Genomic DNA, 54,429 nt, shown 5'->3' with positions numbered 1-54,429 from the left:
ACCGGCGTCGGCGGAAGCGCGGCCATGGCCGCGAGACCCATCGCCATGAGGCTGAGGCCGATGCCGCCGAGAAGACCCGGTGCGTAGCGATCGGCAAGGCGCCCCGAGATCGGCGCCACGACCGCGATGGCGATGGGCCAGGCGGTCATCAGCAGGCCCGTTTGCGCCTCAGAGAGGCGCATCGCCTCGTGCAGGTAGAAGGGCAGCGCCACGTAGGCCATCATCTGCGCGCAGAACGAGACGATCGAGGTCGCCATCGACAACGCGAAGACGGGGATGCGCAGAAGGTCGACGGGCAGCAGCGGCGCCGCCAGGGTGAGTTGGTGGCGCACGAAGACCGCGCCGAGGACGAGCGCGGCGGCGATCTCGGCGATCGCCGTCGGGCGTCCCTCCGGATGCCCGAGGCCATCGATTCCGATGATGAGAAGCCCGAAGGTCAGCGCGTTGAGGATCGCGCTGAGGCCGTCGAAGCGCGCGCCGCTGCGCGGCGTCGCCGGCAGGGTTCGGATGGCGGCGGCAAAGGCGACGATGCCGATGGGCACGTTGACGAGGAACAGCCAGGGCCAGCCCGCCACCGTCAGGATCGCGGCCGCCGCCGTCGGCCCCGCGGCCGAGGACAGGGCGACGACCAGGGCGGTGTTGCTGACGCCGCGTCCGATCAGGTTGTTCGGGTAGATGAAGCGGACGAGCGCGATGTTGACGCTCATGATCCCGGCGCCGCCGATCCCCTGCAGGATCCGCGAGACGATGAGCCAGTCGAGCGTGGGCGAGAGAGCGCAGGCCAGGGAGGCCGCCGTGAAGAGGGCGAGGCCGGCGAGGTAGACCCGCCGATAGCCAAGGATGTCGCCGAGCGCGGCGAAGGGCAGGAGGCAGACCGTCACCGCGATCTGGAAGCCGCTGACCACGAAGACGGCCGCGCGCGGGCTCACGCCCAATTCCCTCGCCATCGCCGGAAGGGCGACGTTGACGATCGCGCCATCGAGCACGGCCATCATCAGGGCGAGCGCGATAGCCAGCATCGCGAGCCCCCGCTCGCGCGCCGGCAGGCCGTCCTTGATCTGACCCGGTTCGGGTGCGCGGGCTGCGTCCGTCATCGCTGCGAGCCCTGAACCATCCGCGGCGGTTTTGAAATGCCCTATCTCTGCGGCAGAGGCCGCGGATCGGCCGTCACGGGGACCATTCCATGCACGTCCTGCTGCTCGCGCTGCTGCTCGCCTTCTCTCCCGGCCCCGCACGCGCGCAGACCACGCCGCTCGGGATCGCGCTGGAGGGATTCGCCTATCCCCATCCCGTCCGTTACCTCGACCTGACCCGGGACGGAGAACGGCAGCGGCTCGCCTACATGGACATTCCGGCGGCCGGGAACGCTAACGGTCGCACCGTGGTGCTGCTGCACGGGCGCAACTTCCCGTCGAGCTACTGGCAGCCGGTGATCCCGAGCCTGACCGCGGCCGGCTACCGCGTCGTCGTGCCGGATCAGCTCGGCTTCGGGAAGTCCTCGAAGCCGGTCGGTCCCTTCACCTTCGACGGGATGGCGGCCGACACCGTGGCGCTCCTCGACGCCCTCGGTCTCGCCCGCGTCGACGTCGTCGCCCACTCGATGGGCGGCATGCTGGCGGTTCGGCTCGCCCGCAATGCACCGACGCGCGTCAACAGCCTCGTGCTCGAAGCGCCGATCGGGCTGGAGGATTACCGCTTCGCCGTGCCGCCGGTCTCCGACGAGACGCTGCTGAAGCGCGAGGGCGAGCTGACGGCGCCCGCCTACCGCAAGCAGCTCATGACGAGCTACGCGCTGAGCCTGCCGGAATCGGCGATCGAACCCTTCGTCGCCCTGCGCGAAGGCGTGAAGAGCTCCGGCGAGTACCCGCGCTGGCTCCAGTCCTTCGTGAATTCCTACCAGATCATCTGGGGTCAGCCGGTGGTCCACGAGATTCCGCTGGTCCGGGCGCCGACCCTGTTCGTGATGGGCGGCAACGACCGCAATGCCCCGGGCAAGGCCTTCGCGCCGCCTGAACTTCAGGCAGGCATGGGCGACAATGCCGGGCTTGCCCGGGCGCTCGCGGCCAGGATGCCGGACGGCCGCGCCGTCGTCTTCGAGGGGATCGGCCACCTCGTCCACATGGAGGCGACGGACCGCTTCAACGCCGCAACGATCGAGTTCCTCAACACGCATTGACGCCGGGCGTCAGAGCGCACCCTCGCGGATGGCGCCCGGGTCGGCGAGCGCGTGCAGCAGGCGCGCGGCGTTGTGGGCGAAGCGCAGGGTCACGGCCTTGCGGCGCGCCCCGCTCAAGGCGTGGTCCGGGGGGTCGCGAAGGATCGCGGCACCGAAGCCGTCGGCGACGATGAGCCCGGTCTCCTCCGGTATCAGCGTCTCGGGCAGGGTCTCGGGAATCGCGAAGTAGAAGCGGTCGCAATAGTCGCGGTAGTCCGGCCATTTCCGATCCGCCCGGAAATCGGAGACGCTCGACTTGATCTCGATGATCGTCAGCCGCCCGGCCGGGCAGAGCGCGATCACGTCGGCGCGACGCCCGTTGGCCAGGGAGAACTCCGGGATCGTCACCTGGCCGAGATCCGCGAACAGGCGGCGGACCCCGCGCTGGACCTGGAGCGCGGTCGGCGACTGGCGTCGGTCAGGCGGCAGGAGCGCATGGGCGAGGGCTGCGGACACGATTTTTCCGGGGGCGATGACGGAGCGACCTTGATTCGTCCCCACAGAATCAGGCCGCGCCCGCCTTGTCACCTGCGGCGGGATCGCACCCGGAAAGCGCCGCCCGGATCGCGTCGAAGCCGTCGCTCAAGGCCGCCGGCCCGGGCTGCAGGATCAGCGGCGACTTGATCTCATGGACCCGGCCCGCCGCAACGGCGGGGATCGCCGCCCAACCCGGCCGTTCGCGGATGCGGGCGATGTTCACCCGCTTCCCGCACCAGGACGCGAGGATCACGTCCGGGCGCGCGGCGATGACGGCCTCGGAAGTGACGATCCGGTCCTTGGCGGCGGCCGCGCGGGACAGAACTGGAAAGACATCCTCGCCGCCCGCATAGGCGATCAGGTCGGAGACCCAGCCGATCCCGGAGATCATCGGCGCGTCCCATTCCTCGAAATAGACCCGCGGACGCGGCCTGCCGGCGCAGGCGGCGGCCGTCGCGACGAGCCGATCCTCGAAGGAGCGGGCCAGCGCCTCGGCGCGCTCGCCTGCGCCGACGAGGCCGCCCAGCGTGCGGATCATCGCGAGGCAGCCGGCAACGTCGCGCTGGTTGAAGAGGTGGACGGCGAGGCCCGCCCGCGCGAGATCGGCGACGATGTCGGCCTGGAGATCGGAGAAGGCGAGGACGAGGTCCGGCTTGAGCGCCAGGATCTTGGGGATGTCGGCGCTGGTGAAGGCCGAAACGCGGGGCTTCTCCCGCCGAACCCGCGCCGGCCGGACCGCGTAGCCCGAGACCCCGACGATGCGCTGCTCCTCGCCCAGCAGGTAGAGCGTCTCGACGGTCTCCTCGGTGAGGCAGACGATGCGCTCGGGCGGGAAGCGGCGCACGCCGCCTCAGGCCCGAAAATAGGCCAGGATGCCTGCCCCCGGCGCCAGCATGATGAAGGCCCAGGCCACCGCCGAAAGGACATTCGCGATCTGGAACGGGATACGAGGGACGCCGAAGATCCCGGCGATCAGCGGCACCACCGCGCGCGCCGGCCCGAAGAAGCGGCCGACCGCGACGCCGCTCGCGCCCCATCTCCGGCAGAAATCCTCGCCGCGGGCGACCATCTCGGGGTAGCGCCGCATCGGCCAGAGGCGCTTGGCGTCGTCCTTGAAGTAGTGGCCGAACTCGTAGGAGAGCCAGTCGCCCAGCGTCGCGCCGATGGCCGCGGCGATGACGACCGGCCAGAACGGGATGTCGGCCGCGCCGATCAACGCCCCGATGCCGAGCAGGATCACCGTCGCCGGCACCAGCAGGGAGAGAAAGGCGACGGATTCGCAGAAGGCGATGATGCCGGTGATCAACGGCGTCCAGGCCTTGTGGGTCTCCACGAAGGTGAGGGTCGCGTTGCGCAGCGCGTCGAGATCCATGGGCGACCTTCCGTGGGGGAGAGCTTTCGGAGCCGCTTACTTGACGGCGATGGCGAGGTTGGCGACCTCGTCGAGATAGGCCCGGATGCGATCCGCATTCGCGCCGAGGTCGCGCGATCCGAGGCGCGAGGCCGAGCGGACGTCGATCCGCGCGCCGTCGGCCCTCGGCCGGACGCGGACGGTCACGTCGTCGGGCAGGTTCAGGATCAGGCCGCGCGACACGGCCTCAATCCGTCCGTTGCCGATGCGGCCGCCGGGCCGGATCGCCTCGACGATCTGCCAGCGCCGGTTGACCGCCGCCTTGCGGGCGAGCTCGAACGCCTCGTTCGCGTCGAGGTCGAGGGTCAGCGGCGCGATCTGCGGATAGGCCTTGCGCTGCTCGGCGCGGGCCTCGGCCCCCGGATCGGGCGGATAGCGTCCGTCCCGCGCGGCGAAGGCGGTGCGCGAGCGCGAGAAGGCCGGCGGGTTCTCGGTATCGGTGCTTACGTCGGCGATCGCCGGCAGGCGCAGACCGCGCAGGCCCGCATAGGCGGGATAGGCGAGGACGAGGCTGGCGATGAACATCCCGCCGATCGCGGCGCCGAGGCCGCGCGCCCCGTCGCGCCAAACCCGGAGAAACGCGAAGAGCGCGAGGCCGACGGCCAGCAGGGCCAGCGCAGGACCCGCGGCCAGGGCGGCGAGCGCCGGCCCGGCCTCCGCGCGCGGGTCTCGCACGAGGAGCAGGGCGAACGCCGTCACGAGCAGCGAGAGCCAAGCCAATCGGCGCGCATAGGATCCGGCGCGGGTCGAGGGTTCCAGGACGGGACGGCGACGCATGGGCACCGGAATGGCTTCTCCCGGCCCGGCTGGCGTCGCAAGCGCCGGCGGCGCCTCCGGGCCGCTCGGGCCTCTCTATGATGGTCGTCGCAGACGATCCGGGAACCCTGGGCCGCGTCGCGGGATGACCTCGACGATGCGCCGACGCCGCCCCGACGCGTCGGCCGAGACTTAGCGTTCAGGGGCGGTCAGCGCCAGACGCGACTTTCGTCCGGGTTCCGGGAAGGTCCGGTTCTGCTATAGCGACGCTCGACATGACCGCGACCCTCTCCGCCCGCGCCAAACCCAAGACGGATGCCGTCCCCAAAACGGACGTCGTCGACCCGCTCAGGGTCTGGTTTCGGTTCATCCGCCTCAACCGGCGGGTTTCCGCCGCCATTGGGGCGGAGCTGCGGGAGATCGGCCTCTCCATCCCGCAATTCGACGTGCTCTCGACCCTGACGGAGCGCGAAGGCCTGACCCAGCAGGACCTCGCTGCGCGGCTCTACGTGACCAAGGGCAATGTCTCAGGCCTCATTGACCGCCTCGTGGAGGCCGGGCTCGTCGAGCGCCGGGCGATTCCGGGCGATCGGCGCTCGCACGCGCTCCACCTCACCGAGGCCGGCACCGGCCTCGCGGCGCGGGGCATCGCCGCGCAGGAGGCCTATGTCGCGCGCACGCTGGGGCGAATCCCGGCGGAGGACATCGCCGAGTTCGAGCGTCTCGTCCTTCAATGGCGGGCCCTGGCCCGCGAGGATGCCGGCCCGGCTCGCGATTAGGGCCGGGACGCCTCAGGGCGCGCAGCCGTGCCGGCGCTCGTCGCGCTGGATGTCGGCGACCTTGGCGCGATCGCGGGCCGAGAGGGGAACGTCGCCGATCTCGTCGTACTTGCAGCCGGCATTGCCGAAGGCGCGTATCGCCTTGGCCGTGCGGAAGCAGTAGCCCGCATCCTTGTAGACCGCGTTGCGCTCGGCCCAGAGTTCGTCGCAGGGAAACTCGGCCAGGGCGGGCGTGGCGACGAGGAAGGCGGACAGGCAGGTGAGCGCGAGGCGTGGCACGGGGCGTCTCCGAGAATCGTCGCTCAACCTAAGCCGTTATCGGGCATCGTTTCCAGACGCGTCGATCCGGGCGAGCAGCCCGGGCAGGTCCGCGATCGAATCCACGCCGTGGTCGGCGAGCGGCGCCATCTGGCCGAGGGCCGCGGCGCCCAGGGGACCGCTTAGCACGGCGATCGTGACGGCCCCGGCCGCACGTGCGGCGAGGAGGTCGTAGGGCGAATCGCCGATCATGGCGATGCGCGACGCCGGGACGCCGAGATGATCCGCGAAGGCGGTGATCATCCCCGGCTCCGGCTTGGCGCCGAAGCCGGAATCGTAGCCTGCGATGAAGTCCATCGGCAGCTCGAGGGCGCGGGCCTGTGCGCGCGCTGATTCCTCCGTGTCGTTCGTCGCAATGCCGAGCGCGTAGCCTGCGGAGGCCAGGGAGGCTGCGATTTCGGCGGGACGTCCGAGGGGCTGCAGGAAGCGCAGGCCCTCCTCGCGGAACAGCCCGTCGAGCTCCGCCAGGAAGCGCGCGTCGGCCGGGCGGTCGAGGGCCTGCGCCCAAAGGTGGCCGAAGGCGGCCGAGGCGCCGGCGATCAGCGGAGAGGTGGGCAGGAAGCGTCGCTCGTCCTCGACGTAATGGGTGATCGCCATCAGCGCCTCGAGACGCCCGCGATCCCCCGCCGCCAGGATGGTCATGACCGCGTAGACGGCCGGTCCCCAGGTGCGGTCGAAATCGACGAGGGTGCCGTCCTTGTCGAACAGGAGGCCGCGCAGGCGGTTCGCGCGTGCCACCTAGACGGTCGCCCCAACCTTCTCGACCTCGACCATGAGGCCTGAGGCGCCGAGGCGCTCGCGGGTTATCACCCGATCGCCGGGCTCGAAGATCCCGAGCGCCACATCGCGGTCGGGGAGAATCACGGTCGTCGCCTTGTTCAGGTGGACGAGAACGTGGCGCTTGAGGGGCAGAGAGGCGGCGGCCCAGCGCTTCAGCTGTCCGTAATAGGGCTCGCGCCGCCAAGCGCCCGGCTGGCCCGGATCGACCTGCACGTTCATGTTGCGGGTCACGGGGTCGAGGCTGAGCACCATCTTGGCCCGGTCGGGCTTCCATTCCGGCCCAAGCCAGCTCTCCGTCATCCAGAGGCAGTGGAAGGCCCGGCAATGGTCGGGGCGGGTTTCATGGATGGCGCAGCCGCGCCCCTGCCTCGTGTGCCGGCACCATTGCCCGGCCACGCTCTCGACGGCGGGAACGTCGTAGACCTTGCAGCAGAGCGTGCAGGTGCCGCAGCTCCGGCCCGCTGCCGGATGGGCGACGATGGTCGCTGGGTCGAGCATGAAATTTGTGGGTTGCCGCGGCGTCGGGCGGGTTTGTGCCGGCGCATCGGGCCGTTAGTGTGGCGGCACGCTCCTCCGCCAGCCGATCCCCGCAAACCCCGGCGCCATCATGCTCTCGAACCTCGCGGCCCGCGACGTCGAAACCCTGATCCATCCCTACACCAACCTCGCGACGTTCCGCGAGACGGGGCCGCTGGTGCTGGAGCGCGGGCACGGCGTCTGGGTCTACGACAGCGACGGCCGACCCTATCTCGAGGGGATGGCCGGCCTTTGGTGCACGGCGCTCGGCTACTCGAACGAGGAGCTCGTCGAGGCGGCGACCGAGCAGATGTCACGCCTGCCCTTCACCCACCTGTTCTCGGGGCGCAGCCACGACCCGGCGATCGAGCTCGCCGAGACCCTGAAGGAGCTGATGCCGATCCCGACCTCGAAGGTGTTCTTCACCTCCTCGGGCTCGGAGGCCAACGACACCCAGGTCAAGCTGACCTGGTACCTCAACAATGCGCTCGGCCGCCCGCGCAAGAAGAAGATCATCTCGCGCATTCGGGGCTACCACGGCGTCACGGTCGCCACCGCCTCGATGACGGGCCTGCCGGCCAACCATGCCGACTGGGACCTACCGCTGCCCGGCTTCCTGCACACGGCCTGCGCCCACCATTACCGCTTCGCGGAGGCCGGGGAGACCGAGGAGGCGTTCTCCGCGCGCCTCGCCGACGAACTCGAGGCGCTGATCCTGCGCGAGGATCCCGATACGGTCGCGGCCTTCGTGGCCGAGCCGGTGATGGGCGCCGGCGGCGCGGTGGTCCCGCCGGCGGGGTACTTCGCGAAGATCCAGGCGGTGCTCAACCGCTACGACGTGCGCTTCATCGCCGACGAGGTCATCTGCGGCTTCGGGCGGCTCGGGACCTGGTTCGGTTCCGAGGCCCTGGGGCTGCGACCCGACACCCTGTCCTTCGCCAAGGGCGTGACCTCCGGCTACATGCCGCTCGGGGGCGTCACCGTCGACGAGCCGCTCTACCGGGCGATGGTGAGCCAGAGCGCCAAGCTCGGCACCTTCGGCCACGGCACGACCTATTCGGGGCACCCCGTGGCCTGTGCCGTCGCGCTCAAGACCATCGAGATCTTCCGTCGCGACCGCATCGTCGAGGGCGTGGCCGAGAAAGCCCCGCACTTCCAGGCTCGGCTCTCCGCCCTGGCCGAGCATCCGCTCATCGGCGAGGCGCGCGGGATCGGCTTGATCGGTGGCATCGAGATCGTCGCGGACAAGCGCACGAAGCGGCAATACGAGCCCAAGGCCGGCGTCGCGGCGCGCTGCGTCGCTTTCGCGCAAGGCGAGGGGCTGATCGTGCGCTTCCTCGCGGGCGATCGCGTCGCGATCTGCCCGCCCCTGGTGATCGCGCCGGGCGAGATCGACACGCTGTTCGACCGTCTGACCCGGGCGCTGGACCGCACCGCGGCCTGGATCGCAGCCGAGGGCCACTGACGAAGATCACCGGAGCAGGGCGACGCGTTATTGGCCCAGCATGCGTGACTACCTGAGAGCTGACCGCATCGCATCATTGCGCCACTGCAATGCAGCGCGAATCGTATTCACTACAGGCTCGATCTCGTCTTGGCCGGGCAGGCGGGTAGAGTTCCGCCCGATCAACCGTAGCCTTAAGCTTCCGTTCACATTGCTTCCACGTTTATGGGTCAGCTGCCGGCCGAGCGCGCGTCCGGGTCGAGCCGGAAACGGTGCCCGAGCGACGCGCGCAACGGTCCCTGACAGGAAGGTCGGGCGACCTCGGTCAGCGAGACAGGACGTCTGGTCATCATGTACCCCCCCCAGCAGAGCCAAGGCGACGCAGCCCGGACGGAGCGCCGCCCGAACGGCCAGGACCTCGAACGCGACGGCTTCCGTCCCGTAGCGTTGCCGGCGCTCGCCGCGGCCGTCCGCATCGGCGCGACCGCCAAGCAGACGGCGCCCAAGGCAAGTTCCGCGGCAGGCTCCACACGCTTCCTGCATGAGGACGCGCCGATCGTCTGATCGCGGCGCCGACCAAGGCTGAATTCGGAGATCGAAGAGTAAAATACGTTAGGATTTTGCATTATCGATCGGGGTTGGACGAGGTCGGCCGGTTCCGAATTCATGCTCTCATCGCACGTTGATCTTGGGTCCGCCGGCGACGCCGAGGAGCAGCGCTCAGTTGCGGTGCGGCGGATCATGGGCGAGCCGGATCCCGGCCTCGACCGGATCCTGCGCCTCGCAGCCGCCACCTTCGGTACCCCGATGGCCGCGATCGTCCTCGCGAATGCCGAAAGCGTGTGGCTGCACGCAGCGCTCAATCTCGACGCCGTCACGGTGCCCCGCATCGGTTCCTTCTGCGATGCCGTAGTTCGAAGTGACGCACCGCTCGTCGTGGGGGATGCGTGGCGGGATCATCGCTTCGCGGGGCATCCGCTGGTCACCGGCGCCCCCGGCATCCGGTTTCTGGCGGGCGTGCCGCTCGTCTCCGCCGACGGCCATCCCCTCGGCGCGTTCTGCGTCATAGATCGCGAGCCGCGCGCCTTCTCCGAGGAGCAGGCGGCCCAACTGGCCGAGCTGAGCGGCGTGGCAAGCGACCGCTTGGCCATGCACGGCGCGGCCCGCGCCGGAGCGCTCGCCGCGGGCTTCACCAGGGCTGCGGAATACGCCTTCATGGCGATCGATCACGACGGGATCGTCGTCTTCGTGAACCCGGCCTGCGAGATGCTCTACGGCTATGCCTCCGGCGAGATGCTGGGCCGGAGCATGGATTGCATCATCCCGGAGCCGTTCCGGGAGGCGCACAAGGCGGGGCTTGCGCGCATCGCTGCCGGCGGACCCTCGAAGCTCGCCAACCGCAGCATCGAGGTGACGGCCCTGCGCAGGGACGGGACCACGTTCCCGATCGAATTCTCCCTCTCCATCTGGCGGGACGGCGCTCGGACCGGTATCGGCGCGGTCATGCGCGACATCAGCGCTTGGCGGGAGCGGGATGCACGCCTCGTGCAGTTGGCGCATCATGACGCGCTGACCGGCCTCGCCAATCGTGTCCTGTTCAACGAGCGGCTTGCCACGGCGCTGGCGAGCGACATCCCGACGACCGTGATGCTGCTCGACCTCGACGGGTTCAAGGAGGTCAACGACAGCCTGGGCCACGGCACCGGGGACGCGCTGCTGCAGGCGGTCGCCATCCGTCTCTGCGCCTGCGCCGAGGCCGATGGCATGGTTGCCCGGCTGGGTGGGGACGAGTTTGCCGTGCTCCTGCCGCGGACGGCCGACCCGCTGAGGGCCGGCGCCTTCGCCGCCTCCGTGCTCGAGGCCTTCCGCGAACCCCTTCAGGTCAGCGGCCATACGTTTCACGTCGGCCTCAGCATCGGCGGTGCGCTCGCCGCAGCCGGCACCGACCGCGTCGCGCCGGACGAGCTCGTGGCGGATGCCGACCTCGCGCTCTATCAATCGAAGCGCGACGGACGTCGCTGCTTCCGCCTCTTCACGCCGTCGATCGCAGTGCCGTGATCGCCCGACGCACGCTGCACGACGAGCTGACACGCGCGCTCGAGGCCGGCGAGTTCGTCCTGCACTATCAGCCCCAGGTCGCGCTGCAGACCGGGCGCGTCATCGGGGTCGAGGCGCTTCTGCGCTGGCAGCATCCGCTGCGCGGGCTCCTGCTGCCCGGCGCGTTCCTCCCCGCGCTCGAGGCCCACCCGATCGCCCCGACGATCGGACGTTGGATCGTCGACGAGGCCTGCCGTCAGGTCGCGGCTTGGCGCGATGCCGGGCTGCCGACGATCCGGGTGGCGGTCAACCTCTTCGGTGCACATCTGCAAGGCGGCGGCCTCGCGGGCGAGGTGATGGACGCCATCGGCCGGCACGGGTTGCCGGCCGATGCACTCGAAATCGAACTCACGGAGCGGATCGCGCTGCATAGCGAGGACGCGGCGCTCGACCCGATCCGCCTCCTTCACGGGGAGGGGGTGGCCATCGCGTTCGATGATTTCGGGACCGGCTACGCCTCCCTGAGCTCCCTGAAGCGCTTTCCGCTGACCCGCCTCAAGATCGACCGCAGCTTCGTGCGCGACGTTCTCACGGACCGCCACGATGCCGATATCATCCGCGCCATCCTCGGCATGGCGCAGAGCTTCGGCCTCGACGTCATCGCGGAGGGCATCGAGACGCCGGAGCAGGAAAGCATCCTGCGCGCCATGGGTTGCCGCGAGGGGCAGGGCTATCTCTACGGCAAGGCGATGCCGCCGCAGGCGCTCGCCGATCTCGTCGCCCGTGACTGCCTGATCATGCCGGGCCTCAGTGCCGCCTGACCGGCTCCGTCACAGGATGGCCCGCGCGACCCAGAGCCCGACGAATAGCCCTCCGAGGGCGATCACCACCGAGGCCACGATGTAAGCGGCGGCGGCGGCGGCTTGGCCCCGCTCGATGAGGCTGACGGCCTCGAGCGAGAAGGTCGAGAAGGTGGTGAAGCCTCCGAGCACACCGGTGGCCAGAAACAGGCGCGCCTGTGGGCTCTCGCCGCGCAGGCCGAACCAGCCGACCAGCATGCCCATCAGGATCGATCCGACGACGTTGATCGCCAGCGTACCGTAAGGGAAGTCCGAGTCGATCCGCGCCGCTACAAGGTTGACGGCATGGCGCATGACGCCGCCGATACCCGCGCCGATGAATACGAGGACGAGGTTCATGTCGGCTCGACGCGGCAGCGGCGCGTCTCAGGCGCGTGGATCCGCCGGATCGATCGCGTCGAGGAAGCTTCCGACTTCCCTGCGAAAGAGGGTGAAAGCCTCGATCGCTTCGGCGCTGCGGGCGATGACCACGTCAAAGTCGAGATCCAACCCATAGGTGTTTCGCTCGCGATGCCTGAACGCTCGAAGGCGATCGAGGCGCGCATAGCAGTCAGGCGACAGCACCGCGGGCCGCACGCCTAGAACGGCGTGGCTCATACGTTTCAGCAGGGCGACATGCCACCCGTCCGAACGCCCGACCGCGCCGCCGTCCACGCCGGTCGCGATCATGGACATGACCCGCTCCACGCCCGTGTAGATCTTCTCGGTCGCCGAAGCACAGATATGAACGGCCTCCCAACCCTCGTGCGTGCCTCGCGCGGGCAGGGAACCCTGCACGCGCGCCAGCGAACGCCTAAGATGGTCGACCTCCGCCGCGATGTCGGAGAGCTCGTTCTCGCTATCAAGCGAGATCTCTTGCATCGACGGCCCTTTCCCTGAAGTGCCGGAGCTTCCATGGTGGAATCTCGTCCTGATAGACCACGTCGAAGCGATGGCCGTGCAGGTGATCCTCCACGATCCCCTCGATCGCGTACTTCAGGTGCGGCGGGCACGACGTGACCAGAAGATCGATATCGGAGCCCGCCTCGTACTCGCCCCGCGCCAGCGATCCCGTGACGAGTGCCGACACGCCAAGATCGGCCAGCGCTGCGACTGCCTCTCGAACCCTGCGAGTCGCGATCTCACGCGTCGCCGGGGTCTGGGCATGAGATCCAGTTTCCTGCATGACGCGATCCTCTCGCGACGAGGATCGCTTCATGGCCGCAACCCGTCAACCGGGCAGGCTGACGTCAGCTGGTAGGTGACGGACGCCGTAGAGCGATCAGGCCGTCGCCCCTCCCGACGCCTATTCAAGCACCTTGTCGATCGTGATCGGCAGATGCCGGATGCGCTTGCCGGTGGCGTGATACACCGCGTTGGCGATCGCGGCCGCCGTGCCGACGATGCCGATCTCGCCCAGGCCCTTCACGCCCATCGGGTTCGCCTGATCCTCCTCATCGACGAAGATCACGTCGATGTCGTAGATGTCCGCGTTCACGGGCACGTGGTACTCGCCGAGATTGTGGTTCATGAACCGGCCGAGCCGGTGGTCGAGCATCGATTCCTCGTGCAGGGCCGAGCCGATGCCCATCACCACGCCACCGAGGATTTGGCTGCGCGCCGTCTTCGGGTTGAGGATCTTGCCCGCGGCGATCGCCGAGACGATGCGGGTGACCCGCACCTGCCCGAGCTCCTCGTCGACCTTCACCTCCGCGAAGATCGCGGAATGGGTGTAGTGCGAGAACTTCTTCATCTGACCCGGATCGGACTCGGCCGACCCCATCGCCTCGATCCGGTCCAGGCCCCCGGCCCTCATCGCGTCGATCAGTGTCACGCTGCGCGAGGGATCGTCCGTGACCTCGATGCGGCCGCCGCGGAAGGCGACGCGCTCGAAATCGACGTTGGCGAGGGGCGAGTTCTCCATGCCGCGGGCCAGGGTGAACACCTGAGCCGCGATCTCGCGGCAGGCCCGCATCGCCGCCGTCCCCGACGAGGCGGCGGTCCAGGAACCGCCGGCGAGCGGCGCCTCGGCGAGGCTCGTATCGCCGAGCTTCACCGTCACGTCCTCCATCGCAAGCCCCAGCGTGTCGGCGCCGATCTGGGTCAGGATCGTGTAGGTGCCGGTGCCGAGATCCGCGGTCGAATTCCCGATCTCGAGACGGCCGTCGGCGGTGAGCACGGCCTGCGCGCTCGACTTCTGCATCAGCGCCTCCCAGACGCCCGTCGCCATGCCCCAGCCGACGAGTTCCTTGCCGTCGCGCATGGAGCGCGACTCAGGGTTGCGGGCCTGCCATCCGAACCGCTCGGCGCCTTGCGCGTAGCAGGCCCGAAGCTCCTTCGAGCTGATCGGCTTGTCCTCGGTATGGTCGGTCTCGGTGTAGTTGCGCAGCCGCAGGGCGATCGGATCCTGGCCCGTCGCGTAGGCGAGTTCATCCATCGCCATCTCGAGGGCGAAGACGCCGGTCACGGCACCCGGCGCGCGCATGTCACCCGGCGTGAAGGTGTCGATCTGCGCGAGCTTGTAGTTCAGGGAGACGTTCTCGCATTCGTACAGGATGCCGGACCAGTTGACGACGACCTCCTGGTAATCCTCGAACCGCGAGGTGCCCGAGATCGCGTCGTGCCGCACCGATTGCAGGCGGCCGTCTTCCGCCGCCGCGACCGCCACCGTCTGGAGCACGTCGGGCCGGTAGGTGAAGCTGAACATCTGGTCCCGCGTCAGCACCACGCGGACCGACCGTTCGAGGACCTGGGCTGCCATCATCGCCAGGAAGAGCTGGTATTGCGGGCGGAGCCCCGACCCGAAGCCGCCTCCGAGATAGGGGCTGATGACGCGCACGTCGTCCTTCTTCAGCCCGAACACGGCCATGAGGTAGCTCTGGCTGTTCGAGACGCCCTGGATCTTGTCGTAGACGGTGAACCGGCCGTCGCCTTCCCACACCACGGTGGAGGCGTGCGGCTCCATGGGATTGTGATGCTCCGGCGCCTGCCGGTAATCCTCGCGCAGCCGCACCGGCGCGGCGTCGAAGGCGCCGTCCGCATCGCCTCGGGCACCCGGGGGCGGCTTGATCCCCGAGCGCTTCTTCGGCGGCACGTAGGCGAGGTCCTGCTGCCGGGTCAGGTCGGTTTCAGGAGCCTCCGCCTCGTAGCCGATGCGCAGGAGCGAGGCGGCGTAGCGCGCCCTGTCGAAATCCTCGGCCACGACGAGCGCCACCGGCTGACCGCTGTAGTGAACCTTGTCGTCGTAGAGCGGCCGGAACGGCGAGCCAGGGGGCGCGACCTGATCCTGGTAGTTGTAGTCGAGCCAGGCCGTGCGCGGCCGGTTCTCGTGGGTGAAGACCTTGACGACGCCGGGGACAGCCTCGGCCGCGCTGGCGTCGATGGCCGTGATCCGCCCCTTGGCGATGGCGCTCGACACGACGTAGCCGTGCGACAGGTCCGGCGCGTCGAACTCGCCCGCGTATTTCGCCAGCCCCGTGACCTTGGCCGGGCCATCTACGCGGCTGCGGGCGGCGCCGACATGGCGGTCGACGCCGTCGATGCTGATGCTGTGGGCCATGGTTCGTGCCTCAGGCGATGCGCTTGTCGGACAGGGGTTGCGGCGTGCCGGCAGCGGCCTGGGTCAGGCCGCGCACTATCGCGCGCCGTGCGAGCTCGATCTTGAAGGCGTTCTGCGATTGGGGCTGGGCGTGCCGGACGACATGGTCGGCGGCTTCCTCGAACACTTCGCGCGTCGGCGCGCGCCCCTGCAGCAGGGCCTCGGCCTCCGCGTCCCGCCACGGCTTGTGGGCGACCCCGCCGAGCGCGAAGCGGGCGGTCCGGATCACGTCGGCGTCGAGCTCGAGGATGGCAGCCACGGAGACCAGGGCGAAGGCGTAGGAGAGCCGATCGCGCAGCTTGAGGTAGGTGTAATGGCGCGAGAAGTCCTCCGCCGGGAGGTCGACGGAGAGGACGATCTCGCCGGGCTTCAGGTTGGTGTCCTGCTGCGGCGCGTCGCCGGGCAGGCGGTGGTAATCCGCGATCGCGAGCTGCCGTTCACCCTCGGGGCCGGCCAAGCGGATGGTCGCCTGCAAGGCGGCCAGCGCCACGCACATGTCGGAGGGATGCGTGGCGATGCAGTGCTCGCTGGCGCCGAGGATCGCGTGGATCCGGTTGACGCCGCCGATCGCCGCGCAGCCCGAGCCGGGCTGGCGCTTATTGCAGGGCGTGGCCTCGTCGTAGAAGTAGTAACAGCGCGTGCGCTGGTTGAGGTTGCCGCCCATCGTGGCGGCGTTCCGGAGCTGGCCCGTCGCGCCGGCCAGAATCGCGCTTGACAGGACCGGGTAGCGGGCCTGGACACGCTCGTCGTAGGCGGCCGTGGCGTTGGTGACGAGCGCGCCGATGCGCAACCCGCCCTCGTGCTCCTCGATGGAGTCGAGCGGCAGGCGCGTGATGTCCACGAGCCGGTCCGGGCGCTCGACGTTGTACTTCATCAGATCGACGAGGTTCGTGCCGCCCGCGATGAAGCGGGATTCGGCGCCCGACGCGAAGGCCTGGACCGCCTCGGCCACCGTTCCGGCGCGGACGTATTCGAAGCGGTTCATCGCGCGGCCTCGCCCTGCATCACGTCCTCGATCGCGTCGACGATGTTGGTGTAGGCGCCGCAGCGACAGATGTTGCCGCTCATCGCCTCGCGGATCTCGTCGCGGGTGTGCGCATGGCCCTCGTTCATCATGCCGATGGAGGAGCAGAGCTGACCGGGCGTGCAGTAGCCGCATTGGAAGGCGTCGTGCTCGATGAAGGCCTCCTGGATGGGGTGCAGTCCGTCCGATCCGGCCCCGCGATTGGCAAGGCCCGCAAGACCCTCCACGGTCGTGATCGCGGCGCCGTCCTTCATCACGGCGAGGGCCAGACAGGAATTGATCCGCACGCCGTCGACCAGAACGGTGCAGGCGCCGCACTGCCCGTGGTCGCAGCCCTTCTTGGAGCCCGTGAGGTCGAGTTCCTCGCGCAACAGGTCGAGGAGGGTGGTCCAGGGCGCGACCTGGAGTTGCCGAGCCTCTCCGTTGATCGTCAGGCTGATGCCGATCCGGGTGTCCGCCGCGACCGGCGAACCGCTTTCGATGAGCATGAAAATCCTACTGCGCTTGAGGGCCGTCCGGGCGCGAGGGCGCAGCAACGGTCGGCCGCGTGGGGGCAGATCGGATTCATAACGGTTCCAAACTCGGGCCTGTTCCCCACGGGCCGGGGCTCGGCACGCTCTTGGAGTCGTGGGTGGACGGCTGAAGGAGGCTGGGCGGGAGGGCACAGGCACCTCCGGAGGACCGACCCGGCGGTCTCGGCCTCGATCCCGGCCCGCCGCGGCCTCCACCCGAAGCGAAGCCGCCCGGACGCCGCGGCGCCCTCAGGCCGCCCGGACCGTCGCCAGGAAGGTCCGAACCTCCTGGTGGAGGCGGTCGGATTGCGCGGAGAGGTCCGAAGCGGCGCCGAGCACCTGCGAGGCCGCGAGTCCCGTTTCCTGGGCCGCCTGGCTCAGGCCGTTGATGTTGGCCGTCGTCTCGCGCGTGCCGATCGCGGCCTGATGAACGGCGTGCACGATCTCCTGGGTCGCGGCGCCCTGTCCATCCACGGCCGAGGAGATCCCGGCGGCCGTGTCGTTGATCTGCCCGATCGTGCCGGAGATGCCCTGGATGACGGTCACGGCCTGGGCGGTCGAGGCCTGGATGCCGGCGATCTGCTGACTGATCTCGGCGGTGGCCCGCGTGGTTTGCTCGGCGAGGCTCTTCACCTCGGCCGCAACGACGGCGAAGCCCTTGCCGGCCACGCCGGCCCGGGCCGCCTCGATGGTGGCGTTGAGCGCCAGGAGGTTGGTCTGGCTGGCGATGCCGGAGATCATGTCGACGATGTCGCCGATGTGGTTGGCCGCCTGGCTCAGGTCACGCACGACCTTGGCGGACACCTGCGTCTCGGCCACGGCGCCCTGCGCCATGGTCGCCGCCCGCGTCACCTGCTCCCCGATCTCGCGCACGGAGGCCCCGAGCTCCTCGGCGGAACTCGCCACGGTCGTGACGTTGGCGCCGGCCGCGGCCGCGGCGGTCGAAGCGGAGACCGAACGAACCGAGGTCTGCTCGGCAGCGGTCGTGAGTTGCTGGGCCGTCGCGTGCAGTTGCGTCGCCGCCGACGAGACGAGGCCGACGATGCCGCTGACGGCGCCTTCGAACCGATCCGCGAGCTCGTTCATCATGCGCTTGCGCTGGATCTCCGTCGTCTGCCGGGCCTCGATGGACTGGGCCTCGAGGACGGTGTTGCGGATCAGGCCCTGCCGGAAGACCTCGACGGCGCTCGCCATCTCGCCGATCTCGTTGCGCTCGCCGGCATGAGGGACCCCGACCGAGGTGTCGCCCGCCGAGATCAGGTTCATGACCCCGGCCATCCGGCGGACGGGGGTCGAGATCGTCCGCACGCACATCCATCCGATCGCGATCGTCAGCACCGCGGCGAGGGCGAGGACGATCAGGATCGAGCGACGCGCCTCCTGGCCGAGGTCGGCGGCCTCGCGGGCGATCCGCCCGCCGCTGGCCTCGTTGAAGTCGAGATCCGCCTTGATCGCGGTGCGTGCCGCATTGAGGGCCGGGAGCATGCCGTCGAGCAGGTAATCGCCGGCGCTCCTGTCCTTCTCGTTCAGCCGCCGGATGAACTCGTCGCCCATCGTCGCGTAGGCGGTGACGCTCGTCTTGACCGCCTGCCAGAGGGCGCTCTCGCCGTCTTGAACGAAGGGCTCGTAGGCGACGAGGTTCTTCTGGATGTCCGAGGCGGTCGCGCGCAGGCGCGTCAGCGACTGGGGCCGCCGCTCCTCGCTCGACATCAGGTAGGCGAGCTGCCGGCTGCGCAGCGCCTCGAAATCCTTCGCGATTTGGCCGAGGGTGCGCGTCGAGGGGAGAGCGTTCCCCCCCAAGTCGTCGATGGCCGCGCTCAGCGACGCGAACTTCAGGTAAGAATAGCCGCCCAGGCCGCAGACGAGGGCCGACAGGATCGCGAGGGCGCCGATCAGGCGCATGCGAACGGTGACGTTGGAGAGCATGACGACCGGCCTGACGAGGAGAGTGAGGACAGTGTGTCCAAGTCCGTTAAGATTGTCCTCGGACCACGTGCCCAACGGGGCGAGGCACGAGGCGTCCCTCGGCACTCGGGCCGCAGACGGTTTACGCGGGCCCTCGGCCTCGGTTAGCCCTGAGACAGCCGCAACCGATCAGGACCCCGCCCATGGCCGCGCTCGACCCCGTGCTCAACGACATCGACCGCGACCTCGACAACGCCCTGGAGCGCCTGTTCGCCTTCCTGCGCATCCCCTCGATCTCCACGGACCCGGCCTATGCGCCCCATTGCCGGGAGGCGGCGGCGTGGCTCGCGGGCACGCTGACGGCGCTCGGCTTCGAGACGTCGGTGGAGGAGACCTCGCTGCACCCCGTCGTGCTCGCGCATGCGCCGAAGCCGGGCGCGCCGCACGTCCTCTTCTACGGGCATTACGACGTCCAGCCCGTCGATCCGCTGGATCTCTGGGAGACGTCGCCCTTCGAGCCCCGCCTCGCCGCAGGGCCTGACGGGGCGCAGCGAATCGTCGCCCGCGGCGCCTCGGACGACAAGGGCCAGGTGATGACCTTCGTCGAGGCCTGCCGCGCCTGGAAAGCCATGACGGGCGAGCTGCCCTGCGGCGTCACCATCCTGATCGAGGGCGCGGAGGAGAACGGCTCGCAGGGCCTTCCCGAATGGGTCGCGGCCAATCGCGAAAGACTCGGCGCCGACATCGTGCTCGTCTGCGACACTAGCATGTGGGACGGGACGACGCCCGCCATCACGACCTCCCTGCGCGGCCTCGCCTATTTCGAGGTCAAGGTGACCTGCGCCGACCGCGACCTGCACTCGGGCTTCTTCGGGGGCGCCGCGGCGAATCCGATCCACGTGCTCTCGCGCCTCATCGCCGACCTCCACGACGCGGAAGGCCGCGTCGCGCTGCCGGGCTTCTACGAGGGCGTGCGCGAAACCCCGCCCGCGATCCTCGACCAGTGGCGCGGCCTCGGCTTCACGGCCGAGAAGTTCCTCGGCCCCATCGGCCTCAAGGAGCCGGTGGGCGAGCGAGGCCGGATGCTCATCGAGATGATCCAGTCCCGCCCCGCCTGCGACGTCAACGGCATCATCGGCGGCTACACGGGGGAGGGGACGAAGACCGTCATCGCCTCCCAGGCGAGCGCCAAGGTGTCGTTCCGGCTCGTCGACGACCAGGATCCCGAGGTCCTGGCCCGAACCTTCGAGGCCTTCGTGCGCGAGCGGATCCCCGCCGACTGCTCGGTCGAGGTGATCTGCTACAAGGGCTCGCGGGCGATCGCGCTGCCCTTCGACATGCCCGAGCTCGCCACCGCCAGTGCTGCGCTCCAGGACGAGTGGGGGGGTGCGCCCGTGACCATCGGGGCGGGAGGCTCGATCCCGATCGTCGGCGACTTCAAGCGCCTGCTCGACCGCAACACCCTGCTCATCGGCTTCGGCCTCGACGACGACCGCATCCACTCGCCGAACGAGAAGTACGACCTGCGCAGCTTCCACAAGGGCACGCGCTCCTGGGCGCGCATCCTCGCGGCCCTGCGGCGCGAGGGGCAGGGCTGATCCGCCCCTCGCCCCGGCTCAGGCGGCGACCGGCAGCGCCGCAGCCTGTTCGAGGCCCGACCGCAGCGCGGCCTCGCGCTGCTCGGGCCCGACCGCGATTCCCTCGGCCGAGACGACCTCCGGATTGGCGATGCCCATGAAGGCGAGGATCGTGCGCAGGTAGGTCTCGGCATGCTCGAAGGACTGGACCGGCGAGCTCGCGCCGTAGAAGCCGCCCCGCGCGATCGCGAGGATGACGCGCTTGTTGCCGACGAGGCCCTCGGAGCCCTTCTCGGTGTAGCGGAAGGTCTTGCCGGCGGCCGTGATCCGATCGATCCAGGCCTTGAGCTGGCTGGGAACGGTGAAGTTGTAGAAGGCGACGCCGATCACGACGACGTCCGCCGCCAGGAACTCCTCGAGAACCCGCCCGCCGAGGGCGAGGTCGTGCTGGATCGCCGGATCGTGCTGCGCCGCGGGGCTCGAAGCCGCGGCGAGGTAGGCGCCCGAGAGGTGCGGCACCGGCTCGGCCGCGAGGTCCCGGTAGGTCACCCGCACGTCCGGGTTGCCCTGGCGGATCTTCGCGACGGCCGCGGCCGACAGCCGGCGGCTCACCGAGTGGTCGCCGAGGATGCTGGAATCGAGGTGGAGCAGGTTCATCGACTTTGCCTCAGGAAGAGTGGTATCAAACCGATACCGAGGCAACTTAGATGACCGCCCAAGGGGCACAAGGAGGCACATTCTTGGTACCCGAGCACACGGATGTGACCGAGGCCGAGTCCCTGCACCGGGGCGGCAATTGTCAGGACGTCAGCGAGATCCTCGCCCGCGTCGGCGACAAGTGGAGCGTGCTCATCGTGATGATGCTGGGGAGCGGGCCGCGGCGCTTCAACGAGCTCAAGCGCATGGTCGGCGGCATCTCGCAGCGCATGCTCACGCTGACGCTCCGCGGGCTCGAACGCGACGGTCTCGTGACCCGCACGATCTATCCGACCATCCCGCCGCGGGTCGATTACGCGCTGACGGACCTCGGGCACTCGCTCAGTGAGCCGGTCAAGGCGCTCGGGGCCTGGGCCATCGAGAACAAGGCGACCATCCGGCAGGCCCGGGAGGCCTTCGATGCGCGTCGGGACGAGGCGCAGGATTGGGGCGGGCGGCGCTTCGGCTGAGAGCTGGTCATTTCAGCGGGCGCTGGAAGCACACGCCTGAAGAGGCTCAGCCGTGCCGCAGCAGAGCGTCGGCCGCGAGCCCGGCGAAGAGGATGAGCCCCGCATCGCGATTCGATCGGAACAGGGCGAGGGCGCCCTGGCCGTCCCGCTCGTCGAGGCGGACGACCTGCCGGGCGAGATGGGCGCCGAACAGCGCCAGCCCGAACCATCCGGCGAAGCCCGCGCCGGCCGACCAGGCGGCGAGCGCGATCAGAGCGAAGGCAAGCCCGTAGCAGAGGCCGACGGCGAGGCGTAGCCGCTCGCCGAAGAAGCGGGCGGAGGACCGGATGCCGGCGATAGCGTCGTCCTCGATGTCCTGCACGGCGTAGATCGTGTCGTAGCCCACCACCCAGGCGATCGTGCCCGCGTAGAGCAGGTAGGCCGGCGGATCGAGGCGCCCAAAGACCGCCACCCAGCCCATCAGCGCGCCCCAGGAGAAGGCGAGGCCGAGGACGAGCTGGGGTACCGGCATCACCCGCTTCATGAACGGGTAGATCGCGACGGGGATGAGGGAGGCGAGGCCGACGAGGATCGCGCTGGCATTGAACTGAACCAGAACGGCGAATCCGACCAGCGCCTGCGCCACCAGGAAGAGCGCCGCCGCGCGCGGGCGGACCTGGCCGGAGGGGAGGGGGCGGGAGCGCGTGCGCTCGACCTGCGCATCGAGGTCGCGGTCGGCGATGTCGTTGTAGGTCGAACCGGCGCCGCGCATGGCGACGGCGCCGATCAGGAACAGGACGAGGTGCCAGGGGTCGGGGAAGGGCCGCCCGCTGGCCAGCGCGGCGAGCGCCGCGGACCACCAGCACGGCAGCAGCAGGAGCCACCATCCGATCGGGCGGTCGATCCGCGCGAGCCGGAGATAGGGCCGGGCCCGAACCGGCGCGAGGCGGTCGACCCAGTGGCCGGCCACCGCATCCGCGACGCGACGATCCTCGGGCGTGCTCACGCCGGCCATGCCGGCGACGGCCTGTCCCGAATCAGAGGGCGCCCTGCGGCATCTTCATGGTGCCGGTCAGGCCCGGGCCGCCGAGCAGCCCGCCACCACCGCCGTTCTGCGCCTGCGCGCGGGCCTGCGATTCCATCTTGGCTGCCTGGGCCGCGATGCCGCAGACCTTCGTGCGGATGCCGACGACGTTCTTGTGGTCCTTCTCGAAGCCTTCGGCGAAGGAATCGGGGATCGAGCACCATTCCTTGTTGGCCGCGATCCACTTCACGCCCTCGACACCGTTCGCCTGGATCTTGCCGAACAGGCTGCAGGCCTCGGCCGGGGTCATCTTCTTCTTGCTGTTCTGAACGGCATTGGCCTTCGCCACGAGGTCCTTGCGGTCCTGCAGCGTCTTCTGGATGTCGCCGCACTGCGCGCTCTGCGCGACGGCCGAACCCGCGAACAGGACAGCGCCCATGGCAGCACCCGTTGCCAGAGCGATGGTCTTGAACGACATGGCCTCTTCTCCCCTCATCCGGCCGCGGTCCCTGATGCCCGCGGTCGCCCGTCTTCTGCTGGCAGCGTTTCCGCATAGGAATGTGGCGTCTTTCGAGCCGCAAAGGGGGAGAGCGGATCGGCCGTGGGCAATCCGCAGGAATTCCGCGGCTGTGATTTTTCTGCATCACTCATCGCACGAGGGCCGGCGCAGCATGCGTTGACAGGGCCGACGGCGCCGCGCGAGGAGGGCTGATGGCCGCCTACGACTTCACCGCGCCGCGCCTCTTCGTCGATGCGAATCTCGAACCCGACGCGGTGCTGCCGCTCGACCGGGCGCAGGCCAACTACCTCCTCAACGTCCTGCGCCGCGGGCCGGACGACCCGGTCCTCCTGTTCAACGGCCGGGACGGGGAGTGGCGCGCGAGCCTGCGCGCGAGCGGCCGCAAGAGCGCCGACCTCATCGTGCGCGAGCGCACACGCCCGCAAACGCCGGCGTCCGATCTGCACTACCTGTTCGCGCCCCTGAAGAGCGCCCGCCTCGATTACTTGGCGCAGAAGGCGGTGGAGATGGGAGCTGGCACCATCCGGCCGGTGATCACGCGCTACACGCAAGGGGAGCGGATCAACCGGGAGCGCCTGCGCGCCAACGCCATTGAGGCCGCCGAGCAATGCGGCATCCTCGCGATCCCCGCTCTGCCGGAACCGGCGCGCCTGGGTGTCGCCGTCGACGCGCTGGAGCCCGAGCGCCTGCTCGTCTTCTGTGACGAGGACGCGACGACGGCCGACGCCGTGGCGGCCCTGCGTGCGGCGGCCGATGCCGCCGCGCCACCCCCGCTCGCCGTCCTCATCGGACCCGAGGGCGGCTTCGCGGAGGACGAGCGCGAACTCATCCGAGCACGGCCGAACACCGTCGCCCTGTCGCTCGGGCCGCGCATCCTTCGCGCCGACACGGCGGCGGTGGCGGCCCTCGCACTCGTCCAGGCCGTCCTCGGCGACGCGCGCTGAGGGACCCTGCGTTGTCGCCCCTTGCCGGCTGGATTACAGACCCGACATCCGGGACGGCCGTTCCGGCCAAGTAAGCCTCCGCCCAAGCGTGCCGCTGCCCGCGACCGTTTCCGCCCGAGCCCCTACCAGTCCGAGAGGCAGCGCATGGCGCGCGACACGTCCGACACGACCCCGCTGACGACGCGGGACGAACTGATCGCGTGGTTTTCCGCGGGCGAGAAGCCGCGCGACGCCTTCGCGATCGGGACCGAGCACGAGAAGGTGCCGTTCTACCGCGACGGCAACCGGCCGGTGCCCTACGAGGGAACGACCGGCATCCGCGCCCTCCTCGAAGGGCTCGCCCGTGAGACGGGCTGGGAGGCCATTGAGGATTCCGGCAACCTGATCGGGCTCGCCGGCACGCAGGGCGGCGCGATCTCGCTGGAGCCCGGCGGCCAGTTCGAACTGTCCGGCGCGCCGCTGCCGGACGTCCACGCCACGGTGGCCGAGCTGCACGACCACCTCGAGGCGGCGGCCCGCGCCGCGGATCCCCTCGGCATCGGTTTCCTCAACCTCGGCATGAGCCCGAAATGGTCGCGGGAGGAGACGCCCGTGATGCCCAAGAGCCGCTACCGGATCATGGCGGCCTACATGCCCAAGGTCGGAGGGCTCGGGCTCGACATGATGCTGCGCACGGCCACCGTGCAGGTGAACCTCGACTTCTGCTCCGAGCCCGACATGGCGGCCAAGATGCGCGTCGCCCTGGCGCTGCAGCCCGTCGCCACCGCGCTCTTCGCCAATTCGCCCTTCACGGACGGGCGCCCGAACGGCTTCCTGTCCCGCCGCTCGGAGATCTGGCGGGACACCGATCCCCATCGCACCGGCATGCTGCCCCGCGCCTTCGCGCCCGGCTTCGGCTACGAGGCCTATGTCGACTGGCTCCTCGACGTGCCGATGTACTTCGTGAAGCGGGGCGAGACCTACCACGACGTCACCGGCGCCTCGTTCCGCGACCTCATGGCCGGGCGCCTGCAGGCCCTGCCGGGCGAGTTCGCCACGGTGTCGGATTGGGCCAACCACGCCTCCACGGCCTTCCCGGAGGTCCGGCTCAAGCGCTTCATCGAGATGCGCGGCGCCGATGTCGGCAATTCGGCGATGATCGCGGCGCAGGCGGCGTTCTGGGTCGGCCTTCTCTACGACAAGGCCGCGCTGGCGGCGGCCTCGGATCTCGTCGCCGAGTGGGATGCGGCGGAGCGCGAGGCCCTTCGCGCGAGCGCGCCACGGCTCGGCCTCGCGGCCTGGGTCGGCGGCCGCAGCCTCGGCGCGGTCGCCGCCGAAGCGCTGGCCATTGCGCGGCGCGGCCTGCAGGCGCGCGCGAGGCGGGATGCGGAGGGTCGGGACGAGAGCCGCTACCTCCAGCCGCTGGAGGCTATCGTCGCCTCAGGGCGCACGCGGGCCGAGGAGCGCCTCGCCGACTACGAAGGTTCTTGGGGACGGAGCGTGGAACCAGCCTTCACCTATTGCGTCTTCTAGGCATCGGGTGCTCGCGCGCACGGCCGAATGTCGCTAGGCTATGCCATTCGGGAACGGTTCAGCATTCCTGCTGTTCTTTGGGATGAGACAACCCCAACGATGGAGGCTTCCTTGAAGCGCACCCTGTCCGTCATTCTCGCCGGCGCCACCGCCGTCGGCCTCTCCGTCAGCTCCGTCCAGGCCGCGCCGATGTCGGCCGCGACCTCCGCCCAGGTCGACGGCGACAACGCGAACCTCGCCGAGGTCCGCTATCGCGGCTACGGCCGTGGCTACTACGGCCGCGGCTACGGCTACCGCCGTGGCGGTGGTGCGGCCGGTGCCCTCGCGGCCGGCGCCGCGCTCGGCATCATCGGCGGCGCGATCGCGGCCAGCGCGGCCCCGCGCTACGGCTACTACGATCGTGGCTACGGCTATTACGGCCGTCCCGCCTATGGCTACGGCTACCCGGCCTACGGCTACTACGATTACGGCTACTGATCGAATCGACGAAGTCATCGATCCTCGAACCGCCCGCGGCCCACGCCGCGGGCGGTTCTCGTTCGTCGACAGGGTGAGTTCGTGAGCGCGCCGGAAGATCCGTCGACGACAGCGCCGCTCGAGCTCGATCTCAGCGGGCTCAAATGCCCGCTGCCCGTGCTGCGCACCCGCAAGGCCCTGCGGAGGCTCGCGCCCGGCGCCGGCCTCGTCGTGACCTGTACCGACCCGCTCGCGGCCATCGACATCCCCAATCTCGTTCGCGAGCAGGGCGACGTGCTCGAGGGGCAGGAGAGCGGCGGCGGCGTCCTGCGCTTCGCCATCCGTCGCGGAGCGGCGTCCGGCTGAGTGCCGTTCCGCCACATTCATGCGCCCATCCCCCTGCTACCGCCCGCACCGATGAGGCGCTCGGCGGGGGAGAGACCTTCATGACACCGGTCATTCGCGGAACACGGATCGTGCACGACGGCTGGAGCCGTTTCCTCGTCGCGGAGGTGACGATGCCCGACGGGACTCCGCTGAAGCGCGAGATCGAAGACCACGGACGGGCGGTCGCCGTCCTGCCCTACGATCCGGATCGGCGCGTCGCTCTGCTGGTCGAGCAGTTCCGGCCACCGATCTTCTTCGCGGCCGGCGTCCTGTCGCTGCTCGAGGTGCCCGCCGGGCTGCTCGACGAGGCGGAACCCGAGGACGGCGTGCGGCGCGAGGCCTTCGAGGAGGCCGGGCTGCGGCTCGGACGTCTCGAGCCCGTGGTTCGGGGCTGGAGCATGCCGGGCATCTCGACCGAGCAGATGGACTTCTATCTCGCGCCCTACGGCGAAGCCGACCGGTCCGAGGGGGATCACACCCCCGTCGACGAGTACGAGGACATCACCGTCCACGAGATCGACCTGACGGCGCTCGCGGCGATGAGCGATCGCGGCGAGATCACCGACGTGAAGACGCTGCTCCTCGTCTTCGCGCTCCGCCTGCGCCACCCGCGCCTGTTCGGCGCCGTCTGAGACGCGGAACGGCTCCACTCAGGACTTCGAGTGGACCTGCTCGACCTTCCGATGGGCGCCGTCGGGCGGCTCGTCGTCGAGGCTCATGACGATCCCTAGGAAGCGCCAGGACCGCACGAAATAGCGGTGGAAGAGCCGTCGCGGTGCGTGCGCGAAGCGGAAGAGCCATTCGAAGCCGGCCCGCTGCATGGCGACGGGCGCCCGCGCCATCAATCCCGCGGCGACGCTGAGCGCCTCGCCGACGGAGAGGACGACCGGTGCCCCGAGCGCCGCGCCCTGGCGGTCGACCCAGATTTCGGAGCGCGGCGCGCCGACGCCCATGACGAGCAGGGTCGTCCCGTGTGACCTGATCCGCTCGGCCAGCGCCCGCCCGTAGGGCTCGTCGGTCTCGAAGCCCATCGGCGGAACGATGACCGCGATGGCCTCGCGCGGCGCGCCCTGCGCGAGGAGCCGGGCAACCAGCGCGTCGCCGACGCGCGACGTCGCGCAGACGAAGAAGAGGCGTCTGCCCTCCGACCAGGGCTCGGCCAGCGCGGCGGCCAGCAGATCGTGCCCTGTCACCCGCCTCGCGCCAGGATCGCAGCGCCGCCGGGCGAGCCAGACGATCGGCATGCCGTCGAGGGTGCGCGCCGCGGCGCCGTCATAGGCCTTCCGGAAGGGCGGGCTCTCCGACAGGCTGATGATGTGGTCCATGTTGGCGGTCACGATCATCCGCGGCCGCGACGCAGGCATCGCGGCCGCCGTCGCCAGCACCGCCGCCGCGTCGCCCGGCGTGAAGCTCAGGCCGAAGAGCCGGACGCTCCTCGTTCCGCCCTGCCCGCCGCGCCTCCCCTCCAGCCCCGGAGATCCCGTCTCACGCATCGGCGGCACGGAAGCTGCGCGGCGGCAGCGCGGGTGCGCGCCTCACCCGCCGGCGGTCGCGGGCGGCCCCGAGGAGGAGGGCGATGCCGGCGCCGAACGTCATCCCGATCAGGAGAGCCGCGGGCAGGGCGATCTTCGGCGAGGGCGGCCAGCTCCGCAGCCTGGCCGGCGTCGCCGACGAGATCACCCGGACGTTGGTGCTGTTGAGGCGTTCCTGCTCGGTGGTTTCCCGCGAGCGTCGGAGAAAGGCCTCGTAGACCGAGCGGCGGGATTCGAGCTCGCGCTCCAACTCGCGAAGGCCGACATTGGCCCGGTCGCTGACCTCGGTTTCCACCTTCACGCGCTCGAGGTTCTTCCGGATCGCCGCCTCGCTCGCCGCCGATCGCTGGTAGTCCTTCTGCGTGTTGTCGATGATCCGCTCCTTCTCCCGCTGGATCAGTCGCTGGAGATCGCGCTGCTGAGCGTATTGCTCCGCCATCGCAGGGTGGCGTTCGCCGAGGCGGGTGCCGAGTTCGGCGGTGTTTCGCGAGAGCGTGGCGTATTGCTGCCGCAAGCCCTGCATCTCCAGCGATTGCAGCATTTCGGGCAGTGCCGTGCCGGTTTCGGTCGTGCGCATGCGCTTGGCCTGGTCGAGACGTTCCCGTGCCTCCGCGGTCCGGATGGAGGCCGCAACGAGCTGCTGGTTCAGGTCGCCCAGCTGTTGGTCGGTGAGCAATCGTCCGCTCGTCATCACTAGCTTGTTGTCCTGGCGATAGCGGACGAGCTTGCGCTCCGCCTCCTCGACCCCCCGGCGCAGGTCCGCGAGGCGGCCGCTCAGGGCGTCCGAGGCCCGACGCGCCGCCTCGGTCCGGGCGTTGGCCTCCTCGGCGATGTAGGCGTCGGCGATGGCGTTGGCGATGCGCGCCGACTTCTCCGGGTCCCAGGTCTGGACCGCTGCATCGATCACGAAGGTCCGCTCGGCGCGCTTGACGGTGAGCTTGAGGCGGAGGGAATCGAGCGCGATGTTGGCCGGGTCACGGCCCGCCGCGGGCGGGTCGAGGCCGAGGGCCGATCGCAGGGCGATCATCAGGGGATTGACCGAGGGCGGCCGCACGAACTCCTCGTCCGCGGCGAGATCGAGCCGCTCGATCACGCGGCGCAGGACGTTGTCGGACTGGATCACGCGGACCTGGCTCTCCGCGATGGAAACGCCGCTGTCGGCCTGCGGGGTCCGCGTGCTGATGTCGTTCTCGATAACGCGGAGGTCGCTGGGGTCGACCAGGATCTGGACGCTCGAGGTGTAGCCCGGCCTCAGGGCGCCGCCGAGGGCGACAGCCACGGCCACCATGAACAGGCCGCCGAGCACGATGAAGCCGCTGCCCTGCCAGAGCCGACGCAGAATGGTGCCGGCGCTCGGTCCTTCGCGCTCGGGTTCTGCGAATCGCACCGGCTCGCCGCGGACGGGCGTTCCGAAATCGAACATTCGCCTCGTTCCTCGGACCCGCCCCAGACGGATAAGTCCCGGCAAGTGGCGGACCACCTTGGATCGTGCCGCCGACGCCGTGCCCCGATACACGCGCCGCGTACAACATTACGACCGGACCTATCGTAAATGACCGGTCCCACAAAGGAACTGCGATGCCGCGTCCCCAGTCAATGCGGCTCTCTACGTAGTGTGATCGCCCCGCAGCGGCCCTGTTCACGGCGGTGGCGTCAGGAGCGGCCGGCCTCGATGACGCCGACGGGGTCCATGTAGACTGCCGGTCCCTTCGACAGGAATGCGCGAAAGCGCTCCAGATCGGCCGCCGCGAGCCGATTCCATCGCGCGACGTTGCACCGGGAGGCTGCCTGGGCTGCGGCAAGGCCGCCCGCCGCGATCCAGGCACCGATGGAACCGGCCACGGCGGCCGCGTCCGCGGGGGCTACGAGGAGTCCGGACCCTGCCAGCACCTCCTCGAACACGGGCGAGTCCGGCGCCACGACGGGAAGTCCGCCGTGCTGCACCTCGAGGAGCGGCAGTCCCAGACCCTCCGCCTTCGAGGTCGAGAGCAGCAAGTGGCATTCCTCGGCGAGCCCCCGCAGCCGATCGTCGGCGAGGTAGCCGTGACACCTCACGAAGGGCGGCGGCGGTTCGAGCGAGGGATGGCGTCCCCAGCCCAGCCGACCGACGATGTCGAGTTCCGCAGGCAGGCCGCCGGCGTTCAACGCCGCCACGATCGAGACGGAAGCGGCGTAATCCTTCCGCGGTTCGATCGTGCCGATGGCGAGCAGGCGCAGCGGCTGACCGGCCCGGTAAGGCGCAGGTCCGGCCGATTGCTGGAGGCCGAACACGTCGCGGGCCGGCGGTCGCAACAGCGCGACGAGGGCGTCCGGGGCGCAATGGGCGCGGAGCGCCGCGCCCGTCGTCCGGGAATTGACGAAGAACCGGCGTCCGAGTCGCATCGCGAGCGCGAAGCTCGGGGCGATGTACACGCGGCCCTTCCAGTTGAGGTCCTCGCGCCGGTCGAGCGGGAAGGTATCGTGGATGTAGGTGAGGCAGCGGTTCCCGAGGGCGAGCGAGAGCGGCCCGGGAGGAAATCCCGGGAAGAGGACGAAGGCTGAGCGGTCCACGAGGCATCGTGCCGGCAGCCCGAGCTGCTGGGCCACGATCATCCGCAGGAGGCTTCCGCTCCGCACCGGCCGGACCGCGTGCGGCTGCAGGTTCTCCTCGCGGAACAGGTCGAGGGCGACCCGCTCCAGGCCGGTGACGTGGCCCCGCAGATGGGTCTGATCGAGGTAGACCCGCCGGACCCCGGCCGTCATCGGCCGCGTCCGACGCGGCGCCGGAATAGTGCCGCCACGTAGAGCGCGCGTCGCATCCAGATCGGCATGCCTCGGCCCAGGAGGGCCTGCTTGGCGCGACGCAGCTGCCTGACGGCGGCCGGCGATGCCGGCGCCACCGTACCGGCATCGCCGGGATCTCGCCGCTTCGCGAAGGCGAAGCGGCCGAGCATCTCGGGCGCGAACCGGATGCGGCCGTCCGGCGGAGGGAGAAGCCATCCCTGCTCGACGAAGAGGTCGTGCAGGCGGATGGCGGCGCTCGCGTGGCTGTTGCGACCCTCGAAGGCCAGGCGCGCGAAGGCGCCCAGGCGACGGCGCCTGGGCGCATCGGCGATGAGGGCGGCGAGGGCCGCCGCGAGCCGTTCGGGCACCGGCGGAACGAGCAGGCCCGAGACGCCGTCGATCACGGCATCGGTCAGCCCGCCGACCACGTAGGCGACGGTTGGCGTGCCGCAGAGGCCGGCCTCGATCGGCATCTGGCCGAGCGTCTCGATCCGGCTCGCGGTGACGTGGATGTCGCAGGCGCCGTACCATCGCGCGAGCGTCCCCTCGTCCGTCACCGGCCCGGTGGAGACGAGGTTCGGCAGATCGAAACGGCTTGGATCATCGAGGCGGCCGACGGCGACGAACCCCACGCCCGGCCGTGCCACGCGGCCGAGCACGGCCTTCAGGTCCGCGAAGCCCTTGCCGGGCATGTCGGCGATGACGGCACCGAACAGGATGAGGACGTCATCGGCCGCTAAGCCGAGGCTTCGGCGCAGGGCGGCACGATCCTCGGGTGGCCGGAACACCCCGGTCGGGAAGGCCAGATCGATCCGGTGGACCCGGATGTCGGGCCCGCCGAGGGCGCGTGCGGTCGAGAGGGTCCAGCGGGAATTGGCGAGCAGGAGTGGCGCGCCCGGGCCGGAGAGGATCGCGCGCTTCGCGGCGAAGGCCGTGGCGATGCGGTTCGGCGCAAGCTGGGGATACTGGTCCGCGGAAGGACAAGCCGCGTCGCAGCCCGTTGCGATGCGGCTGCCTTCGGATGGAAACGCGCAGCGGCCCGTGAGGGGGAACAAGTCGTGCAGCACCGCCGCGACGGGCATCGTGGCGCCGAGGTGGGCGAGGGGATCGATCCCCCGGGTCGCCCCGTGGAGGTTGCCGGCAAGGACGAGGTCGTGGCCGCCCCCGCAGATCGCTGCCTCGGTTCTCGGAAAGCGATCGGTCCACTCGGCGGTCGCGGGCGGCGCCTCGGCGTCGAGGCGGTAATCCGTGACCCGATGACCGGAGAGTCGCAGGGCGTCCGCCAGGCGGCGGTGGGCGATGCCGGCACCGCCGCTGAGCCCGCGATCGGTCAGCGCCGCGATCGAGAGGCTCGCTCCCTTGCTCCGGGCACGGGCGCCTCGGCAGTGCTGGAGCAGAACGGGCCTTCCGATCCGGACGAAGGACGCTCCGATCGCCTCCAGGCGGCCCCAAAGGGCGACCAAGTCGAAGCCCGACGCCTCGGAGGCTCCGGCCCGTAGCACGGCCTCACGGGACAGGAGGACATCGCCGCCGGTGAAAGGCACGGTACCGTCGGCGCAGACGCGGGAGGGGTCGCCGATCACGTCGAGACCGATCACGCCGCGGTCGAACAGGACTCGGAGTCCGGCGACGCGGTCAGCGCCGCTCCCGACCGCCTCGAAGCCCAGGGCGGTAAGGGCGCCGGGCGCAAGGAGGTCCCCGGCGTGCAGCAGCAGCAGGTACTCCGCATCCGGACCGGACAGGGCGGCGAGCTCGCCGTTCAGCGGCGCCCCGTCGGCAAGGACGTCGTGGCGGGCTTCCGGGTAGTCCTGCGCGACGACGGAGGCGATGGTGGCGGACAGGCCGTCCGCATCGCCTTCATGCGCGATCAGGACCAGGATGGTGGGCCAGGCCCTCCCATCGGGCAGCCGGTCGGGACGAGCCTCGTGGCCGACATTCGCCGAGGGCCAGCCCGCGACGCCGTGGGCCTCCTCGCCGAACTCGGACGCGACGGTCCTCAAAGCTGGATCCGCGGAGAGGCGCCGGCAGCCCGGACGCATGCGGAGATGGGGAAGCTCACGGTCGGTACCCACCGCTGCGCGAGTGCGGAGTGGCTGACCGGCACGGGTCCGTCCTCATCGCACCGGGCCTCAGCGAGGCACCGGGAATCGGCAGGAGATCTGCGGGAAAGTACTTGGTCGGAGTGGCAGGATTTGAACCTGCGACCCCCACGTCCCGAACGTGGTGCGCTACCAGACTGCGCTACACTCCGAAGGCCAGCCGCGAGGCCAGCGGCCGGACGTATAGCGACCCGGGTCGGGAGCCGCAAGCGGATCATTCTCGCGCCGGCCCGGGCAACAGGTCGATCCAGTCCCGCGGCAGGGTGTGTTGGCGGAGGGCCGCAGCCGCGGCTTCGATCGCCACGGCGCCGAAATGGTCCTCGTCGACCGCGAGGCGATGGAGCGACCATGCCGCGGGCGATACGGCCCCGGCGCCGACCCAGATGAGCCCTGCCGGTGCCGGCGGCAGGGACACGGCGAAGGCGTCGAGGGGCATCGACAGGCCGGGGCCGAGGCCTTTGACGAAGGCCTCCTTGCAGGTCCACACGGCGAAGAAGGCCGCCCGCGCGGCCTCGCCCGAGCGGGCGGCGATCGCAGCGGCCTCGTCCGGGTGGAAATGCGTGCGTGCGATCCGGGCCGCGTCGCGGATCGGCCGGGCCACCTCGACATCGACCCCGATCCGGCTCGTCGGGGAGAGCCCAATCAGCGCCCAATCCCCGGAATGCGACAGGTTGAAGTGGGGGGCGATGGGCTGGTCCGGCCCGAGCTCAGGCTTGCCGGCGGGGCCGGCCACGAAGGCGAGGGCTTCGGGATCGGCGCCGAGGGCTCGCCCGAGGATCAGCCGCAAGGCCGCGTGACTCGCCAGGAAGCGGTGCCGATCCTCGCTCCTGGCGAAGCGGGCGGCCCGCGCGCGCTCTTCTTCCGACAGACAAGATGCCGCGCCGCGCAGGCGATCCTCGGAGAGTCGAAGGTCCACCCGCCAGACGATGCACCGGTCGACGGGGCCGGGCGGCACGTCGACCCAGGCCCCCATCACCGGCGGCCTCGCGGTCCCAGGACCCTTCGGTTAAGCTGAAGGCTGAGGGCGTCGGCCCTTCGATGGAACGGCGTCCGCCTTGAATCCTTCAACGACCGCCCTCCGACAAAGCTCATCGAACCCTGGGCCGGTCCGGTCGAACGGCCGATGAGCGGCGTCGGCACCGACGCCAGCCGCCCGACCGCCCGGACCTCGCCTCCGAGTCTGGCCCAGAGACCCTGGCGCTACGCCGCCTTCTTCTCGACCTATCTCTACCAGGGTCTCGTCGCCGGCTTCTCCCTGACGGCGCTCGCCAACCATTACTCCGGGCGCGGGGTCTCTGCCAGCGAGGTCGGGCTGCATTTCGCCCTCGCCGGGCTGCCCTGGACGGTCCAGCCCGTCCTCTGGGGTCCTCTCGTCGACCGCGTCGGCCCGGGCCGCCGACGGATCTGCGCGCTGACGGCCATCGCCGGCAGCCACCTGGCGCTCTGCGGCCTCTTCCTCGTGCCGGATGCCGGAGCGATCGGCGCCGTCGGCCTCGTCCTCTTCGCCCACAGCCTGGCCGCATCGCTCCTCGACACGGCCTGCGACCGCATGGTCATGGACCATGTTCCGCCCGATGAGCTCGGGCGGATGAGCGCCTGCATGCGGATCGGCTTCGTCGTCGGGACGAGCCTCAGCGCCGCCGTGTTCGCCTGGACGCTCTCCGTCTGGCCCTTTGCCGACAGCATCGCCCTCCTGCTCGGCCTCGGGCTTGCCGCGACCATCCTCCCGGTCGTCGTCCGGGAGCGACCGGGCGACGCGCTGTTCTCGCTGAAACGGCATCCCGGCCTGCCGCCGGCCCGTGCCTCGACGTTCAGGAGATTTCTGAGGCGTCTCGCGCTCGGGCTGCGCCGCGGGGCGGTGCTGCGCATCCTGCTCCTCTGCTTCGGCCTCGATTTCGTGCTCGCCCTGTTCGAGGTGCGCTTCGGCGTCGATCTCGTGCAGGGGCAGGGCTGGGACGCCGCCACGCTCTCGCGGCTTCAGGCCGGATTGGCTTTCGTCGGAGGAACGGCCGGTGCCCTGGCGATCGGCCTGTGGTCGGATCGGGTCGGCCGGCTGCCGGCCCTGCGACTGCTCCTCGTCGCCAGCGCCCTGGCCTTCGCGCTCGCTGGCCTGCTGATCGCGGCGGGTTCGCTGGGCGCGGCGGCCCCGGTGCTCGTCGGCCTGACCAATATCCTGCCGAACCTCATCATCGTCGCCATGGTGCCGGCGCTCATGGAGGCGAGCCGCGGTCGGGCAGGGGCCGCGACCCAGTTCGAGGTCTTCATGGCCACGATGAATCTGGGGTCGGTCGCCGGTGCGGCGGCATCCGGCTTCGTCGGCAGCCTCGTCCCCATCGCCGGCGTCGGCCTGCTCGTCGCGTTCGTCTTCGCCGTGGGCGCCTGGCTCTGCGACCGGCGCCACTTCCTCGCGGGAAAAGCGTCCCGCGTCGGTCGGACGCTCTAAGGGCGGGCTTGACGCTGAAGCGGCGCGTCCAGCGCCTGGTCGCGCCAGTGCTCCTCAAGGAGCAGGAGCCCGAGGTAGCCGACCTGAGCCACGGCTAGCGAGACGTAGAACAGCGCGAGTCCGGCATACCAGGACATGCCGTTGACCAGCACGACGACGATGGTCGCCGCCGACAGGATCGGCACCAGTGCAACCAGGGGCAGGAGCAGCCGTCGCGGGGAGTTGGTCATCACAGGGCACGCAGCGGACACGAAGTCATGAACGCTGCAGCGTAACGCCAAGCGAAGGCCGCGAATAGACAATTTCCGCCGCGACGTTAACACACACGGCATCGTTGCAGAATCGCTACATCTTTTCAGAAGGTCGACGCCACGGCGGGCACCGGCTCAGGCGTAGACGTTTCCGCCGCTCTGCGGGAAACGCTCGGCGAGCGCACGCCGGAGCTTCTCCAGGGCCCGGTTCTCGATCTGGCGAACCCGCTCCTTCGAGATGCCGAGCCGATGCCCCAGGGCCTCGAGCGTCGCCTGATCGTCGGCAAGCCGCCGCTCTCGCAGGATGCGCAGCTCGCGCTCGGAGAGCACGGCCAGAGCCTCGTTCAGCCAGGTGAGGCGCCGTTCGCCGTCGACCGTGGCCGACACCGTCTCGTCGGGAAGGGCAGCCCCGTCGATGAGGAAGTCCATCCGCTCGGAGGAGGCTTCGCTCTCTTCGCCCACCGGCGCGTTCAGCGACATGTCGGGACCCGAGAGGCGGGCGTCCATCAGGGCCACGTCCTCGCGCGACACGCCGATGGCGGCCGCGATCCGCCGGTGGATCTCGTCGCCGACATGCTCCTCGGTCGATTGCATCAGCCGGGCGCGCAGGCGACGCAGGTTGAAGAACAGGGCCTTCTGCGCGGAGCTCGTGCCGCCGCGGACGATCGACCAGTTGCGCAGGATGTAATCCTGGATCGAGGCCCGGATCCACCAGGTCGCGTAGGTCGAGAAGCGAACCTCGCGCTCGGGCTCGAAGCGGGCGGCGGCCTCCATCAGGCCGACATGCCCCTCCTGGACGAGGTCCGCCATGGGGAGGCCGTAGTGGCGGAAGCGGCCCGCGATGGCGATGACGAGACGCATATGCGCGGAGATGAGGCGGTGGAGTGCGCGCTCGTCGCGCTCGTCCTTCCAGCGCACGGCGAGGCCTCGTTCCTCGTCGCGGGCGAGGAAGGGGGCTTCCATGGCCGTCCGAATGAACTGCCGCCGTATCCCTGCGATATCCGCCATCCCCGCCTCCGCCTCTTGAATCGAGTGCTTATGCTGCAAGGGCCGGCCATGCCGATGCCGGACCGGCGCGAGCTTGGACCTATGTCAGGTGACCGACAACGACATCGCTGACACGTTTGTTCCCGCATTGCGACATGGGATTCTCCGGCCTCTCGCGCTCGTGACCGGAACGGCGCGAGTGATGCGGCGCAAAAGAAAAAGCCCGGCGCTGATGCACCGGGCTCATGTCGTCCGTGTGAAGGTCCGCGCTCAGGCGGCCTCCTCCTGAAGATCCTCGCCCTCGGCCTCGACCTCACCCTTGGCGCGCCGGGGCGACTTGGCGAGGCTCTGCTCGATCAGCTTTAGCGCCTCGGTCTCGGTGATGCGGTTCACCGCCGAGATCTCGCGCACGACGCGGTCGAGGGCCGCCTCGTAGAGCTGCCGCTCGCTGTAGGACTGCTCCGGCTGGGCCTCGGACCGGAAGAGGTCGCGCACGACTTCCGTTACCGAGAGAAGGTCGCCGGAATTGATCTTGGCCTCGTATTCCTGGGCGCGGCGCGACCACATCGTGCGCTTGATCCGGGCGCGGCCCGTCAGCACGTCCAGAGCCTTCTTGACGAGATCGGGCTCGGCGAGCTTGCGCATGCCGACGCTGTTGGCCTTTGCGGTCGGAACGCGCAGGACCATCTTGTCCTTCTCGAACGAGACGACGAACAGCTCGAGCTTGTAGCCGGCGATCTCCTGCTCCTCGATCGCGGTGATGCGACCGACACCGTGAGCGGGGTACACGACCGCTTCGCCGGTCTTGAAGCCTTGCCGGCCTGCTGCCGTCGTCTTCTTGGCTGTGGTCATGCGAGAAGCGCCTCCAGAACAACGCGCGGGTCTCTATCGCCGCGCTGGGCCTTAACCTTCCGGGGCGGGACACCCGGCTGAAGCCCTCTTGCCGCGGCCGTCGGCCGTCGGTTCCCAGGCTTGCCGATGCCTCGCGCCATGAGCGAACACCCACGGGAAGCCGCAACGGCTCCCCGCGGTCGATCGCATGCAACTCCACTCCACTGTCAAGGCTAGGGACCACCATGCGGCGGATGGAGGAAGCACGTCAGGCGCGAACGACGGCAGGCCCTCTGCATAGCACAATCGTGCCGCCGAATCAAAGGATTGCCGGCACAAACCCACCGATGATCACAGGCTCCGGCCGCAAATGGCCCGGCTCAGTCGCCCGTTCCGGGCTTTGCGGAGAAATGCGCCTCGAACTTGCCGGCGACGCCGTCCCATTCCTTCGCGTCGGCCGGCGCCTCGCGCTTCTGGGTGATGTTGGGCCAGCTCCGGGAGAAATCGGAATTGACCTTCAGCCAGTTCTCGAGGCCCGGCTCGGTGTCCGGCTTGATCGCCTCGGCGGGGCATTCCGGCTCGCAGACGCCGCAATCGATGCACTCGTCGGGATGGATGACGAGCATGTTCTCGCCTTCGTAGAAGCAATCGACCGGGCAGACCTCGACGCAGTCCATGTACTTGCACTTGATACAATTGTCGGTGACGACGTAGGTCATAGGCCCTGAGGTCCTTGATCCGGGATCTGTTCGGGAGCTGCGGCGCAGCCGCCGGCGCACGAAGCCCTGCGCGACTTTCCGAGGGCTCTAGACCCTGGCAGGGAGGCTGACAAGCGTGGCCGCTACGGTCCTCCCGCGGCGTCTTCCCCCGCCGAGAGGTCGGCGTAGAGCAGGCGCGCCTCGGGCGCGGGCCCGCGGCGCTGTCCCAGATCGACCACGCGCACGGTCGCCGTCACGTGGGCCGCCGCGACGGTCACGACGTCGCCGACCGCCAGGGCCTTGGCGGGCGCCTCGATCCGCGTCCCGTTCACCCGCACGAAGCCGTCGCTGACGAGCCGCCCCGCGAGCGTCCGGGTCCGCGCGAAGCGGGCGAACCACAACCATTTGTCGAGCCGTTGCCGCTCGGGCTTCATGCCGCTCCGGTCTAGCGCTTGCCGCCGTCGCCGGCCTCGAGCTGCGCCTTGAGGGCCGCGAGCTTGGCGAAGGGCGAATCCGGGTCCGGCGCGCGCTCGCGGCGCTGCGGACGCGGCTCCTCGCGGGGCGGGCCGGCGCGTTGCTCGTCCCGCCGTTCGGGACGGGGCCGCCCGGGCTCGAACCGCTCGCGTCGCGGCCGGCCCTCGGGACGGCCCTCGGCGGGTCGCCCCTGACCCGGCCCACCGGCGGCCTGCGCGGGTCGGCGGTCGCGCTGCTGGTTGCGGTCGCGGTGTTCCGGCCGTGCGTCGCCGGCGCTCCGGCCGGCGGGCGCATCGCGGCCCGGTCCGCGCGGGCGGTTCTGGCGCGGGTTCGCGTTCCGCTGGTGGCGCTGAAGCCGCCAGATCTCGATGGGAGCGGGTTCGGCGATGGCCGCGGCTTCGGCGTCCGGCTCCACCGCTTCCGTCGGCTGCGAGGCGTCGGGGTCCGGCGATACCTCGGCCTCGGCCGAGGTCGCGACCTCCGCCGTCTCCTCGGTCTCCGCGCCGGCCTCGGGGGAAGCCTCGACGGCGGCCGGCTGCTCAGGCTCGACGGCGGCGGCCTGCGGCGCGATCTCCTCGGCCTGCGATTGGGTTTCCTCGGCCTGCGGATCGGTCGAAGCATCGGGCGGGGCGGCATCGCCCTCGTCGGAGCTCGCCGCGGCCTCGGCCGGAACCGCCTCCGCGTCCTCGGCGGCGGCCTCCTCCGGCTGCGCCTCGCCCCCGGCGTCGCCGGTCGCCTCGGGCGATGCGGCGTCCTCGGCCTGCACCGACCCGTCCGTCACCGGCGTGGCCGGCACCGTCGCGGCGGCCGGAATGAGCGGCACGGTGATCGCCGGACCCGGCCGGCTCTCGGCGGCGTAGCCGAGGGATTTCAGGATCGAGGCGAAATCCTCGCCGGAGCAGCCGACGAGCGAGGTCATGCCGACCGTCGCGACGAAGCCGTCGCCGTCGGCGGTGCCGGCCGGCGGATCGCCCGGGGTCGTGCCGGGGCGATAGGCGATGGCGGGCCGGATCAGGTCGGCCAGGCGCTCGAGGATGTCCACGCGCACGGCCCGCTCGCCGCAGACCCGGAAGCCGGCCGCGCGGTAGAGCCCCTTGGCGATCGCCGGATCGACCTTGATCGAGGTGCGACCCGAGCCCGCGAGGTGGGCGATCTCGTCGAGGCCGGGCTGTTCGAGGCCGCCGTTCTTCAGCGCCCAGAGTTGGGCGGCCAGGGTGCGGGGCGCCGGCTTGAGGAGCGCCGGCAGGAAGATGTGGTAGGCGCCGAAGCGGACGCCGTGGCGACGCAGCGCCCCGCGGCCGTCCTGGTCGAGGCTGCGCATCTCGTGCATCACCTTCGACCGTTCGAGGACGCCGAGCGCCTCGACCACTTGGTAGCCGATGCCCTTCGACAGGCCGACGAGGTCGGCGGCCGTCTCGATCTCCATGAGCGGCCCGAGCAGGCGCACGACGTAGGCCTTCAGCCAGGCGACGAGCCGGGCCTCGACCTTGTCGCGGGCCGGGCCCGTGAGCTGCTCGTCGGCGATCAGCCGGACATGGGGCTCGAACAGCTTGTCGCCCGGCGTCAGCTTGGCGACGGGGTCGCCCGTCCAGCGGATCACGCCGTCGTGGGAGAGCACGAGCGAGGAATCGGCCGCGGCCGAGAAGCGCTCGGCCCGGGCCTCGATCTCGCCCGAGAGCGCCTTCTCGGCGGCGCTGCGCAGGGTCTTGGCCTCGTGGCCCTCGGCCCCGGGATCGGCGACGAACTGGAAGCCGTGCAGATGGCCGACATGCTGGCCCTCGACGGTAACGTCCCCGCCGGCGGTGATCTCAGCTTCCAACATCGTTTTCTCTCTGAGGCGCCGCATCAGGACGCTGGTGCGCCGGTCGACGAAACGGCTCGCGAGGCGTTCGTGCAGGGCGTCGGATAGCCTGTCCTCTACCCGACGCGTCTCGCCCTGCCAATGAGCGGGATCAAGAAGCCAGTCCGGCCGGTTCGCGACGAAGGTCCAGGTGCGGCCCTGCGCGATTCGCTGCGAGAGCGCGTCGATGTCGCCGTCGGTCCGGTCGATCATCGCGACGTGCTTGGCGAACCAGTCGTTCGGGATGCGGCCCGCCATGCCCCGCATCAGGAAGCGATAGAGCTGCGCCACGAGGTCGGCATGGGTCTGGGGATGGACTTTGCGGTAATCGGGCACGCCGCAGGTGTCCCAGAGCCGCTGCACCGCGGACGGGCTGCGGGCGAGATCGCGGATGTCGTCCTCCCGCGCCAGGATTTCGAGGGCCGATTGGTCCTCGCCCATCGGCGCCCGCGTCAGGCCGGGCTCGCGTGGGTGCTCGTCGAGGCTCTCCTGCAGGGCCGCGAGCGAGTGGAACCGCAGGTCGGGGTTGCGCCATTGCAGCATCCGCAGCGGCTCGAAATCGTGGCTCTCCAGCGCTTCGATCATCTCGGGCTCGAAGGGCGGGCAGCGCCCCGTCGACCCGAAGGTTCCGTCGGAGAGGTGGCGGCCGGCCCGGCCCGCGATCTGGCCCATCTCCGGCGGCGTCAGCTTTCGAAAGCGGGTCCCGTCGTATTTCCAGTTGGCGGCGAAGGCGACGTGGTCGACGTCGAGGTTCAGCCCCATCCCCACTGCGTCGGTGGCGACGAGGTAGTCGACGTCGCCCGACTGATACAGCTCGACCTGCGCGTTGCGGGTGCGGGGCGAGAGGGCGCCCAGCACCACGGCCGCGCCGCCGCGCTGGCGACGGATCAGCTCGGCGATGGCGTAGACCTCCTCGGCCGAGAAGGCGACGATCGCCGTGCGGCGAGGCAGGCGCGAGAGCTTCTTCTCGCCGGCAAATGTCAGCTTCGAGAGCCGCGGCCGCGTCGTGGTGTGGATGCCCGGGATCAGCGACTGCACCAGCGGCAGCATGGTGGAGGAGCCGATCAGGAGGGTCTCCTCGCGCCCGCGCTGGTGCAGCAGCCGGTCCGTGAAGACGTGGCCGCGATCCATGTCGGCCGAGAGCTGGATCTCGTCGATGGCGACGTAGGACACGTCGAGGTCGCGCGGCATCGCCTCGATGGTGGAGATCCAGTAGCGGGGCCGGTCCGGCTTGATCTTCTCCTCGCCGGTGACGAGGGCGACCTGCTCGGGTCCGACGCGGGCGACCACCCGCAGGTAGACCTCGCGGGCGAGCAGCCGCAGGGGCAGGCCGATCATGCCGGTCGGGTGCGCCAGCATCCGCTCGATCGCGAGATGGGTCTTGCCGGTATTGGTCGGCCCGAGCACCGCCGTGACGCCGCGCGCGCGGGCCTGCGGGGGTAGAGAGCGGCGGGTCATGGTTTGGGGGCGGTCCCTTCGCCGGCGCGGCCGGCGGCACGGGGCCGCCGAGGGTCAGTCGTCCCGGCGCCTGGGACCGGAGCGTCTCGCCCCACGCCGTTCCCCCTCATATGGGGCGGCGGCACCCTCCGCGCCAAGGCGGTCCTCCGCGCCGGATCGGCCGTCGACGCCGCCGGGCAGGCCGTAGATCTCGATCCGCGTGTTGCTCTTCGGCGTCGAGAGGTCGGCGCAGAGCGTGTCGGGAACGCTGGTGATCGGCCCGCGCCGAGGCGGGCGGCCCTCGATCACCTGGGCCGAGGAGAAAGCGTCGCCGCCGCAATCGGAGTCCGTGCCGAGGCTTTCCGCGCCGGCCGGCGCGACGAGCAGCGCGGCGAGGAAGAGGCCGCGAATCACGGTGCGCTACCGGCCACCTTCGAGGCTCGCCAGGGCGGCCGAGCCCTCCGCCGCGGCCGCCGTGGTCGTGCCGCCGCGCGACCAGCGGGTCGCCTCGATAATGTTGGTGCCGACCGTGGTCTTCACCGAGATCCGGACCGGCAGGAGCACGCGGGTGCCCTCGACGGGGGCGAGCCACACCGACATGTCGCGGTTCTGCTCCATGAACTGGACGCCCGGCCGGTCCGGCCGGTGGCCGGCGATCGCCTGGTAGCGGGCGTTGCAGACGAGGACGGGCCCGGAATAGCCCGGCTTCTCGACCGTGCGGGTCTCGCCGTAGCTGAGGACCACGTTGAACCGCGTCGCGCCGTCGAAGACGGGCAGGGTGCGGTTGCAGTTCTCGGAATCGGTGAGCTCGCCCCGGCTCTGCGCGGGCATCATCAGCGCGCTCGCCGGATCGACGACGCCGCGCTTGTTGGCGGGCGTGACCGGCACGCGGTCGCCCATGTCGACCAGCGGCGGCGTCACCTCGGCCTGGGTCACGTTCCCGCGCGCCAGCGCCATCCGCACCGCGATGCCGGCATTGGACGTGCGCGTCGCGATCGAGAAGGCGCTCGGCTGCGGGCCGGCCGCGATGAGGCCGCTGGCCCGGGCCGAGCCCATGCCGCCGGTCACCGCGCCGACGAGGCCGGTGAGCCGGGCCGAGACGTCCATGCGGTACCGGGTGCCCTCGAACAGTCCCGAGACCTGCGCGGTGCCGATCGGGATGCCGGCGAGGTTCACGCTGTAATCGACGCTCACGGTCGCCTGCGCCGCCTTCGGCCGTGCCAGAGCGGAGGAACCGCCCAGAACCGCCAGGGCGGTGGCGGCGAGGAGGAGGCGCTGGACGCACATGTCTGGGAACCCGAAATCCTGTGGGGCCGCACGACCGACGGGCGCCGTGGGATCACTCCGCCGGCATCGTGGCCGCTCATGGTTAACAGATCGTTGGGCGGCGTGAAGTCGCCTCGACCGGCGGCAATTCCTCCCGAGGCGCCGAACTCATGTTGATGGCGAGCCCTCTGGGCGGAGGGCACGACCGATCCGACGACCAATCCCGTCGTTCCGGGTTCGCTTACAGCGCCCCCGAATGACGGGATTGGTTTTCGTTCCGTCGTCGAACGCGGCGGCAACCCGAGGTCGGAGCCCTGCAATTTCGTCGCTCCGCCTTGACGGCGAGGGCGCCTCTCCCCTATAGCCTCGCGCCTTCGATGAGAGCGCCGCTCGAATGGGTCAGGCGTGCGTGAGGCTGTTCCCCAGCTTCCCGCCTGAGACCGACGAGACGCGTAAACGATACAGGATCTTGAACAATGTCGCGCCGTTGCGAACTCACGGGCAAAGCCGTGCAGACCGGCCACCTCGTGAGCCACTCGAACCGCAAGACCAAGTGCCGGTTCCTGCCGAACCTGTGCCAGGTCACGCTACAGTCGGACGCCCTGAAGCGCCGCGTGCGCCTGCGGGTCACCGCCCATGCGCTCCGCTCGGTCGAGCATCGCGGCGGCCTCGACGCCTTCCTGATCAAGGCCCGCGAGATCGAACTCTCGCAGACCGCCCGTCTCCTGAAGCGGGACATCGAGAAGAAGCTCGCCGAGACCGAGAACCCGGTCGCGGCCTGAGGAATCCGACGGCAGCATCCCGGATGCTGCCTGTCCTCCCGAACAGACCTGGTCGTTTCAGCCGCCGCATGCGCCCCGCCTGCGGCGGCTTTCCGTCTTGAGGCGCGCCGATGAGCGCGCTGTCCCTGATCGCACCGATCTTCGGCATCGTGCTGATCGGCTGGGTCGCATCGGTCGCCGGGCTCCTCTCCGACCGCGTCAGCGACGGGTTGTCGGAATACGTCTTCTCCATCGCCGTCCCGGCGCTGATCATCACGACCCTGACGCGGCCGGGGCTGTCGGGCGAGGTGAACCCGACCTTCTGGGTCAGCTATTTCGGCGGCGCCGCGATCGCCTGGACCATCAGCTCGCTCATCGCACGGCGCCGGGAGGGCATCGAGCGCAAGGGCGCCGTCCTGCACGGATTCGCCGCGAGCCAGTCCAACACGATCTTCGTCGGCGTGCCGATGATCCTCCAGGCCTACGGCGAGGATGGCGCCTTCCCGCTCTTCATGCTGCTCGCCGTGCACCTGCCGATCATGATGGCGGCCGCGACCTTCCTCGTGGAGGTCGGGAGCGACCGGCCCCTGCTGGAGCGGCTCGGCGGCCTCGTCGCCGTCCTGGCCAGGAACCCGATCGTGATCGCGCTCGCGATCGGGCTGACGCTGCGGCTGGTCGGGATCGCGCCCGCGGGCCTGGCCAAGACCCTCATCGACGGCTTCGCCGGAACCGCCTCCGTCTGCGCCCTGATCGCGCTCGGCGCGGGCCTCAAGCGCTATCGCCTGGCCCATGACCTGCCCGGCGCGCTGACGATCTCCGGTCTGAAGCTCGTCGTCCACCCCCTCGCGGTGTGGCTGCTGGCCTTCCACGTCTTCACGATGCCGCCGGCCTATGCCGGCGTGGCGGTCCTGTTCGCGGCGAGCCCCGTCGGGATCAATTCCTACCTGCTCGCCATCCGCTACGGGGCGGAGAAGGGCGTCATCGCGGCCTCGGTCCTGGCCTCGACGCTGCTCGCCATCGTCACGTCGATCGGCTGGCTGATGGTGCTCGGGCGGGCGTGAGGCCTACCGGGCGCGCTTGCGCTCGGGCTGCCTCGCGGGCCGTCCCCCATCCTCCTCGAACAGCTCCGCCAGCTTCTCGGTCATCGCCCCGCCGAGCTCCTCGGCGTCGATGATCGTCACGGCGCGGCGGTAGTACCGCGTCACGTCATGGCCGATGCCAATGGCCAGCAGCTCCACCGGCGAGCGGGTCTCGATATCCTCGATCATCCAGCGCAGGTGGCGTTCGAGGTAGTTGCCGGGGTTCACGGACAGGGTCGAATCGTCCACCGGCGCGCCGTCCGAGATCACCATCAGGATCTTGCGCTGCTCCGACCGCGCGAGCAGGCGCTTGTGGGCCCAGTCCAGCGCCTCGCCGTCGATGTTCTCCTTGAGAAGCCCCTCGCGCATCATCAGTCCGAGGTTCTTCCGCGCCCGGCGCCAGGGCGCGTCGGCCGACTTGTAGACGATGTGCCGAAGGTCGTTGAGGCGGCCGGGCCCGACGGGCTTGCCGATCCCGAGCCAGGACTCGCGCGACTGCCCGCCCTTCCAGGCCCGCGTCGTGAAGCCGAGGATCTCGACCTTGACGCCGCAGCGCTCCAGCGTCCGCGCCAGGATGTCGGCGCAGGTCGCGGCCACCGTAATCGGGCGCCCGCGCATGGACCCGGAATTGTCGAGCAGTAGCGTGACCACGGTATCGCGGAAGTTCGTGTCCTTCTCCTGCTTGAAGGAAAGGGGCTGGAAGGGATCGATCACCACGCGCACGAGGCGGGCCGGATCGAGCTGGCCCTCCTCGAGGTCGAAGTCCCAAGCCCGGTTCTGCTGCGCGAGGAGCCGGCGCTGCAGGCGGTTCGCCAGGCGCCCGACCACGCCCTGAAGATGGGCGAGCTGCTTGTCGAGATAGGTGCGCAGGCGCGCGAGCTCGTCCGCGTCGCAGAGATCCTCGGCGTGGATGACCTCGTCGAAGCGGGGATTGAAGACCTTGTACTCCGGACCGCGCAGTTCGTTGGCCCGCGACGAGGGCGGGCGCCACGCCTCGGACGCCTCCTCGGAATCGGATTCCTCGGCCTCGTCCGGCAGGTCGCCGGAGGGCGCGTCGGCGGCCTCGGTCGCTCCCTCCTGCAGCTCGTCGGAAGCCTCCTCGGAGCTTTCCGTCTCCGAGCGGTCGCCCTGGGACTGCTCCTCGGCCTCGCCCTCGCTCGGCGTCTGCTCGTCGTCCTGGGCCTCGTTCTCGTCGTCCTCGTCGTCGTCCGGGTCGAGCGGCGACTCGTCGGCCATTTCGAGGGAGGAGAGCAGCTCGCGGACCGAGCGGGCGAAGGCGCGCTGGTTCTCGATGCTGCCCAGCAGGCCGTCGAGGTCCTTGCCCGCCCGCTCCTCGATATGGCTGCGCCAGAGGTCGACGATCTTGGCCGCGGCCTTGGGCGGCGCCTCGCCGGTCAGGCGCTCGCGGACCATCAGGGCGACGGCGTCCTCCATCGGCGCGTCGGCCCGGTCGGTGATGTCCTCGTACTTGCCGCCGCGGTGATAGCGGTCCTCCAACATCGCCGAGATGTTGCCGGCCACGCCCGCCATCCGCCGGGAGCCGATCGCCTCGACGCGGGCCTGCTCGACGGCGTCGAACACCGCGCGCGCCGCCGAGCTCTCGGGCGCCAGACGCCGGTGCACGGCGACGTCGTGGCAGCCGAGCCGGAGCGCCATGGAATCGGCGTTACCGCGCAGGATCGCGACGTCGCCGGCCGAGAGCTTGCGCGGCGGCTCGGGCAGCCGGGCCTTGTCGCCGGTGAGCGCCGGCCGGTCGCTGGCATAGGTGACCTCGATCTCGGACCGCCGCGCGATGGCGCGCAGGCAGCCCGCGACGGAGCGCTTCAGCGGTTCTGCGACGGGCTCCCGGCGCTCGCCGGGCTTGCGGTTGGAGATCGCCACGTTGCTACTTCTTCACGGAGTCTAAGTCGAAGGGACGATGCAATATGTCGTCCCACGTATAAGGGCATCTGTCCGGAAACTCGCCGACGGGAAGGTGGCACTCTTCCGATGCCCAATTTCGGGAGATCGGATAGATATCATCACGGATCTCATCGACGGACGCATTCAAGCTCGGACTTCTTTTCAGTATGCGATCATAACGCCTACGCTGCTCCATGATGGAGTAGATCCAGCTCGGAGTGCGCATCTCAGGCTGCTGGTCCCATTTCAGCATGTGCATCAACAACACGCGCAACGCGCCCTCCAGACGACTGTACTGTGCGGCACCCACGTCGCTCAGTTCCTCGGCGATGTTGTCGAGATCGAGAGCGTCGGTCCTGCCGGAGTGCAGGAGCGCGACCTGCGCCTCGACCCAGCCGTAGAGGTCCTGGTCGTGGCGGGGCGAGGGAGCGTGAGCCTCATCTTCGGCCGGCTTGCGCAGCAGGGTTGACATGGCTCGATCTACCGCTTGACGGAGTCGAATTCGAATGGACGTTCCAGGATCTCGTCCCACTCGTAGGGACATTCCGGCGGAAACTCATCGGGCGGAAGATGCGTCTCCTCCGACGCCCAATCGCGCGCGTCGGGGTAGGCTTTCGTCATGGCCTCACCGACTCGCGGTTTCAGGCCTGGGTTCTCTGCCAAGATATCGGACAGCCGGCGGCGCTGCTCGCGGATGGAAAAGATCCAACTCGCCGTACGGTGTTCGGGCTGCTGATCCCATTTCAGCATGTGCATCACGAGGACGCGCAAAGCGCTGCGGAGTTTGGCGAATTCGCTCTTAGACAAACCCTCGAGCTCCTCCGCGACATGATCAAGATCGAGATCCTCAAAACGGCGCGCACGGAGGATGCCGGCTTGTTCGAGAAGCCACGAGTAGAAGTCTTCCTCGTAGCGCGCCCCGCGGCCGGACGGCATCGCGTCCTCGGAAAGCCGCGTATCTTTCAGAGCCGGCTCAGCCATCGCGCCCTCCCGCAAAACCTCAGCTCAGTGCCACGTTCACCGCGCTCTCCGGCAGGTCCTTCCCGAAGGCGCGCTGGTAGAACTCGGCGACGAGCGTCCGCTCCAGCTCATCGCACTTGTTGAGGAAGGTGACGCGGAAGGCGAAGCCGATGTCCTGGAAGATGTCGGCGTTCTCCGCCCAGGTGATCACCGTGCGCGGGCTCATCACCGTCGAGAGGTCGCCGTTCACGAAGGCGTTGCGGGTGAGATCGGCGACGCGGACCATGCGGTTGACGATGTCCCGCCCGCCGTCGCGGTGGTAGTGCGCCGCCTTCGAGAGCACGATGTCCACCTCGCGGTCGTGGGCGAGGTAGTTCAGGGTGGTGACGATGGACCAGCGGTCCATCTGGCCCTGATTGATCTGCTGGGTGCCGTGGTAGAGCCCCGAGGTGTCGCCCAGGCCCACCGTGTTGGCGGTGGCGAAGAGCCGGAAGGCCGGGTGAGGGCGGATCACCCGCTTCTGGTCGAGGAGCGTCAGGCGCCCCGAGACCTCGAGCACCCGCTGGATCACGAACATCACGTCGGGGCGGCCGGCATCGTACTCGTCGAAGACCAGCGCGACGTTGTTCTGCAGGGCCCAGGGCAGGATGCCGTCCTGGAAGGCGGTGACCTGCTTGCCCTCCTGCAGCACGATCGCGTCCTTGCCGACGAGGTCGATGCGGGAGATGTGGCTGTCCAGGTTGATCCGGATGCAGGGCCAGTTCAGCCGGGCGGCGACCTGCTCGATATGGGTCGACTTGCCCGTGCCGTGATAGCCCGTCACCATCACGCGGCGGTTCCTCGCGAAGCCGGCGAGGATCGCCAGCGTCGTCTCGCGGTCGAAGATGTAGTCGGGATCGAGGTCGGGCACGTGCTCGTCGGTCTTCGAGAACGCGGGCACCTTGAGGTCGAGGTCGATGCCGAAAACCTCGCGCACGGAAACGGTCCGGTCGGGCAGCGAAGCGGGCGTGTCGTCAGAGAGCATACAGGACCTCGTCGGGGCGGGCGCCGGCGTCTCGCGCTCGGTCGTCCGCGTCTGGTTCTATCCGAAAAACCCTCGAGCCTTGGGAAGGCCGCGGGCGATCGCTTTCCTTAATCGCCGCCGGCGAAGAACGCCAAGGGCTGCGGCTGCCCCGAATATAGGGCTTCGCGCGCCGTTTGCCGCTGTCTCGCACCAGACGAACGCATGGCGGGCTGCATCGTTCGTGCCGCGGGTCAGCACATCCCGGCGGCGCGCAGGGTGTCGTGGGCGCGGATGATGTCGCGCAGGCGCTCCTCGAACGAACGGTCGCCGCCGTTCGCGTCGGGATGGAAGCGCTTCACCAGCACCTTGTACTGCGCCTTGATCGCGGCCGAGTCGGCGCCGTCCTCGAGCCCGAGCACGTCGAGCGCGCGCAGCACCTTGGCCGAGCGCCGCGGGCGCATTGGCTCGGGCGCGGCGCGGCGCGCGGTCTCGCCGACGCCCTCGGCCCGCAGGATGCCGAGCGGATCGACATAGGCCCAGTCCCGCGTCGGCTCGGGCTTGCGGGCGGCGCCGGCGCGGGTCGCCGGGTTCACGCCCATGGCCCAGGTCGGGCGGTGCCCGATCACGGCATCCTTCTGATAGGCCTGGACGGCGGCGTCATTCATGCCGTCGAAGTAGTTGTAGGTCGCGTTGTAGGCGCGCACGTGGTCCATGCAGAAGCGCCAGTACTGCCCCTCTGCCTTGCGGCCCTTCGGGGCGCGGTAGAGGCCTTGATTGGTGCAGCCCGGCGTCTCGCAGCCCGGCGCGGCCGCCTTCGGCTCGTCGCAGGTCGGTTTGATGCGGATGCGGTCGAACAGGCGCGAGTTGAGATCCATGACGGGGCGATTATGAGGGGGTGGCTTTGAGACACAAGGGCGGCGGGCCTGATGCCGCATGTCGACATCGGGGGTTGACGACCCGGGGGCGATCCCCGGCCCGTCGGGGCAGGCGAGGCGAAGGAGCGAAGATGCAAACCGGCGAAACGCTGAAGGACTGGATGGCCGCGACGCTCGATGCCGCGCTCAAGCCCTCCCACCTCGACGTCATCGACGAATCCCATCTCCATGCCGGCCATGCCGGCTGGCGCGAGTCCGGCGAGACGCATTTCCGGCTCGACCTCGTCTCCGCCGCCTTCGATGGAAAGAGCCGTGTCGAGCGCCATCGCATGGTCAACGCGATCCTCGACCCGGCGTTCAAGCGCGGGCTCCATGCCCTGGCCGTGCGCGCGCGGACCCCGTCCGAAGCCGCCTGACCGGCGCTTTTCCTCTTCCGGGAGATGGTGTGCGTGGCCCTGCAATGCACCCCCAGGATCGCCATCGCGGAAGAGGAGCTCGAGGAATCGTTCGTGCGGGCCTCGGGTCCCGGCGGGCAGAACGTCAACAAGCTCTCCACCGCGGTCCAGCTGCGCTTCGACGTGCGCCGCTCGGCCTCGCTGCCCGACGCCGTCGCCATCCGCCTGATGCGGCTCGCGGGCAAGCGCCTGACGGGGGAGGGGGTTCTCATCATCAATGCGCAGCGCTTCCGCACCCAGGAGCGCAACCGCGCCGATGCCCGCGAGCGCCTCGCCGCGCTGATCGCCGAGGCGGAGGTGCCGCCGACGCCCCGGCGCGCCACCCGGCCGACGCTGGCCTCCAAGAAGCGCCGCCTGGACGAGAAGAGCCGGCGGGGCGCCACCAAGCGGTTGCGGGGCGATTTAGCCTCGGAGTGAGTGCCTAGATGGGCGCAGACGCTCGCAAGTGCGCTCGCCCTCCACCTCTACCGCTTTGTACGCGGGGACCGCGACAGGCACCTCTCCCAGGGGGAGAGGGTTGGGGTGAGGGGAGCGAACTCTCCGGATGGGGCACGCCCCTCACCCTGTCCCTCTCCCCATAGGAGAGGGAACCCGCGCCTTACGCGACGGGCGTTGGTTCGATCCGGGGTGGATGAATGCGTCACCGTGAAGATGCGACATCGATCCGTCCGGCGGATCATCGCGCAGGATGATCGGTTCAGCGCCCATCCGACGACGCCGGCCGCCGGACGATCGCGATGCGCCCTGGCACGTCGGCGCCGCGCTCCCGGCGGATCGCGGCCTCTTCCAGCGTCAGCAGTTCGAGCCCGCCCGAGGCGACCGCTTCGCGCAGGTGGGCGTCGCCGTGGGCGTAGCGGGCGTCCGCGCCGAGCTTGACCCCATCGCCGTCCTGCGACTGCACGGTGAAGGCCGCGAGGCCGCCGGGCCGCAGCGCGCGGCCGATCCCGGCCAGGATGGGCCCGAGGTCGCCGAGATAGATGAAGACGTCGGCCGCGAGGACGAGGTCGAACGAGTCCGGTGTCGCGCCCGCGAGGAAGCCCGTCAGGTCGCCCTCGATCAGCCCATGATAGCGTCCGGTCCGCTCGGCCCGCGCCAGCATGGCGGGCGAGAGATCGATCCCGGTCAGGCGCTCGACCCGGCCCGCCAGGGCCTCGCCCATCAGCCCGGTGCCGCAGCCGAGATCGAGCCCGTCGCCGAAGCGGGGCGGCGCGTGCGCGGCGAGGGCCGCGCGCAGCATCGCCGGCCCGCGGTAATGCAGATCGCCGACGAGGTGGCGCTCGAAGCGGTCCGCGTAGCCGTCGAACAGGGCGCGCACATAGGCCGGCGAGATCGCGTCCAGCGCATTCCCGACGCCGAGCTGCGCCAGGTGCAGGCGGGCGCCGAGCCCGTCGTCCGGGTCGAGGTCGAGGGCGTTGGCGTAGGCCCGCAGGGCGGCGTGGTGATCGTCGAGGGCGCCGCCCTCGCGGTGGCGGGCCTCCAGCGCCCGGCCGAGGAGGAACCAGGCGGGGGCGAAGCGCGGGGCGCGCTCGAGCGCCTGCTCGGCCATCTCCGCCGCACCCGCCGCGTCGCCCTCGGCGAGGCAGGCCTCGGCATAGGCGTAGCGGCGGTCGGCGAGGAGATCGCCCGAGCTGGTCTGACGGGACATGAGGGTTCGTGGGTGAGCGCGCGGCGCCCTATATAGCCGCTCCCATGCCGATCCGCGCCAGCGACCTCCTCACCCTCACCCGCGAGGGCCTGTACTGCCCCCTCGGGCGCTTCCACGTCGATCCGACCTGGCCGGTGGAGCGGGCGCTGATCACCCACGGCCATGCCGACCATGCCCGTTCCGGCCATCGCGCCGTGCTGGCGACGCCCGAGACCCTGCGGATCATGGCCGTGCGCTACGGCGAGGATTTCTGCGGCACGCGGCAGGAGGCGCGGCTCGGCGAGACGATCCGCGTCGGGGACGTCGCCGTCCGCTTCGCGCCGGCCGGCCACGTGCTCGGCTCGGCGCAGATCGCGATCGAGGCCGAGGGCGTGCGCGTCGTGGTCTCGGGCGACTACAAGCGCGCCTACGACCCGACCTGCCTGCCCTTCGAGGTCGTGCCCTGCGACGTGTTCATCACCGAGGCCACCTTCGGCCTACCGGTGTTCCGGATGCCGGACACCCGGGACGAGATCCGGAAGCTCCTCGATTCCGTGGCCCTGTTCCCGGAGCGCGCCCACATCGTCGGCGCCTACGCGCTGGGCAAGGCGCAGCGGGTGATGGCCCTACTGCGGGAGGCCGGCTACGACCGGCCGATCTACCTGCACGGCGCGATGGAGAAGCTGACCGAGCTCTACAAGCGCGAGGGCATCCCGCTCGGTGAGACGCCGAAGGTCGTCGCCGCGGAGCGCCCGAAGCTCCACGGCGCCGTGGTGCTCTGCCCGCCCTCCACGATCCAGGACCTGTGGTCGCGCAAGTTTCCCGATCCGGTCACCTCCTTCGCCTCGGGCTGGATGCGGGTACGCGCGAGGGCCCGCCAGAAGGGCGTGGAGCTGCCGCTCGTCATCTCGGATCATTCCGATTGGCCCGACCTCTGCCGCACGATCCGCGAGACTGGGGCTGGGGAGGTCTGGGTCACGCACGGGCAGGAGGACGCGCTGGTGCATTGGTGCGGCACGCAGGGGATCAAGGCGCGGCCGCTGCACATGCTGGGCTACGGCGACGAAGAGGTGGAGAGCGCGGAGGCGGCCGCGTGAACGACTTCGCGCACCTCCTCGACCGCCTCGCCTACGAGCCGCGTCGCAACGCCAAGCTGCGGCTCCTGCAGGATTATTTCGCGCACACGCCCGACCCGGAGCGCGGTTTTGCCCTTGCCGCAATGACGGGCGGGCTGACGTTCCGCGAGGCGAAGCCCGCGATGATCCGGGGCCTGGTGGAGGCGCGGATCGACCCGGTGCTGTTCGCGCTCTCGCACAATTACGTGGGCGATCTGGCCGAGACGACGGCGCTGATCTGGCCGGGAAGCGCGACGCGCTCTCCTCCCCCTTGTGGGGAGGAGTTGGAGGTGGGGGTGGTTCCGCTTGCCTCCGCGCAGGGTCAGCCAGCCACCCCCACCCCTGCCCCTCCCCACAAGGGGGAGGGGAGTCCCGCGCCCATCGGCCACAACAACCCGCCGCCGCACGTGCCCACCCTCGCGGAAGTCGTTGAGACGCTCGCGACCACGAAAAAAGCCGAACTCCCCGCCCACATCGCCGGCTGGCTCGATGCGCTCGACGAGACCGGGCGCTGGGCGCTCCTCAAGCTCATCACCGGGGCGCTGCGCGTCGGCGTCTCGGCGCGGCTCGCCAAGAGCGCGGTCGGGGCGCTGGGGGGCCACGATGCCGACGCGGTCGAGGAGGTCTGGCACGGGCTGACGCCGCCCTACGAGGGGCTGTTCGCCTGGGTGGAGGGGAGGGCCGCGCGGCCGGAGACCCTGAACCCGGCGCCCTTCCGCCCGCCCATGCTCTCGCACCCGATCGAGGAGGAGAGCGATTTCGAGAAGCTGGAGCCCGAAGCCTTCTCCGCCGAGTGGAAATGGGACGGCATCCGCGTCCAGCTCGTGGGCGGGCGCGACCGCGCCGGCGAGCAGGTGGCGCGCATCTATTCCCGCACCGGCGAGGACATCTCCCACGCCTTTCCCGACCTCGCCGAGGCGGTCACCTTCGAGGGCGCGCTCGACGGCGAGCTGCTGATACTGCGCGAGGGCCGCGTCCAGAGCTTCAACGTCCTGCAGCAGCGCCTGAACCGGAAGGCGGTGACGGCCAAGCTCCTCGAGGAGTTCCCGGCCCATGTCCGGGCCTACGATCTCCTCACCGCGGGGGGCGAGGACCTGCGGCCGCTCGCCTACGAGGCGCGCCGGCAGCGCCTCGAAGCCTTCGTGGGGAATCTCGACCACGCCCGCATCGACCTCTCGCCGCTCGTCCCCTTCGCGACCTGGGACGACCTCGCCGCCGCCCGCGCCGACCCGGCTTCCGTGGGGGCGGGCGAGGATGCCGACGCCATCGAGGGCGTCATGCTCAAGCGCCTCAGCTCTCCCTACCTGCCCGGCCGGCCGAAGGGCCCGTGGTGGAAGTGGAAGCGCGAACCGCACATCGTCGACGCGGTGATGATGTACGCCCAGCGCGGCCACGGGAAGCGCTCGTCCTACTACTCGGACTACACCTTCGGGGTGTGGCGCGACCGCCCGGAGGGCGGCGCGGAGCTGGTGCCCGTCGGCAAGGCCTATCACGGCTTCACCGATGCCGAGCTGATGAAGCTCGACCGCTTCGTCCGCAACCACACCACGAAGCGCTTCGGCCCCGTGCGCGAGGTCGAGTACGGCTCGGAGAAGGGCCTCGTGCTCGAGATCGCCTTCGAGGGCGTGCAGCGCTCGACCCGGCACAAGTCGGGCGTCGCGATGCGCTTCCCCCGGGTCAGCCGCATCCGCTGGGACAAGCCGCCGGGCGAGGCCGACCGGATCGAGGCCCTGGAGCGCATCCTGGCGCGCGGCGAGCGCGAGGTCGCGCCGGGAGCGGCGCTGGAGGGCGGGGAATGAGACTGGCCGACCCTAATCGCCCCGGTAAAATCCCTCACGCCCTTTCCCGGACGGGTGGA

57 protein-coding genes and 1 tRNA gene (1 of these 58 only partly in view) are annotated in these 54,429 nt (G+C 70.1%); 20 read left to right on the top strand and 38 right to left on the bottom strand.

Annotated elements, in window-relative coordinates; all coding sequences use genetic code 11:
* Positions 1–1,094: the 5' portion of an MFS transporter gene (locus MFF55_RS12795; protein WP_238244480.1), read on the bottom strand. Its footprint begins 313 nt before the window's first position; 1,094 of the gene's 1,407 nt are visible here — the first part of the coding sequence; its start codon is at positions 1,092–1,094; its stop codon lies beyond the left edge, outside the window.
* Between the two features lie 89 nt (positions 1,095–1,183).
* Between MFF55_RS12795 and MFF55_RS12790 the strand changes: the two genes are divergently transcribed.
* The gene (locus MFF55_RS12790; protein WP_283206735.1) at positions 1,184–2,176 is read left to right on the top strand and encodes an alpha/beta fold hydrolase; all 993 of its coding nucleotides are present in this window, start codon (positions 1,184–1,186) and stop codon (positions 2,174–2,176) included.
* Between the two features lie 9 nt (positions 2,177–2,185).
* Here the strand turns inward: MFF55_RS12790 and MFF55_RS12785 are convergent, their stop codons facing one another.
* Genes MFF55_RS12785 through MFF55_RS12770 form a run of 4 tightly spaced genes read right to left on the bottom strand, consistent with a single transcriptional unit; the run spans position 2,186 to position 4,880 of the window.
* A complete protein-coding gene (locus tag MFF55_RS12785; protein WP_238244479.1) occupies positions 2,186–2,671 on the bottom strand; it encodes an MmcB family DNA repair protein in 486 nt (161 codons plus the stop codon).
* Between the two features lie 49 nt (positions 2,672–2,720).
* The gene (locus tag MFF55_RS12780; protein ID WP_238244478.1) at positions 2,721–3,536 is read right to left on the bottom strand and encodes a cobalamin-binding protein; all 816 of its coding nucleotides are present in this window, start codon (positions 3,534–3,536) and stop codon (positions 2,721–2,723) included.
* Positions 3,537–3,542: 6 nt separating this feature from the next.
* Entirely contained in the window at positions 3,543–4,064 is a 522-nt protein-coding gene (locus tag MFF55_RS12775; protein ID WP_238244477.1) for a DedA family protein, read from the bottom strand.
* A gap of 36 nt (positions 4,065–4,100) precedes the next feature.
* Positions 4,101–4,880: a DUF1499 domain-containing protein gene (locus MFF55_RS12770; RefSeq protein WP_238244496.1), complete on the bottom strand. Its 780-nt coding sequence runs from the start codon at positions 4,878–4,880 to the stop codon at positions 4,101–4,103.
* A 254-nt stretch (positions 4,881–5,134) separates the two neighbouring features.
* On the opposite strand from MFF55_RS12770, the gene MFF55_RS12765 reads away from it, so the two are divergent.
* Positions 5,135–5,638 carry a MarR family winged helix-turn-helix transcriptional regulator gene (locus MFF55_RS12765; RefSeq protein ID WP_238244476.1) on the top strand — a complete coding sequence of 168 codons (504 nt, stop codon included), beginning with the start codon at positions 5,135–5,137 and terminating at the stop codon, positions 5,636–5,638.
* A 12-nt stretch (positions 5,639–5,650) separates the two neighbouring features.
* Here MFF55_RS12765 and MFF55_RS12760 read toward each other — a convergent pair whose 3' ends face one another.
* From MFF55_RS12760 to MFF55_RS12750, 3 genes are read right to left on the bottom strand one after another with little or no spacing between them, the layout of a single operon-like run.
* Positions 5,651–5,917 carry a YARHG domain-containing protein gene (locus tag MFF55_RS12760; RefSeq protein WP_238244475.1) on the bottom strand — a complete coding sequence of 89 codons (267 nt, stop codon included), beginning with the start codon at positions 5,915–5,917 and terminating at the stop codon, positions 5,651–5,653.
* 36 nt (positions 5,918–5,953) lie between these two features.
* Positions 5,954–6,694, bottom strand: coding sequence for an HAD family hydrolase (locus tag MFF55_RS12755; protein WP_238244474.1), 741 nt, complete (start codon positions 6,692–6,694; stop codon positions 5,954–5,956).
* Positions 6,695–7,234: a hypothetical protein gene (locus MFF55_RS12750; RefSeq protein ID WP_238244473.1), complete on the bottom strand. Its 540-nt coding sequence runs from the start codon at positions 7,232–7,234 to the stop codon at positions 6,695–6,697.
* A gap of 109 nt (positions 7,235–7,343) precedes the next feature.
* Between MFF55_RS12750 and MFF55_RS12745 the strand changes: the two genes are divergently transcribed.
* From MFF55_RS12745 to MFF55_RS12730, 4 genes are all read left to right on the top strand, one after another.
* Entirely contained in the window at positions 7,344–8,717 is a 1,374-nt protein-coding gene (locus MFF55_RS12745; RefSeq protein WP_238244472.1) for an aminotransferase, read from the top strand.
* Positions 8,718–9,047: 330 nt separating this feature from the next.
* On the top strand, positions 9,048–9,260 hold the full coding sequence (locus tag MFF55_RS12740; protein ID WP_238244471.1) for a hypothetical protein: 213 nt from the start codon (positions 9,048–9,050) through the stop codon (positions 9,258–9,260).
* Positions 9,261–9,362: 102 nt separating this feature from the next.
* Positions 9,363–10,754: a diguanylate cyclase domain-containing protein gene (locus MFF55_RS12735; RefSeq protein WP_238244470.1), complete on the top strand. Its 1,392-nt coding sequence runs from the start codon at positions 9,363–9,365 to the stop codon at positions 10,752–10,754.
* Positions 10,751–11,554, top strand: a complete 804-nt coding sequence (locus MFF55_RS12730) for a putative bifunctional diguanylate cyclase/phosphodiesterase (protein WP_238244469.1) — start codon at positions 10,751–10,753, stop codon at positions 11,552–11,554. The genes MFF55_RS12735 and MFF55_RS12730 overlap by 4 nt, the downstream gene beginning before the upstream one ends.
* Before the next feature lie 9 nt (positions 11,555–11,563).
* Here MFF55_RS12730 and crcB read toward each other — a convergent pair whose 3' ends face one another.
* The 7 genes from crcB to MFF55_RS12695 form a co-directional block, all read right to left on the bottom strand.
* Positions 11,564–11,932: a fluoride efflux transporter CrcB gene (crcB, locus tag MFF55_RS12725; protein WP_238244468.1), complete on the bottom strand. Its 369-nt coding sequence runs from the start codon at positions 11,930–11,932 to the stop codon at positions 11,564–11,566.
* A 27-nt stretch (positions 11,933–11,959) separates the two neighbouring features.
* Positions 11,960–12,454, bottom strand: a complete 495-nt coding sequence (locus tag MFF55_RS12720; RefSeq protein ID WP_238244467.1) for a ribonuclease toxin HepT-like protein — start codon at positions 12,452–12,454, stop codon at positions 11,960–11,962.
* Positions 12,435–12,758, bottom strand: a complete 324-nt coding sequence (locus MFF55_RS12715; protein ID WP_283206734.1) for a nucleotidyltransferase family protein — start codon at positions 12,756–12,758, stop codon at positions 12,435–12,437. Before MFF55_RS12715 ends, MFF55_RS12720 begins: the two co-directional genes overlap by 20 nt.
* A 120-nt stretch (positions 12,759–12,878) precedes the next feature.
* Positions 12,879–15,131 carry a xanthine dehydrogenase family protein molybdopterin-binding subunit gene (locus tag MFF55_RS12710; RefSeq protein ID WP_238244465.1) on the bottom strand — a complete coding sequence of 751 codons (2,253 nt, stop codon included), beginning with the start codon at positions 15,129–15,131 and terminating at the stop codon, positions 12,879–12,881.
* A 10-nt stretch (positions 15,132–15,141) separates the two neighbouring features.
* Entirely contained in the window at positions 15,142–16,155 is a 1,014-nt protein-coding gene (locus tag MFF55_RS12705; protein ID WP_238244464.1) for an FAD binding domain-containing protein, read from the bottom strand.
* Positions 16,152–16,682, bottom strand: coding sequence for a (2Fe-2S)-binding protein (locus MFF55_RS12700; protein WP_238244463.1), 531 nt, complete (start codon positions 16,680–16,682; stop codon positions 16,152–16,154). Before MFF55_RS12700 ends, MFF55_RS12705 begins: the two co-directional genes overlap by 4 nt.
* 273 nt (positions 16,683–16,955) lie before the next feature.
* Positions 16,956–18,632 (bottom strand): methyl-accepting chemotaxis protein, encoded by a 1,677-nt coding sequence (locus MFF55_RS12695; RefSeq protein ID WP_238244462.1) that lies wholly within the window; start codon positions 18,630–18,632, stop codon positions 16,956–16,958.
* A 182-nt stretch (positions 18,633–18,814) separates the two neighbouring features.
* Between MFF55_RS12695 and MFF55_RS12690 the strand changes: the two genes are divergently transcribed.
* The gene (locus MFF55_RS12690; RefSeq protein WP_238244461.1) at positions 18,815–20,209 is read left to right on the top strand and encodes a M20/M25/M40 family metallo-hydrolase; all 1,395 of its coding nucleotides are present in this window, start codon (positions 18,815–18,817) and stop codon (positions 20,207–20,209) included.
* An 18-nt stretch (positions 20,210–20,227) separates the two neighbouring features.
* On the opposite strand, the gene MFF55_RS12685 is transcribed toward MFF55_RS12690, so the two are convergent.
* Complete coding sequence (locus MFF55_RS12685; protein WP_238244460.1) at positions 20,228–20,845, bottom strand: FMN-dependent NADH-azoreductase; 618 nt, start codon at positions 20,843–20,845, stop codon at positions 20,228–20,230.
* An 83-nt stretch (positions 20,846–20,928) separates the two neighbouring features.
* Here MFF55_RS12685 and MFF55_RS12680 point away from each other — a divergent pair, with 83 nt between their 5' ends.
* Positions 20,929–21,354 (top strand): winged helix-turn-helix transcriptional regulator, encoded by a 426-nt coding sequence (locus MFF55_RS12680; RefSeq protein ID WP_238244459.1) that lies wholly within the window; start codon positions 20,929–20,931, stop codon positions 21,352–21,354.
* Positions 21,355–21,400: 46 nt separating this feature from the next.
* On the opposite strand, the gene ubiA is transcribed toward MFF55_RS12680, so the two are convergent.
* A complete protein-coding gene (ubiA, locus tag MFF55_RS12675; protein ID WP_238244458.1) occupies positions 21,401–22,348 on the bottom strand; it encodes a 4-hydroxybenzoate octaprenyltransferase in 948 nt (315 codons plus the stop codon).
* A 22-nt stretch (positions 22,349–22,370) separates the two neighbouring features.
* Positions 22,371–22,835 carry a hypothetical protein gene (locus MFF55_RS12670; protein WP_238244457.1) on the bottom strand — a complete coding sequence of 155 codons (465 nt, stop codon included), beginning with the start codon at positions 22,833–22,835 and terminating at the stop codon, positions 22,371–22,373.
* A gap of 233 nt (positions 22,836–23,068) precedes the next feature.
* Between MFF55_RS12670 and MFF55_RS12665 the strand changes: the two genes are divergently transcribed.
* From MFF55_RS12665 to MFF55_RS12645, 5 genes are all read left to right on the top strand, one after another.
* Positions 23,069–23,821, top strand: coding sequence for a 16S rRNA (uracil(1498)-N(3))-methyltransferase (locus tag MFF55_RS12665; RefSeq protein ID WP_238244456.1), 753 nt, complete (start codon positions 23,069–23,071; stop codon positions 23,819–23,821).
* A gap of 144 nt (positions 23,822–23,965) precedes the next feature.
* Positions 23,966–25,333: a glutamate--cysteine ligase gene (locus MFF55_RS12660; RefSeq protein ID WP_238244455.1), complete on the top strand. Its 1,368-nt coding sequence runs from the start codon at positions 23,966–23,968 to the stop codon at positions 25,331–25,333.
* Between the two features lie 111 nt (positions 25,334–25,444).
* Positions 25,445–25,810 (top strand): hypothetical protein, encoded by a 366-nt coding sequence (locus MFF55_RS12655; protein WP_238244454.1) that lies wholly within the window; start codon positions 25,445–25,447, stop codon positions 25,808–25,810.
* Between the two features lie 81 nt (positions 25,811–25,891).
* The gene (locus MFF55_RS12650; protein WP_238244453.1) at positions 25,892–26,155 is read left to right on the top strand and encodes a sulfurtransferase TusA family protein; all 264 of its coding nucleotides are present in this window, start codon (positions 25,892–25,894) and stop codon (positions 26,153–26,155) included.
* An 80-nt stretch (positions 26,156–26,235) separates the two neighbouring features.
* Complete coding sequence (locus MFF55_RS12645; RefSeq protein WP_238244452.1) at positions 26,236–26,808, top strand: NUDIX domain-containing protein; 573 nt, start codon at positions 26,236–26,238, stop codon at positions 26,806–26,808.
* Between the two features lie 18 nt (positions 26,809–26,826).
* On the opposite strand, the gene MFF55_RS12640 is transcribed toward MFF55_RS12645, so the two are convergent.
* The 6 genes from MFF55_RS12640 to MFF55_RS12615 form a co-directional block, all read right to left on the bottom strand.
* Positions 26,827–27,669 (bottom strand): WecB/TagA/CpsF family glycosyltransferase, encoded by an 843-nt coding sequence (locus MFF55_RS12640; protein ID WP_238244451.1) that lies wholly within the window; start codon positions 27,667–27,669, stop codon positions 26,827–26,829.
* A complete protein-coding gene (locus tag MFF55_RS12635; RefSeq protein WP_238244450.1) occupies positions 27,662–29,131 on the bottom strand; it encodes a GumC family protein in 1,470 nt (489 codons plus the stop codon). The genes MFF55_RS12640 and MFF55_RS12635 overlap by 8 nt, the downstream gene beginning before the upstream one ends.
* A 230-nt stretch (positions 29,132–29,361) precedes the next feature.
* On the bottom strand, positions 29,362–30,450 hold the full coding sequence (locus tag MFF55_RS12630; protein WP_238244449.1) for a glycosyltransferase: 1,089 nt from the start codon (positions 30,448–30,450) through the stop codon (positions 29,362–29,364).
* Complete coding sequence (locus MFF55_RS12625) at positions 30,447–32,471, bottom strand: glycosyltransferase (protein ID WP_238244448.1); 2,025 nt, start codon at positions 32,469–32,471, stop codon at positions 30,447–30,449. Before MFF55_RS12625 ends, MFF55_RS12630 begins: the two co-directional genes overlap by 4 nt.
* Positions 32,472–32,645: 174 nt before the next feature.
* A tRNA-Pro gene (locus MFF55_RS12620) sits at positions 32,646–32,722 on the bottom strand.
* Positions 32,723–32,784: 62 nt separating this feature from the next.
* A complete protein-coding gene (locus tag MFF55_RS12615; RefSeq protein WP_238244447.1) occupies positions 32,785–33,543 on the bottom strand; it encodes a 4'-phosphopantetheinyl transferase family protein in 759 nt (252 codons plus the stop codon).
* A gap of 150 nt (positions 33,544–33,693) precedes the next feature.
* Between MFF55_RS12615 and MFF55_RS12610 the strand changes: the two genes are divergently transcribed.
* Positions 33,694–35,013: an MFS transporter gene (locus MFF55_RS12610; RefSeq protein WP_238244446.1), complete on the top strand. Its 1,320-nt coding sequence runs from the start codon at positions 33,694–33,696 to the stop codon at positions 35,011–35,013.
* Here the strand turns inward: MFF55_RS12610 and MFF55_RS12605 are convergent.
* From MFF55_RS12605 to MFF55_RS12570, 8 genes are all read right to left on the bottom strand, one after another.
* Entirely contained in the window at positions 35,010–35,243 is a 234-nt protein-coding gene (locus MFF55_RS12605) for a hypothetical protein (protein ID WP_238244445.1), read from the bottom strand. The two genes, MFF55_RS12610 and MFF55_RS12605, sit on opposite strands and share 4 nt — an antisense overlap.
* A gap of 156 nt (positions 35,244–35,399) precedes the next feature.
* Entirely contained in the window at positions 35,400–36,272 is an 873-nt protein-coding gene (locus MFF55_RS12600) for an RNA polymerase factor sigma-32 (protein ID WP_238244444.1), read from the bottom strand.
* A 249-nt stretch (positions 36,273–36,521) separates the two neighbouring features.
* Complete coding sequence (locus MFF55_RS12595) at positions 36,522–37,103, bottom strand: CarD family transcriptional regulator (protein WP_238244443.1); 582 nt, start codon at positions 37,101–37,103, stop codon at positions 36,522–36,524.
* A gap of 359 nt (positions 37,104–37,462) precedes the next feature.
* A complete protein-coding gene (gene fdxA / locus MFF55_RS12590) occupies positions 37,463–37,801 on the bottom strand; it encodes a ferredoxin FdxA (RefSeq protein WP_238244442.1) in 339 nt (112 codons plus the stop codon).
* Between the two features lie 122 nt (positions 37,802–37,923).
* The gene (locus MFF55_RS12585; protein WP_238244441.1) at positions 37,924–38,214 is read right to left on the bottom strand and encodes an RNA-binding S4 domain-containing protein; all 291 of its coding nucleotides are present in this window, start codon (positions 38,212–38,214) and stop codon (positions 37,924–37,926) included.
* Between the two features lie 11 nt (positions 38,215–38,225).
* Positions 38,226–41,552, bottom strand: a complete 3,327-nt coding sequence (locus tag MFF55_RS12580; protein WP_238244440.1) for a helicase-related protein — start codon at positions 41,550–41,552, stop codon at positions 38,226–38,228.
* A 54-nt stretch (positions 41,553–41,606) separates the two neighbouring features.
* Positions 41,607–41,945, bottom strand: a complete 339-nt coding sequence (locus tag MFF55_RS12575; protein ID WP_238244439.1) for a hypothetical protein — start codon at positions 41,943–41,945, stop codon at positions 41,607–41,609.
* Between the two features lie 6 nt (positions 41,946–41,951).
* A complete protein-coding gene (locus tag MFF55_RS12570; RefSeq protein WP_238244438.1) occupies positions 41,952–42,818 on the bottom strand; it encodes a DUF3108 domain-containing protein in 867 nt (288 codons plus the stop codon).
* Between the two features lie 455 nt (positions 42,819–43,273).
* On the opposite strand from MFF55_RS12570, the gene rpmB reads away from it, so the two are divergent.
* Together rpmB and MFF55_RS12560 are read left to right on the top strand one after the other, a co-directional pair.
* A complete protein-coding gene (gene rpmB, locus MFF55_RS12565; RefSeq protein ID WP_238244437.1) occupies positions 43,274–43,579 on the top strand; it encodes a 50S ribosomal protein L28 in 306 nt (101 codons plus the stop codon).
* 110 nt (positions 43,580–43,689) lie between these two features.
* Entirely contained in the window at positions 43,690–44,619 is a 930-nt protein-coding gene (locus MFF55_RS12560; RefSeq protein WP_238244436.1) for an AEC family transporter, read from the top strand.
* Between the two features lie 3 nt (positions 44,620–44,622).
* On the opposite strand, the gene cobT is transcribed toward MFF55_RS12560, so the two are convergent.
* From cobT to MFF55_RS12535, 5 genes are all read right to left on the bottom strand, one after another.
* Positions 44,623–46,518 (bottom strand): cobaltochelatase subunit CobT, encoded by a 1,896-nt coding sequence (gene cobT, locus MFF55_RS12555; RefSeq protein ID WP_238244435.1) that lies wholly within the window; start codon positions 46,516–46,518, stop codon positions 44,623–44,625.
* Between the two features lie 4 nt (positions 46,519–46,522).
* Positions 46,523–47,011 (bottom strand): DUF29 domain-containing protein, encoded by a 489-nt coding sequence (locus MFF55_RS12550; RefSeq protein ID WP_238244434.1) that lies wholly within the window; start codon positions 47,009–47,011, stop codon positions 46,523–46,525.
* Positions 47,012–47,019: 8 nt separating this feature from the next.
* The gene (locus MFF55_RS12545) at positions 47,020–47,520 is read right to left on the bottom strand and encodes a DUF29 domain-containing protein (protein ID WP_238244433.1); all 501 of its coding nucleotides are present in this window, start codon (positions 47,518–47,520) and stop codon (positions 47,020–47,022) included.
* Between the two features lie 19 nt (positions 47,521–47,539).
* Positions 47,540–48,523, bottom strand: a complete 984-nt coding sequence (gene cobS, locus MFF55_RS12540; protein WP_238244432.1) for a cobaltochelatase subunit CobS — start codon at positions 48,521–48,523, stop codon at positions 47,540–47,542.
* Between the two features lie 230 nt (positions 48,524–48,753).
* The gene (locus tag MFF55_RS12535; RefSeq protein ID WP_238244431.1) at positions 48,754–49,377 is read right to left on the bottom strand and encodes a J domain-containing protein; all 624 of its coding nucleotides are present in this window, start codon (positions 49,375–49,377) and stop codon (positions 48,754–48,756) included.
* A gap of 131 nt (positions 49,378–49,508) precedes the next feature.
* Here MFF55_RS12535 and MFF55_RS12530 point away from each other — a divergent pair, with 131 nt between their 5' ends.
* Positions 49,509–49,793 carry a BolA family protein gene (locus MFF55_RS12530; protein ID WP_238244430.1) on the top strand — a complete coding sequence of 95 codons (285 nt, stop codon included), beginning with the start codon at positions 49,509–49,511 and terminating at the stop codon, positions 49,791–49,793.
* A gap of 33 nt (positions 49,794–49,826) precedes the next feature.
* The gene (gene arfB / locus MFF55_RS12525) at positions 49,827–50,249 is read left to right on the top strand and encodes an alternative ribosome rescue aminoacyl-tRNA hydrolase ArfB (RefSeq protein ID WP_238244429.1); all 423 of its coding nucleotides are present in this window, start codon (positions 49,827–49,829) and stop codon (positions 50,247–50,249) included.
* A gap of 280 nt (positions 50,250–50,529) precedes the next feature.
* Here arfB and MFF55_RS12520 read toward each other — a convergent pair whose 3' ends face one another.
* Complete coding sequence (locus tag MFF55_RS12520) at positions 50,530–51,477, bottom strand: class I SAM-dependent DNA methyltransferase (RefSeq protein WP_238244428.1); 948 nt, start codon at positions 51,475–51,477, stop codon at positions 50,530–50,532.
* A gap of 44 nt (positions 51,478–51,521) precedes the next feature.
* Here MFF55_RS12520 and MFF55_RS12515 point away from each other — a divergent pair, with 44 nt between their 5' ends.
* Positions 51,522–52,553, top strand: a complete 1,032-nt coding sequence (locus tag MFF55_RS12515) for a ligase-associated DNA damage response exonuclease (protein WP_238244495.1) — start codon at positions 51,522–51,524, stop codon at positions 52,551–52,553.
* Positions 52,550–54,370 (top strand): cisplatin damage response ATP-dependent DNA ligase, encoded by a 1,821-nt coding sequence (locus MFF55_RS12510; RefSeq protein ID WP_238244427.1) that lies wholly within the window; start codon positions 52,550–52,552, stop codon positions 54,368–54,370. Before MFF55_RS12515 ends, MFF55_RS12510 begins: the two co-directional genes overlap by 4 nt.
* Positions 54,371–54,429 lie beyond the last annotated feature (59 nt).

It is taken from the genome of Methylobacterium iners, from assembly GCF_022179305.1.
Lineage (GTDB): Bacteria > Pseudomonadota > Alphaproteobacteria > Rhizobiales > Beijerinckiaceae > Methylobacterium > Methylobacterium iners.
The sequence above is the reverse complement of the archived record's forward strand: the minus strand, read 5'-3'. Positions and strand labels throughout refer to the sequence as shown.

What these genes read in the sequence shown, in the direction of transcription:
- MFF55_RS12545 (WP_238244433.1), bottom strand. Translation starts at nt 47,520, where the DNA reads ATGGCTGAGCCGGCTCTGAAAGATACGCGGCTTTCCGAGGACGCGATG.
- MFF55_RS12630 (WP_238244449.1), bottom strand. Translation starts at nt 30,450, where the DNA reads ATGACGGCCGGGGTCCGGCGGGTCTACCTCGATCAGACCCATCTGCGG.
- crcB (WP_238244468.1), bottom strand. Translation starts at nt 11,932, where the DNA reads ATGAACCTCGTCCTCGTATTCATCGGCGCGGGTATCGGCGGCGTCATG.
- ubiA (WP_238244458.1), bottom strand. Translation starts at nt 22,348, where the DNA reads ATGGCCGGCGTGAGCACGCCCGAGGATCGTCGCGTCGCGGATGCGGTG.
- MFF55_RS12715 (WP_283206734.1), bottom strand. Translation starts at nt 12,758, where the DNA reads ATGCAGGAAACTGGATCTCATGCCCAGACCCCGGCGACGCGTGAGATC.
- MFF55_RS12685 (WP_238244460.1), bottom strand. Translation starts at nt 20,845, where the DNA reads ATGAACCTGCTCCACCTCGATTCCAGCATCCTCGGCGACCACTCGGTG.
- MFF55_RS12750 (WP_238244473.1), bottom strand. Translation starts at nt 7,234, where the DNA reads ATGCTCGACCCAGCGACCATCGTCGCCCATCCGGCAGCGGGCCGGAGC.
- MFF55_RS12610 (WP_238244446.1), top strand. Translation starts at nt 33,694, where the DNA reads ATGAGCGGCGTCGGCACCGACGCCAGCCGCCCGACCGCCCGGACCTCG.
- MFF55_RS12690 (WP_238244461.1), top strand. Translation starts at nt 18,815, where the DNA reads ATGGCCGCGCTCGACCCCGTGCTCAACGACATCGACCGCGACCTCGAC.
- MFF55_RS12635 (WP_238244450.1), bottom strand. Translation starts at nt 29,131, where the DNA reads ATGTTCGATTTCGGAACGCCCGTCCGCGGCGAGCCGGTGCGATTCGCA.
- MFF55_RS12765 (WP_238244476.1), top strand. Translation starts at nt 5,135, where the DNA reads ATGACCGCGACCCTCTCCGCCCGCGCCAAACCCAAGACGGATGCCGTC.
- MFF55_RS12770 (WP_238244496.1), bottom strand. Translation starts at nt 4,880, where the DNA reads ATGCGTCGCCGTCCCGTCCTGGAACCCTCGACCCGCGCCGGATCCTAT.
- MFF55_RS12735 (WP_238244470.1), top strand. Translation starts at nt 9,363, where the DNA reads ATGCTCTCATCGCACGTTGATCTTGGGTCCGCCGGCGACGCCGAGGAG.
- MFF55_RS12520 (WP_238244428.1), bottom strand. Translation starts at nt 51,477, where the DNA reads ATGTCCCGTCAGACCAGCTCGGGCGATCTCCTCGCCGACCGCCGCTAC.
- MFF55_RS12605 (WP_238244445.1), bottom strand. Translation starts at nt 35,243, where the DNA reads ATGACCAACTCCCCGCGACGGCTGCTCCTGCCCCTGGTTGCACTGGTG.
- MFF55_RS12720 (WP_238244467.1), bottom strand. Translation starts at nt 12,454, where the DNA reads ATGCAAGAGATCTCGCTTGATAGCGAGAACGAGCTCTCCGACATCGCG.
- MFF55_RS12695 (WP_238244462.1), bottom strand. Translation starts at nt 18,632, where the DNA reads ATGCTCTCCAACGTCACCGTTCGCATGCGCCTGATCGGCGCCCTCGCG.
- MFF55_RS12585 (WP_238244441.1), bottom strand. Translation starts at nt 38,214, where the DNA reads ATGAAGCCCGAGCGGCAACGGCTCGACAAATGGTTGTGGTTCGCCCGC.
- MFF55_RS12645 (WP_238244452.1), top strand. Translation starts at nt 26,236, where the DNA reads ATGACACCGGTCATTCGCGGAACACGGATCGTGCACGACGGCTGGAGC.
- MFF55_RS12740 (WP_238244471.1), top strand. Translation starts at nt 9,048, where the DNA reads ATGTACCCCCCCCAGCAGAGCCAAGGCGACGCAGCCCGGACGGAGCGC.
- MFF55_RS12660 (WP_238244455.1), top strand. Translation starts at nt 23,966, where the DNA reads ATGGCGCGCGACACGTCCGACACGACCCCGCTGACGACGCGGGACGAA.
- MFF55_RS12615 (WP_238244447.1), bottom strand. Translation starts at nt 33,543, where the DNA reads ATGGGGGCCTGGGTCGACGTGCCGCCCGGCCCCGTCGACCGGTGCATC.
- MFF55_RS12665 (WP_238244456.1), top strand. Translation starts at nt 23,069, where the DNA reads ATGGCCGCCTACGACTTCACCGCGCCGCGCCTCTTCGTCGATGCGAAT.
- MFF55_RS12700 (WP_238244463.1), bottom strand. Translation starts at nt 16,682, where the DNA reads ATGCTCATCGAAAGCGGTTCGCCGGTCGCGGCGGACACCCGGATCGGC.
- fdxA (WP_238244442.1), bottom strand. Translation starts at nt 37,801, where the DNA reads ATGACCTACGTCGTCACCGACAATTGTATCAAGTGCAAGTACATGGAC.
- rpmB (WP_238244437.1), top strand. Translation starts at nt 43,274, where the DNA reads ATGTCGCGCCGTTGCGAACTCACGGGCAAAGCCGTGCAGACCGGCCAC.
- MFF55_RS12580 (WP_238244440.1), bottom strand. Translation starts at nt 41,552, where the DNA reads ATGACCCGCCGCTCTCTACCCCCGCAGGCCCGCGCGCGCGGCGTCACG.
- MFF55_RS12670 (WP_238244457.1), bottom strand. Translation starts at nt 22,835, where the DNA reads ATGTCGTTCAAGACCATCGCTCTGGCAACGGGTGCTGCCATGGGCGCT.
- cobS (WP_238244432.1), bottom strand. Translation starts at nt 48,523, where the DNA reads ATGCTCTCTGACGACACGCCCGCTTCGCTGCCCGACCGGACCGTTTCC.
- MFF55_RS12530 (WP_238244430.1), top strand. Translation starts at nt 49,509, where the DNA reads ATGCAAACCGGCGAAACGCTGAAGGACTGGATGGCCGCGACGCTCGAT.
- MFF55_RS12710 (WP_238244465.1), bottom strand. Translation starts at nt 15,131, where the DNA reads ATGGCCCACAGCATCAGCATCGACGGCGTCGACCGCCATGTCGGCGCC.
- MFF55_RS12745 (WP_238244472.1), top strand. Translation starts at nt 7,344, where the DNA reads ATGCTCTCGAACCTCGCGGCCCGCGACGTCGAAACCCTGATCCATCCC.
- MFF55_RS12570 (WP_238244438.1), bottom strand. Translation starts at nt 42,818, where the DNA reads ATGTGCGTCCAGCGCCTCCTCCTCGCCGCCACCGCCCTGGCGGTTCTG.
- MFF55_RS12595 (WP_238244443.1), bottom strand. Translation starts at nt 37,103, where the DNA reads ATGACCACAGCCAAGAAGACGACGGCAGCAGGCCGGCAAGGCTTCAAG.
- MFF55_RS12515 (WP_238244495.1), top strand. Translation starts at nt 51,522, where the DNA reads ATGCCGATCCGCGCCAGCGACCTCCTCACCCTCACCCGCGAGGGCCTG.
- MFF55_RS12600 (WP_238244444.1), bottom strand. Translation starts at nt 36,272, where the DNA reads ATGGCGGATATCGCAGGGATACGGCGGCAGTTCATTCGGACGGCCATG.
- MFF55_RS12775 (WP_238244477.1), bottom strand. Translation starts at nt 4,064, where the DNA reads ATGGATCTCGACGCGCTGCGCAACGCGACCCTCACCTTCGTGGAGACC.
- MFF55_RS12790 (WP_283206735.1), top strand. Translation starts at nt 1,184, where the DNA reads ATGCACGTCCTGCTGCTCGCGCTGCTGCTCGCCTTCTCTCCCGGCCCC.
- MFF55_RS12560 (WP_238244436.1), top strand. Translation starts at nt 43,690, where the DNA reads ATGAGCGCGCTGTCCCTGATCGCACCGATCTTCGGCATCGTGCTGATC.
- MFF55_RS12550 (WP_238244434.1), bottom strand. Translation starts at nt 47,011, where the DNA reads ATGTCAACCCTGCTGCGCAAGCCGGCCGAAGATGAGGCTCACGCTCCC.
- MFF55_RS12640 (WP_238244451.1), bottom strand. Translation starts at nt 27,669, where the DNA reads ATGCGTGAGACGGGATCTCCGGGGCTGGAGGGGAGGCGCGGCGGGCAG.
- MFF55_RS12705 (WP_238244464.1), bottom strand. Translation starts at nt 16,155, where the DNA reads ATGAACCGCTTCGAATACGTCCGCGCCGGAACGGTGGCCGAGGCGGTC.
- MFF55_RS12535 (WP_238244431.1), bottom strand. Translation starts at nt 49,377, where the DNA reads ATGGATCTCAACTCGCGCCTGTTCGACCGCATCCGCATCAAACCGACC.